Annotated in this window: 57 protein-coding genes, 4 tRNA genes, 1 other RNA gene and 1 pseudogene (2 of these 63 cut by a window edge); 28 read left to right on the top strand and 35 right to left on the bottom strand. The window is 65.9% G+C overall.

The features are described 5' to 3' along the window. From H7J86_RS16350 to ffs, 3 genes are all read right to left on the bottom strand, one after another. Positions 1-214, bottom strand: the start of a protein-coding gene (locus H7J86_RS16350; protein ID WP_267292117.1) for a DNA polymerase III subunits gamma/tau. Its footprint begins 1,703 nt before the window's first position; only the first 214 of its 1,917 coding nucleotides appear in the window; the start codon lies at positions 212-214; its stop codon lies beyond the left edge, outside the window. Between the two features lie 27 nt (positions 215-241). After that, on the bottom strand, positions 242-1,531 hold the full coding sequence (locus tag H7J86_RS16345) for an aspartate aminotransferase type Ic (protein ID WP_090361728.1): 1,290 nt from the start codon (positions 1,529-1,531) through the stop codon (positions 242-244). Between the two features lie 87 nt (positions 1,532-1,618). After that, positions 1,619-1,713: signal recognition particle sRNA small type (gene ffs / locus H7J86_RS16340), an RNA gene on the bottom strand. 116 nt (positions 1,714-1,829) lie between these two features. Here ffs and H7J86_RS16335 point away from each other — a divergent pair. From H7J86_RS16335 to H7J86_RS16320, 4 genes are all read left to right on the top strand, one after another. After that, positions 1,830-1,915: transfer RNA gene (locus H7J86_RS16335), tRNA-Ser, on the top strand. Between the two features lie 82 nt (positions 1,916-1,997). Next, a complete protein-coding gene (gene lucA / locus H7J86_RS16330; protein ID WP_267292115.1) occupies positions 1,998-2,726 on the top strand; it encodes a lipid uptake coordinator LucA in 729 nt (242 codons plus the stop codon). 83 nt (positions 2,727-2,809) lie between these two features. Further along, on the top strand, positions 2,810-3,826 hold the full coding sequence (locus H7J86_RS16325; RefSeq protein ID WP_267292113.1) for a S1C family serine protease: 1,017 nt from the start codon (positions 2,810-2,812) through the stop codon (positions 3,824-3,826). A gap of 952 nt (positions 3,827-4,778) precedes the next feature. Further along, entirely contained in the window at positions 4,779-5,051 is a 273-nt protein-coding gene (locus tag H7J86_RS16320; RefSeq protein WP_139170117.1) for a hypothetical protein, read from the top strand. A gap of 13 nt (positions 5,052-5,064) precedes the next feature. Here the strand turns inward: H7J86_RS16320 and ligD are convergent, their stop codons facing one another. From ligD to H7J86_RS16295, 5 genes are read right to left on the bottom strand one after another with little or no spacing between them, the layout of a single operon-like run. Further along, positions 5,065-6,108: a non-homologous end-joining DNA ligase gene (ligD, locus tag H7J86_RS16315; RefSeq protein ID WP_090361740.1), complete on the bottom strand. Its 1,044-nt coding sequence runs from the start codon at positions 6,106-6,108 to the stop codon at positions 5,065-5,067. Continuing rightward, the gene (locus H7J86_RS16310; protein ID WP_267292111.1) at positions 6,108-7,202 is read right to left on the bottom strand and encodes an ATP-dependent DNA ligase; all 1,095 of its coding nucleotides are present in this window, start codon (positions 7,200-7,202) and stop codon (positions 6,108-6,110) included. The genes ligD and H7J86_RS16310 overlap by 1 nt, the downstream gene beginning before the upstream one ends. Positions 7,203-7,246: 44 nt before the next feature. Continuing rightward, positions 7,247-8,242: an amidohydrolase family protein gene (locus H7J86_RS16305; RefSeq protein ID WP_267292109.1), complete on the bottom strand. Its 996-nt coding sequence runs from the start codon at positions 8,240-8,242 to the stop codon at positions 7,247-7,249. 5 nt (positions 8,243-8,247) lie between these two features. Continuing rightward, on the bottom strand, positions 8,248-11,145 hold the full coding sequence (locus tag H7J86_RS16300) for an MMPL/RND family transporter (RefSeq protein WP_267292107.1): 2,898 nt from the start codon (positions 11,143-11,145) through the stop codon (positions 8,248-8,250). A 31-nt stretch (positions 11,146-11,176) separates the two neighbouring features. Beyond that, complete coding sequence (locus tag H7J86_RS16295; protein ID WP_090362173.1) at positions 11,177-11,599, bottom strand: MmpS family transport accessory protein; 423 nt, start codon at positions 11,597-11,599, stop codon at positions 11,177-11,179. A gap of 134 nt (positions 11,600-11,733) precedes the next feature. Between H7J86_RS16295 and H7J86_RS16290 the strand changes: the two genes are divergently transcribed. Beyond that, positions 11,734-12,393: a TetR/AcrR family transcriptional regulator gene (locus H7J86_RS16290; protein WP_090361749.1), complete on the top strand. Its 660-nt coding sequence runs from the start codon at positions 11,734-11,736 to the stop codon at positions 12,391-12,393. On the opposite strand, the gene H7J86_RS16285 is transcribed toward H7J86_RS16290, so the two are convergent. Continuing rightward, complete coding sequence (locus tag H7J86_RS16285) at positions 12,390-13,469, bottom strand: ATP-dependent DNA ligase (RefSeq protein ID WP_187097260.1); 1,080 nt, start codon at positions 13,467-13,469, stop codon at positions 12,390-12,392. The two genes, H7J86_RS16290 and H7J86_RS16285, sit on opposite strands and share 4 nt — an antisense overlap. Before the next feature lie 76 nt (positions 13,470-13,545). Here H7J86_RS16285 and H7J86_RS16280 point away from each other — a divergent pair, with 76 nt between their 5' ends. From H7J86_RS16280 to H7J86_RS16260, 5 genes are all read left to right on the top strand, one after another. Further along, the gene (locus H7J86_RS16280) at positions 13,546-14,190 is read left to right on the top strand and encodes an MBL fold metallo-hydrolase (protein ID WP_267292105.1); all 645 of its coding nucleotides are present in this window, start codon (positions 13,546-13,548) and stop codon (positions 14,188-14,190) included. A gap of 15 nt (positions 14,191-14,205) precedes the next feature. Continuing rightward, entirely contained in the window at positions 14,206-15,063 is an 858-nt protein-coding gene (gene gluQRS / locus H7J86_RS16275) for a tRNA glutamyl-Q(34) synthetase GluQRS (RefSeq protein ID WP_267292103.1), read from the top strand. A 101-nt stretch (positions 15,064-15,164) separates the two neighbouring features. After that, entirely contained in the window at positions 15,165-17,321 is a 2,157-nt protein-coding gene (locus tag H7J86_RS16270; RefSeq protein WP_267292983.1) for an ABC transporter permease subunit, read from the top strand. An 8-nt stretch (positions 17,322-17,329) separates the two neighbouring features. Continuing rightward, positions 17,330-18,085, top strand: coding sequence for an amino acid ABC transporter ATP-binding protein (locus tag H7J86_RS16265; protein ID WP_090362178.1), 756 nt, complete (start codon positions 17,330-17,332; stop codon positions 18,083-18,085). A 265-nt stretch (positions 18,086-18,350) separates the two neighbouring features. Then, positions 18,351-18,644 carry a WhiB family transcriptional regulator gene (locus tag H7J86_RS16260; protein ID WP_267292981.1) on the top strand — a complete coding sequence of 98 codons (294 nt, stop codon included), beginning with the start codon at positions 18,351-18,353 and terminating at the stop codon, positions 18,642-18,644. Here the strand turns inward: H7J86_RS16260 and H7J86_RS16255 are convergent. Next, a complete protein-coding gene (locus H7J86_RS16255; RefSeq protein WP_267292101.1) occupies positions 18,631-19,836 on the bottom strand; it encodes a saccharopine dehydrogenase family protein in 1,206 nt (401 codons plus the stop codon). The two genes, H7J86_RS16260 and H7J86_RS16255, sit on opposite strands and share 14 nt — an antisense overlap. Positions 19,837-20,033: 197 nt before the next feature. Between H7J86_RS16255 and H7J86_RS16250 the strand changes: the two genes are divergently transcribed. Beyond that, positions 20,034-20,258, top strand: coding sequence for a hypothetical protein (locus H7J86_RS16250; protein WP_187097264.1), 225 nt, complete (start codon positions 20,034-20,036; stop codon positions 20,256-20,258). Here the strand turns inward: H7J86_RS16250 and H7J86_RS16245 are convergent. Continuing rightward, complete coding sequence (locus tag H7J86_RS16245; protein ID WP_267292099.1) at positions 20,255-21,577, bottom strand: cytochrome P450; 1,323 nt, start codon at positions 21,575-21,577, stop codon at positions 20,255-20,257. The two genes, H7J86_RS16250 and H7J86_RS16245, sit on opposite strands and share 4 nt — an antisense overlap. 19 nt (positions 21,578-21,596) lie before the next feature. Beyond that, on the bottom strand, positions 21,597-22,814 hold the full coding sequence (gene tgt / locus H7J86_RS16240; RefSeq protein WP_372517307.1) for a tRNA guanosine(34) transglycosylase Tgt: 1,218 nt from the start codon (positions 22,812-22,814) through the stop codon (positions 21,597-21,599). Positions 22,815-22,897: 83 nt separating this feature from the next. Here tgt and H7J86_RS16235 point away from each other — a divergent pair, with 83 nt between their 5' ends. Further along, positions 22,898-23,347, top strand: a complete 450-nt coding sequence (locus tag H7J86_RS16235; RefSeq protein ID WP_187097267.1) for a lipoprotein LpqH — start codon at positions 22,898-22,900, stop codon at positions 23,345-23,347. 135 nt (positions 23,348-23,482) lie between these two features. Further along, positions 23,483-23,995: a lipoprotein LpqH gene (locus H7J86_RS16230; protein WP_187097268.1), complete on the top strand. Its 513-nt coding sequence runs from the start codon at positions 23,483-23,485 to the stop codon at positions 23,993-23,995. Between the two features lie 64 nt (positions 23,996-24,059). Here the strand turns inward: H7J86_RS16230 and H7J86_RS16225 are convergent, their stop codons facing one another. After that, positions 24,060-24,410 carry a DUF732 domain-containing protein gene (locus tag H7J86_RS16225; RefSeq protein ID WP_267292095.1) on the bottom strand — a complete coding sequence of 117 codons (351 nt, stop codon included), beginning with the start codon at positions 24,408-24,410 and terminating at the stop codon, positions 24,060-24,062. Positions 24,411-24,806: 396 nt separating this feature from the next. On the opposite strand from H7J86_RS16225, the gene H7J86_RS16220 reads away from it, so the two are divergent. After that, positions 24,807-26,420, top strand: coding sequence for an alpha/beta hydrolase family protein (locus tag H7J86_RS16220; RefSeq protein WP_267292093.1), 1,614 nt, complete (start codon positions 24,807-24,809; stop codon positions 26,418-26,420). Positions 26,421-26,447: 27 nt separating this feature from the next. On the opposite strand, the gene H7J86_RS16215 is transcribed toward H7J86_RS16220, so the two are convergent. The 5 genes from H7J86_RS16215 to H7J86_RS16195 all read right to left on the bottom strand — a co-directional run bounded on the left by H7J86_RS16215 (position 26,448) and on the right by H7J86_RS16195 (position 31,504). Next, on the bottom strand, positions 26,448-26,648 hold the full coding sequence (locus H7J86_RS16215; protein WP_267292091.1) for an isochorismatase family protein: 201 nt from the start codon (positions 26,646-26,648) through the stop codon (positions 26,448-26,450). A 223-nt stretch (positions 26,649-26,871) separates the two neighbouring features. Then, the gene (locus tag H7J86_RS16210; protein WP_372517279.1) at positions 26,872-28,206 is read right to left on the bottom strand and encodes an MFS transporter; all 1,335 of its coding nucleotides are present in this window, start codon (positions 28,204-28,206) and stop codon (positions 26,872-26,874) included. Then, positions 28,203-29,780, bottom strand: a complete 1,578-nt coding sequence (locus tag H7J86_RS16205) for an FAD-dependent monooxygenase (protein WP_267292087.1) — start codon at positions 29,778-29,780, stop codon at positions 28,203-28,205. The genes H7J86_RS16210 and H7J86_RS16205 overlap by 4 nt, the downstream gene beginning before the upstream one ends. Before the next feature lie 3 nt (positions 29,781-29,783). After that, positions 29,784-30,584 (bottom strand): alpha/beta fold hydrolase, encoded by an 801-nt coding sequence (locus H7J86_RS16200; RefSeq protein WP_267292085.1) that lies wholly within the window; start codon positions 30,582-30,584, stop codon positions 29,784-29,786. 77 nt (positions 30,585-30,661) lie between these two features. After that, positions 30,662-31,504, bottom strand: coding sequence for an alpha/beta fold hydrolase (locus H7J86_RS16195; RefSeq protein WP_267292083.1), 843 nt, complete (start codon positions 31,502-31,504; stop codon positions 30,662-30,664). Positions 31,505-31,628: 124 nt separating this feature from the next. Between H7J86_RS16195 and H7J86_RS16190 the strand changes: the two genes are divergently transcribed. Next, entirely contained in the window at positions 31,629-32,240 is a 612-nt protein-coding gene (locus tag H7J86_RS16190) for a TetR/AcrR family transcriptional regulator (RefSeq protein WP_267292979.1), read from the top strand. Positions 32,241-32,420: 180 nt separating this feature from the next. Then, positions 32,421-33,815, top strand: a complete 1,395-nt coding sequence (locus H7J86_RS16185; protein ID WP_267292081.1) for an amidohydrolase family protein — start codon at positions 32,421-32,423, stop codon at positions 33,813-33,815. Positions 33,816-33,986: 171 nt separating this feature from the next. Here H7J86_RS16185 and H7J86_RS16180 read toward each other — a convergent pair whose 3' ends face one another. Further along, positions 33,987-34,313, bottom strand: a complete 327-nt coding sequence (locus tag H7J86_RS16180; protein WP_267292079.1) for a hypothetical protein — start codon at positions 34,311-34,313, stop codon at positions 33,987-33,989. Positions 34,314-34,581: 268 nt separating this feature from the next. On the opposite strand from H7J86_RS16180, the gene H7J86_RS16175 reads away from it, so the two are divergent. From H7J86_RS16175 to H7J86_RS33615, 3 genes and pseudogenes are all read left to right on the top strand, one after another. Next, entirely contained in the window at positions 34,582-35,043 is a 462-nt protein-coding gene (locus H7J86_RS16175; protein ID WP_267292077.1) for a hypothetical protein, read from the top strand. A gap of 51 nt (positions 35,044-35,094) precedes the next feature. Further along, on the top strand, positions 35,095-35,418 hold the full coding sequence (locus tag H7J86_RS16170) for a hypothetical protein (protein WP_267292075.1): 324 nt from the start codon (positions 35,095-35,097) through the stop codon (positions 35,416-35,418). 135 nt (positions 35,419-35,553) lie between these two features. After that, positions 35,554-36,645, top strand: a pseudogene (locus H7J86_RS33615) (recombinase family protein); the annotation flags it as partial. On the opposite strand, the gene H7J86_RS16160 reads toward H7J86_RS33615, so the two are convergent. The 4 genes from H7J86_RS16160 to H7J86_RS16145 form a co-directional block, all read right to left on the bottom strand. Further along, on the bottom strand, positions 36,631-37,209 hold the full coding sequence (locus H7J86_RS16160) for a hypothetical protein (RefSeq protein ID WP_267292071.1): 579 nt from the start codon (positions 37,207-37,209) through the stop codon (positions 36,631-36,633). The pseudogene H7J86_RS33615 and the gene H7J86_RS16160 sit on opposite strands and share 15 nt — an antisense overlap. Before the next feature lie 280 nt (positions 37,210-37,489). Further along, positions 37,490-37,580 (bottom strand) — tRNA-Ser (locus tag H7J86_RS16155). A 106-nt stretch (positions 37,581-37,686) separates the two neighbouring features. After that, on the bottom strand, positions 37,687-38,139 hold the full coding sequence (locus H7J86_RS16150) for a nucleoside deaminase (protein WP_267292069.1): 453 nt from the start codon (positions 38,137-38,139) through the stop codon (positions 37,687-37,689). Beyond that, positions 38,136-38,654 carry a tRNA adenosine deaminase-associated protein gene (locus tag H7J86_RS16145; protein ID WP_090361793.1) on the bottom strand — a complete coding sequence of 173 codons (519 nt, stop codon included), beginning with the start codon at positions 38,652-38,654 and terminating at the stop codon, positions 38,136-38,138. The genes H7J86_RS16150 and H7J86_RS16145 overlap by 4 nt, the downstream gene beginning before the upstream one ends. A gap of 92 nt (positions 38,655-38,746) precedes the next feature. Here H7J86_RS16145 and H7J86_RS16140 point away from each other — a divergent pair, with 92 nt between their 5' ends. Then, complete coding sequence (locus H7J86_RS16140; protein ID WP_187099104.1) at positions 38,747-39,691, top strand: prephenate dehydrogenase; 945 nt, start codon at positions 38,747-38,749, stop codon at positions 39,689-39,691. On the opposite strand, the gene H7J86_RS16135 is transcribed toward H7J86_RS16140, so the two are convergent. The 5 genes from H7J86_RS16135 to H7J86_RS16115 are packed head-to-tail and all read right to left on the bottom strand — an operon-like array spanning position 39,654 to position 43,788. Next, positions 39,654-40,271: a putative glycolipid-binding domain-containing protein gene (locus H7J86_RS16135; protein WP_090361795.1), complete on the bottom strand. Its 618-nt coding sequence runs from the start codon at positions 40,269-40,271 to the stop codon at positions 39,654-39,656. The genes H7J86_RS16140 and H7J86_RS16135 overlap by 38 nt on opposite strands. Then, positions 40,268-41,071: an ABC transporter permease gene (locus H7J86_RS16130; RefSeq protein WP_090361800.1), complete on the bottom strand. Its 804-nt coding sequence runs from the start codon at positions 41,069-41,071 to the stop codon at positions 40,268-40,270. Before H7J86_RS16130 ends, H7J86_RS16135 begins: the two co-directional genes overlap by 4 nt. Then, positions 41,068-41,724, bottom strand: a complete 657-nt coding sequence (locus tag H7J86_RS16125; RefSeq protein ID WP_267292067.1) for an ABC transporter permease — start codon at positions 41,722-41,724, stop codon at positions 41,068-41,070. The genes H7J86_RS16130 and H7J86_RS16125 overlap by 4 nt, the downstream gene beginning before the upstream one ends. Before the next feature lie 5 nt (positions 41,725-41,729). Continuing rightward, positions 41,730-42,839, bottom strand: a complete 1,110-nt coding sequence (locus tag H7J86_RS16120; protein ID WP_267292065.1) for an ABC transporter ATP-binding protein — start codon at positions 42,837-42,839, stop codon at positions 41,730-41,732. A gap of 7 nt (positions 42,840-42,846) precedes the next feature. Further along, complete coding sequence (locus H7J86_RS16115; protein ID WP_267292063.1) at positions 42,847-43,788, bottom strand: ABC transporter substrate-binding protein; 942 nt, start codon at positions 43,786-43,788, stop codon at positions 42,847-42,849. 118 nt (positions 43,789-43,906) lie between these two features. Between H7J86_RS16115 and H7J86_RS16110 the strand changes: the two genes are divergently transcribed. Then, positions 43,907-44,263, top strand: coding sequence for a LapA family protein (locus H7J86_RS16110; protein WP_267292062.1), 357 nt, complete (start codon positions 43,907-43,909; stop codon positions 44,261-44,263). A gap of 15 nt (positions 44,264-44,278) precedes the next feature. On the opposite strand, the gene H7J86_RS16105 is transcribed toward H7J86_RS16110, so the two are convergent. Together H7J86_RS16105 and H7J86_RS16100 are read right to left on the bottom strand one after the other, a co-directional pair. Next, entirely contained in the window at positions 44,279-45,289 is a 1,011-nt protein-coding gene (locus H7J86_RS16105) for a phosphotransferase family protein (protein ID WP_267292060.1), read from the bottom strand. Positions 45,290-45,311: 22 nt separating this feature from the next. Next, on the bottom strand, positions 45,312-45,941 hold the full coding sequence (locus tag H7J86_RS16100; RefSeq protein ID WP_267292058.1) for a histidine phosphatase family protein: 630 nt from the start codon (positions 45,939-45,941) through the stop codon (positions 45,312-45,314). An 18-nt stretch (positions 45,942-45,959) separates the two neighbouring features. Between H7J86_RS16100 and H7J86_RS16095 the strand changes: the two genes are divergently transcribed. Then, on the top strand, positions 45,960-47,036 hold the full coding sequence (locus H7J86_RS16095) for a zinc-binding metallopeptidase family protein (RefSeq protein WP_267292056.1): 1,077 nt from the start codon (positions 45,960-45,962) through the stop codon (positions 47,034-47,036). After that, on the top strand, positions 47,036-47,794 hold the full coding sequence (locus H7J86_RS16090; protein ID WP_267292054.1) for an SDR family NAD(P)-dependent oxidoreductase: 759 nt from the start codon (positions 47,036-47,038) through the stop codon (positions 47,792-47,794). Before H7J86_RS16095 ends, H7J86_RS16090 begins: the two co-directional genes overlap by 1 nt. Before the next feature lie 25 nt (positions 47,795-47,819). Here H7J86_RS16090 and H7J86_RS16085 read toward each other — a convergent pair whose 3' ends face one another. The 4 genes from H7J86_RS16085 to H7J86_RS16070 all read right to left on the bottom strand — a co-directional run bounded on the left by H7J86_RS16085 (position 47,820) and on the right by H7J86_RS16070 (position 50,636). Next, positions 47,820-49,733, bottom strand: a complete 1,914-nt coding sequence (locus H7J86_RS16085) for an alkyl/aryl-sulfatase (RefSeq protein ID WP_267292052.1) — start codon at positions 49,731-49,733, stop codon at positions 47,820-47,822. Between the two features lie 9 nt (positions 49,734-49,742). Continuing rightward, the gene (locus H7J86_RS16080; protein WP_267292050.1) at positions 49,743-50,234 is read right to left on the bottom strand and encodes a metallophosphoesterase family protein; all 492 of its coding nucleotides are present in this window, start codon (positions 50,232-50,234) and stop codon (positions 49,743-49,745) included. A 203-nt stretch (positions 50,235-50,437) separates the two neighbouring features. Then, positions 50,438-50,513: transfer RNA gene (locus tag H7J86_RS16075), tRNA-Arg, on the bottom strand. A gap of 34 nt (positions 50,514-50,547) precedes the next feature. Next, positions 50,548-50,636, bottom strand: a tRNA-Ser gene (locus H7J86_RS16070). 118 nt (positions 50,637-50,754) lie between these two features. Between H7J86_RS16070 and hisC the strand changes: the two genes are divergently transcribed. The 5 genes from hisC to H7J86_RS16045 all read left to right on the top strand — a co-directional run bounded on the left by hisC (position 50,755) and on the right by H7J86_RS16045 (position 55,083). Beyond that, a complete protein-coding gene (gene hisC / locus H7J86_RS16065; RefSeq protein WP_267292048.1) occupies positions 50,755-51,822 on the top strand; it encodes a histidinol-phosphate transaminase in 1,068 nt (355 codons plus the stop codon). Further along, on the top strand, positions 51,819-52,295 hold the full coding sequence (locus tag H7J86_RS16060; protein ID WP_267292046.1) for a DUF4334 domain-containing protein: 477 nt from the start codon (positions 51,819-51,821) through the stop codon (positions 52,293-52,295). Before hisC ends, H7J86_RS16060 begins: the two co-directional genes overlap by 4 nt. Continuing rightward, positions 52,292-52,699, top strand: a complete 408-nt coding sequence (locus H7J86_RS16055; protein WP_267292044.1) for a hypothetical protein — start codon at positions 52,292-52,294, stop codon at positions 52,697-52,699. Before H7J86_RS16060 ends, H7J86_RS16055 begins: the two co-directional genes overlap by 4 nt. 18 nt (positions 52,700-52,717) lie before the next feature. Beyond that, entirely contained in the window at positions 52,718-53,533 is an 816-nt protein-coding gene (locus H7J86_RS16050) for a crotonase/enoyl-CoA hydratase family protein (RefSeq protein ID WP_267292042.1), read from the top strand. A 164-nt stretch (positions 53,534-53,697) separates the two neighbouring features. Further along, positions 53,698-55,083 carry a glycoside hydrolase family 183 protein gene (locus tag H7J86_RS16045; RefSeq protein ID WP_267292040.1) on the top strand — a complete coding sequence of 462 codons (1,386 nt, stop codon included), beginning with the start codon at positions 53,698-53,700 and terminating at the stop codon, positions 55,081-55,083. 40 nt (positions 55,084-55,123) lie between these two features. Here H7J86_RS16045 and H7J86_RS16040 read toward each other — a convergent pair whose 3' ends face one another. Continuing rightward, on the bottom strand, positions 55,124-56,816 hold the 3' portion of the coding sequence (locus H7J86_RS16040) for a potassium transporter Kup (protein WP_372517278.1). It continues 212 nt past the right edge of the window; only the last 1,693 of its 1,905 coding nucleotides appear in the window; its start codon lies off the right edge, out of view; it ends in the stop codon at positions 55,124-55,126.

Genomic DNA, 56,816 nt, shown 5'->3' with positions numbered 1-56,816 from the left:
TCCCGCACGGTGTCGGTGTCGGGCCGTGCTCACAGTTGAGCGAGCGGGCCAGGATGCGCGCCGACGACGTCTTGCCGCAGCCGCGCGGCCCCGAGAACAGGTAGGCGTGGTTGATACGGCCGGCCGACAGTGCCGTGGACAACGGTGCGGTGACGTGCTCCTGCCCGACGACCTCGGCGAAGCTTGCGGGTCGGTACTTCCGGTAGAGCGCCACGGTCAGCAGGCTACCGAGAAGGTGCGACTAATCACGAGCCAGCAGTGACTCGGTGGCCGCGAGCAGCGCACACGTGGATAAACCGTCGATCGCCTCGCGCAGATCCGACTCGCCCGGAAAGGTGGGGGCGATCCGAATGTTCTTGTCCTCGGGGTCTTTTCCGTAGGGGAACGACGCACCCGCCGCGGTGACGGCGATGCCCGCGTCCTTGGCCAGCGCGACCGTCCGCTTCGCCGTGCCGGGCCATACGTCCAGGCTGACGAAATAGCCGCCCTTGGGGTCGGTCCAGGAGGCGATCTTGGACTCCCCGAGCCGGTTCTCCAGGATCTCGGCGACCAGTGCGAACTTCGGTGCCAGCAGTTCGCGGTGGCGCTGCATGTGCAGGCGCACCCCGTCGGCGTCCCCGAAGAACTTCAGGTGACGCAGCTGATTGACTTTGTCCGGGCCGATCGTCTTCTTGCCCGCGTGCTGCAGGTACCAGGCGATGTTACCCAGCGAACCACCGAAGAAGCTGACCCCGGCGCCGGCGAAGGTGATCTTCGACGTCGAGGCGAACACCAACGGACGATTGGGGTTTCCGGCTGCGGCCGCCAACCCGAGCACATCGACCTGCCGGGTGAATTCTCCGGTGAGGGTGTGCACCGCGTAGGCGTTGTCCCAGAACAACCGGAAATCCGGGGCCGCGGTCTTCATCTGGACCAGCCGCCGGACGACCTCCCAGGAGTAGGTGGCGCCGGTCGGATTGGAGAACACGGGCACACACCACATGCCCTTGATCGCCGGATCGGCGGCAACCAGTTCTTCGATCAGGTCGACGTCCGGGCCGTCCTCGCGCATCGGCACCGCGACCAACTCGATGCCGAAGCTCTCGGTGATCGCGAAATGCCGGTCGTAGCCCGGCGCCGGGCAGAGGAATTTGATACCGGTAGCTGCCCGGTCCTCGATCCAGGGCCGCGGGGAGTCCACCCCGCCGTGCAGCAGCGAGAACACCACCGCGTCGTGCATGAACTCCAGGCTGGCGTTGTTGCCCGCGATCAGGTTCGGCACCGCGATCCCGAGCAGTTCGCCGAAGATGGCCCGCAGTTCCGGCAGGCCGTGCAGGCCGCCGTAGTTGCGGGTGTCCGTCCCGTCGGCATCCCGATAGGAATCGGGTCCCGGCAACGCCAGCAGGCCGTTGGACAGATCGAGCTGCTCCGGCGCCGGTTTACCGCGGGTCAGGTCGAGCGCCAGCCCCTTGGCCCGCAGCGCGGAGTAGTTCTGCTGCTGCAAGTCGTGCTGGGCGACCAGTTCGTCACGGCCGAGGGACTCAAACGACACTGTGGGCCTTTCAAAGCCGTGCATACACAGGGTTGCCTAGATGGACAGTCCACACAGACATGTCGACGCAGACACATCCACACAAACATAAGGGGACCCCGCGCACCCGCCAGAGCCCATTGACCCTTGCTGCCTTCCGGCCCTGGGGGAGTTCACAGGATGGACGCCGCGCGGGGTCCGGAAAACGAGTGTAGTCCCCCGCCCCGGGGCGGAGCGGAGCGACCGGGGATCGACTTCCAGGGGCCTGACCGACCCGGGCTGGTCGGGCGCCCCGGGTTGGTCGGCTACCATGGCCGACGGAGGATTCGCCTAGTGGCCTATGGCGCTCGCCTGGAACGCGGGTTGGGTTAATAGCCCTCAGGGGTTCAAATCCCCTATCCTCCGCGCTCGGGTCCGGGGCGCGACCAGCGATTGTCGCCAGATGATCAGCGGGTCGCGGCCCCGGCCCTCAGACCCAAGGAGGACCATGCGGCGTGGGATCGCGGTGCTATGGCACGCATCGTCTCTGATCCTTGCGGCAGCGCTCTACTTCTTCTTCGTCCTGCCCCGCTGGTTCGAGTTGACCGGCGAGTGGCCGCACACCCTCGGCACCGTGATGCGCATCGTGTGCGGCGTCCTGGTGGCGCTCAGCGCACTGCCGGTCGCCCTCACCTGGTCGCGCACCCGTAAGCCGGAGCTGGGGACGCCGTCCCTGGCCCTGTCGCTGCGGGTCTGGTCGATCGGGGCGCATGTGCTGGCCGGCCTGCTCATCGCGGGCGCCGGCATCAGTGAGATCTGGCTGAGTCTCAACACCGCGGGACAGTGGCTGTTCGGCATCTACGGCGCCGCGGCCGCGATCGCCCTGCTGGGCGCATTCTCCTTTTACCTGGCTTTCGTGGCCGAGCTGCCCCCGCCGCCGCCGAAGCCGGTCAAGATCAAAGCGGACAAGCGCAGCCGCGGCGACGCCGATGAGGAGATTTCGGCCACACCGGATGAAACCGGCGCGCCCGAGGACACCGAGACCGCCGAAGACACTGAAGAAACCGCGGACACCCAGGACGCCGACGAGACGGCTGCGGATTCCGTCGCCGGTAACGCGGATGGCGACGATACCGATACCGAAACCGAGGCCAGTGGCAGCAAGCTGCGCAACCGCAGGCCTGCCGGGAAAGCACGGCGTGGCCGGACGCGTGGCGGGATAGCCGTCGAAGACTGAGCGCCTGCGTGTCGCTGCATCGACAGTTTCCGGTTGCACCGTCAATATTGAGGGAATACCTCTGACGCTCCGGAAGGCGGCGAATGCGCAGGTTCCACTTTCACCGGTGGTTTGCGATCCTGGTCGCCACGCTGCTGGCCTTCCTGGTGGCTGCCCCCGCAGCCGCCGCCCCCAATGATCTGTCCGGCGCGATCGCGGCGGTCGAGCCCTCCGTGGTGCGCATCGACACCACGGTCGACTACCAGCATGTGATGGGGACCGGCACCGGCATCGTCCTCGACCCGAACGGGCAGGTCCTGACGAACTACCACGTGATCCAGGGTGCGGACACCATCAACGCGATGGTGGGCGGACGGCCCTTTGCGGCCGATATCGTCGGATTCGATCGCCGCCGGGATATCGCGGTGATCCAGTTGCGGGGTGCGGGCGGTCTGCCGGTCACGCCGCTGGGTGATTCCGCCCAGCTGTCCATCGGTGACCCGGTCGTGGCCCTGGGCAATGCCCGCGGCACGGGCGCACCTCTGACCCAGGAAACCGGCACCATCAGCGCCTTCGGGCGGACCATCAGCGCCGCGGACGAGCTCACCGGATCGTCGAATCAGATGACCGGCCTGTTCGAGATCGCCGCCCCCGTGCGGGCCGGGGACTCGGGTGGACCGGTGGTCAACGGCGCCGGACAAGTCGTCGGCATCACCACGGCCGCCTCGGTGAACTTCAGGATGGGCCCCGGCGGCGAAGGGTTCGCGATCCCGATCAACGACGCGTTGGCGATCGCCAACCAGATCCGCGCAGCCACTCCGTCGGACACCGTGCACATCGGACCGCCTACGCTGCTGGGGGTTGGTGTGAGCACGGCCGAACAACATGAGGCGTTTCCGGGCGTGATCGTGCACGAGGTGTTGCGCGGTGGACCCGCCGAGCAGGCCGGACTGGTCAACGGTGACGTGATCCTGACCCTGGACGGCACACAGCTCGATTCGGCGACCGAGCTGACCGCTGTGCTGGACCGGCACTATCCGGGCGACGTGATCACAGTGACGTGGATCGACCGAGCGGGTCAGCACCAGACCGGGAAAGCGACGCTGACTGCCGGCGACTGAGCGCCGAGGCGCCGCGACACGCCCGCACGAGGTGTAGCCACAGCTTTTTTCCAAAAACCTTTACCCAATTTTCGGACGCGTCATTTGAGTGCGTTCAGCGTTGCTCACGCAAGCATCGGCGACAAAATGTGACGTATTCGTCAAAATTGCCATTGCTCTCGCCCTCGGCGTGATTCCTGTGGCACTGTGAACCCGTCCGCGCCACATCGTTGTCGGCAGCGTCAAAAATCGACTCATCGATCTTCACCACTCCCTTCGCCCGGTAGCCGACGCATCGGGTGAGCGACTCGTACGGATTCGCACACCCGGGGATCGCTACGAGCAAAGAAGTGGCGTGACCCACAGGATCACACCACTTACGGCGACCCCGCGCCTGCCGGGCGGGGTCATCCTCGTATGCACTCGAGTCGAACCGATGTGATCTTGAAATCGGCACTGCCATAGGGCCTTTCATCCACAACGCGGAACGTCCCGCACACCGGCGGCAACACTGCCTCCCGGCAGAATTCCTCACCCGCCCGATTCGCAACCGAGTGCACGCAAGCCCGCGAATTTTCGTCCGCACCCGCGCCGGCACGCGGGGTCGGCCTCACCCGATCGCCGCCTGCCGCCGCGGGTGGGACGAACGCGGATCCGGCCGGCCGGCCGGCGGACGGGACGGGTGCATCCGGGACATCGCCGACTGCCGAGCCGGGCCCATCTCGGGCCGCCCCGCAAAACGCCTCCGCGGGCTTGGCCAGCTCGCTCACGTGCACCCAGGTAGTTGCCTGGGCAACAGGCGACCCCGTTGCTGGAAGTTCGCTGAAGGCCGCTGACCTGGTAATTGTCGCGTCTGAGGGCGCCGCGCAGGCCTTTCCCATGCCGCCACTCGGCGTTACATTTGCACTAACGACCTGCGGTCCGCAGCTGTGCATGAAGCAACAGTCCGCCCCGCTGGCAAGGGGGAGACATCGTGGTCCAAACCGTCATAGCGGCCTACCTCATCGGCTGGGCGCTCAGTGCAGTGGTCATCTACATGGCCAGCCGGCATATGGGGTCCAAGTACGAGCCGGTGCCGCACCAGTTCGCGCTCAGCGCCGGAGCCGGAGCACTCTGGCCGCTGCTGATCCTCGGCGCCGTCGAGTTCAGCTCGGTCGCCGCCGCCTCGAGCGCGGCCTCACACGTGGAATCCGTCGACGGCAGTTCCCACCTTCTGGTGAGCGCGACGGTCGTACCGCTGCGCTGAGTATCCGCGGGACCTACTCCCCGACCGGGTTCCCGTCCGCGTCCCAGTGCGCAGCAACCTTCTTACTGGGCTGCACACGGGGAGGTTCACCCGGCATCTTCGGATAGCTCGGTGGGTAGGGCAGATCGGCCAGCCCACGTTCCTCGTCGGTACGCACCATCTCCAGCAGCGGCTGCAACGAATGCGGCGTGTCGTCGATATCCGCCCAGGGATCGTCGCGCTGGGCCACCAGGGCCGCAGCCGTCGCGATGGTGTAGTCGTCGGGGTCGGCGTCGGCCAGCTCAGCCCAGGTGAGCGGCATCGACACCGTGGCGATCGGGGTCTTGCGTACCGAATAGGCCGAAGCGAAGGTGCGGTCCCGGGCGTTCTGGTTGTAATCGATGAAAAGCCGCTTGCCACGCTCTTCTTTCCACCACGAGGTGGTCACCGCGTCGGGAGCGCGGCGTTCCACCTCCCGAGCCAAGGCAATACCGGCCCGGCGCACCGCGATGAAATCCCAGTCGGGCTTGATCCGGATGAACACGTGTACACCCCGCCCGCCCGAGGTCTTCGGATACCCGACGTAGCCGAGCTCGTCGAGGACCGGTTTGAGCACCTCGACGGCGATCCGGCGGGCATCGGCGAAGTCGGTGCCCGGCTGCGGATCGAGATCCACCCGTAGCTCGTCGGGATGCTCGGTGTCCGGGCACCGGACCTGCCACGGATGCAACGTCACCGTGCCCATCTGGGCGGCCCAGATGATCGCGGACGGGTGGGTGACCTTCAAGGCGTCCGCGGTCCGCCCGGACGGGAAGGTCACCGTGCAGGTCTGCAGGTAGTCGGGATGTTTCTGCGGGATGCGCTTCTGGTAGATCTCCTCGCCCTCGATGCCGTCGGGAAAACGCTGCAGATGCGTGGGCCGGTCCCTCAAGAGCGCGACCATCCGGTCGGCCACGGCCAGGTAATGGTCGACGACATCGCGCTTGGTGTAGCCCGGCTCGGGGAAGTACACCTTGTCGGGGCTGGTCAGCCGGACGGCGACACCGTCGACGTCGAGTTCTTCCGCGGGAGTGGCCATCAACCCATTCTCCCGTCGCTTCGCTCGCCCCGGTCCTCCAGGACGTCGTGCAGGTCGTAGATCAGCGGGGTGTCCAACTGCGCGAAGGTGCAACTCGTTGGTTCGCGGTCCGGCCGCCAGCGCAGGAATTTCACCGCATGCCGGAATCGCTGCCCATGGGAGGCACTGCCCTCCATCTGGTCATAGGCCACCTCGCACACCCGCTCGGGGCGCACGGGGATCCAGCGTTTGTCCGCCGCGGAGTTCCAGCGGCTGGGGTCGCCGTCGCGGACTTCATCACCCTCACGCAGCGGTTCCAGGTCGGCCAGCAGCTTCAGCCGATCCTTGGCGGTGAACGAGGCGGCACCGCCGACCATCTGCAGTTCGCCGTCATCGCGATACAGCCCGAGCAGGATGGAGCCGACGCCCGCGCCGCTCTTGTGGATCCGGTACCCGAGCGCCACGCAGTCGGCATCACGGTGGTGTTTGATCTTCACCATCTCGCGCTTGCCCGGCAGGTACGGCCCCTCCAGACGCTTGGCGATCACACCGTCCAGCCCGGCGCCTTCGAAGGTGTCCAGCCACTGGGCGCCGACGGCGGGATCGGCGGTGGTGCGGGTGACATGGCACCACTTCTTCTGCCCGTCCTTCTCCGGGATCGCCGCCAGCAGTGCCACCCGACGGTCCCGAAACGGCTCGGCGAGCAGCGAGCGGTCACCGAGAGCCAACGCATCGAAACCGATGAAATGCGCCGGGGTCTGCTCGGCCAGCATCGTGATCCGGCTGGCCGCCGGGTGGATGCGCTGGCTCAACGACTCCCAGTCCAACCGGACGCGTCCATCGACCTCTCTGGGCACGACCACTTCGCCGTCCAGCACGCACCGGTCGGCGAGTTCGTCGCGCAGCGCATCGAGCAGCTCGGGAAAGTACCGGCCGAGCTCTTTCCCGCTACGCGACTGCAGGACCACCTCGTCCCCGTCTCGAAAGGCCAGTGCCCGGAAACCATCCCACTTCGGTTCGAACGACCACACCCCGGCCTCGTCGGGCACTTTCCCGGCGGCCTTGGCCAGCATCGGGTCGACGGGCGGCAGCACGGGTAGATCCACGGTTCCCATACTCGTGCAGACCGCCGAGCGCGGGCAATGTCATCGCCGGCCGCTCAGATCCGCAGCAGGGCCTCCGCGTTGCCGTGCCCGATGGCGTGGCGCTGGTCTTCGGTGAGGTCCGCCTCCTGCAGGAACGTCGACACGTTGTCACGCACGACGTAGGGGAAGTCCTCGGAATGGATGATCCGGTCGGCACCGACTGCTCCGACGACGAAGTCCAGCTGGTGCTGGTTGTACATACCCGACGGGGTCACCCACACGTGGTCGCGGTAGTAGGCACTGACCGGGCGCACGAGGTTCCCCACCCAGGCGAACGTCTCGTCAAGTCGGTCCAGCCAGAACCCCAGCACCTCGGCCCAGTGCCCGCTGAGCACCTTGAGACCGGGATGTCGATCGAAGGCCCCGGACAGAATCAGCCGCAGCACATGGATACCGGCCTCGGCGTGCCAGCCGAACGCCGGCCCCGCGAACATGAATTGCGCCGCGGTGGACCAATCCCCGGCGTAGTAGGCCTGGGTCACCCCGTTGGGCGGCATCCCGGGATGGATGTAGATCGGTAGGTCGACCTCTGCGGCCGCGGCGAGCACCGGGTCGAACCGCGGATCATCGAGGAACCTACCGCCACACGTTCCCGCGATCAGGGCGCCGACGAAACCGAGTTCGGTCACGCAGCGCCGAAATTCGCCGGCGGCCGCCTCCGGATCGTGGAGCGGGATGGTGGCGAACCCCCGAAAACGATCCGGGTGCCGCGAGATCTGTTCGGCCAGATCGTCATTCACCTTGCGGCACAGGTCAACCGCTTCCGGATGATCCAGAGCGCTCGGGCTGTTCGCCCCGTGCGACACCACCTGGACATCGATGCCCACCTGGTCCATGTGCTCGAGCCGGGGGCCGTCGAGGCGTTCCGCGGATTCCCGGTCGGGCGAGAACCGTTGCAGGAACTCCCCAAAGCCGGCGTCCGGCGGCGTGGGTGGCGGACCGCTCAGTTCCCACACCCTGGCGATCGCCTCCGGATGGTGGAAGTGTTCCTCGACGGTGACAACCCGCATGCCGGCTACCCTACGACCGCATCCTGTGAGGTCTCCCGCGGTGTCGGCCAGGGCGCCGGCACCGGGCGCGGGCGCACCCGCAGCGGCCACCAGAACCAGCGGCCGAGCAACGCGGCCAGCGATGGGGTCATCAACGAGCGGACCACCAGGGTGTCGAACAGCAAGCCCAGACCGATGGTGGTGCCGACCTGTCCGATCACGATCAGATCGCTGACGGCCATCGAGATCATCGTGAAGGCGAACACCAGTCCCGCAGCGGTGACCACCGATCCGGTGCCGGCCATGGACCGGATGATCCCGGTACGCAGACCCGCGTGGATCTCCTCCTTCATCCGGGACACCAACAGCAGGTTGTAGTCGGCCCCGACGGCGAGCAGCACGATGACCGACATCGGAAGCACCATCCAGTGCAACGGGATACCGACCAGGTGCTGCCAGATGAGCACCGAGAGTCCGAACGATGCACCGAGACTCAGGACCACGGTGCCGACGATGACGGCCGCGGCCGCGACCGCGCGGGTCAGCACCACCATGATCAGGAAGATCAGGATCAGGGAGGCGACCGCCGCGATGAGCAGGTCGTAGTCCGCGCCGGTCTGCATGTCCTTGTACATGGCCGCGGTGCCTCCGACGTAGACCGTCGAGCCCTCCAGCGGGGTGCCCTTGATGGCGTCGGCGGCCGCGATCTTGAGCGGTTCGATATGCGAGGTGCCTTCCTCGCTCAGCGGATCACCCTGATGAAAGACGGTGAACCGCACGGCATGTCCATCGGGTGACATGAACAGCTTGATACCGCGCTGGAAGTCGGCCGTACCGAACGCCTCCGGCGGCAGATAGAAATTGTCATCGTTGCGCGACGCGTCGAACGCCTGTCCCATCGCCGTCTGGTTGTTCTGGTTGGCGATGTTCTGATCCTGCTGGGCCTTCTGCGCCTGGTACTGATTGAGCAGATACTGCTTCTGGTTCTTCATCGTCTGGATCATCGCCGGCATCACGGCCGCCATCTGCGGTGTCAGCTCGGACATCCGCTTCAGATCCGGCACGATGTCCTGGAAGTCGTCCGACATCTGACTGATCCCGTCCAGGCTGTCGAAGACCGACCGCACCGACCAGCACATCGGGATGTCGTAGCAGTGCGGCTCCCAGTACAGATAGTTGCGGATCGGCCGGAAGAAGTCGTCGAAGTCGGCGAGGTGATCGCGGACGTCGCTCAGGGTCATCGACGTCTTGTCCATCTTGGCCGCCATGCTCTTGGTCACCTCCGCCAGCTGCAGCGTGATGCGGTAGAGCTGCTCCTGCGAGTCGATGCTCGTCTGCATCTCGTTGGCCTGCTTCAACGTATTGTCCAGCACGGTCTGCTGGTAGTCGTTGTTCATCAGGGTGCCTGTGCCGCTTTGGCTCATCGAGTACGCCAGGGAGGCATGCTCGATCGGCTTGCCGTCCGGGCGGGTGATGGTCTGCACCTGGGCGATACCGTGCACGCGCACCATCGCCTTGGCGATCTTGTCGATGATCAGGAAGTCGGCGGGGTTGCGCAGATCGTGATCCGCCTCCACCATCACCAGTTCCGGGTTCATCTTCGCTTCGGAGAAGTGCCGAGTGGCCGCGGCCATACCGACATTCGCCGGGATATCGGCGGGCAGGAAGATCCGGTCGTTGTAGGTGGTGTGGTAGCCGGGCAGCGTCAGGAGGCCGACGAGGGCAAGCACCACGGCCATCACCAGGACCGCGCCGGGCCACCGGACGATGCCCGCACCGATGCGGCGCCAGCCGCGAGCGCGGTCCATCCGCTTGGGGTCCAACACCTTCCCGAATCGGGTGACGAGCGAGATGAGCGCGGGACCCATGGTGAGTGCGGCGGCGACCACGATCGCCATGCCGATGGACAGCGGTATACCCATGGTCTGGAAGTACGGCAGTCGGGTGAAGTGCAGGCACAGCGTGGCGCCCGCGATGGTCATGCCGGAGGCCAGCACCACATGGGCGGTGCCGTGAAACATGGTGTAGTAGGCCGATTCCTTGTCCTCACCGGCGCGTCGCGCCTCCTGATATCGGCCTATCAGGAAGATGGCGTAGTCGGTGGCCGCGGCGATCGCCAGCGTCACCACCATGTTGGTGGCGAACGTGGTGAGTCCGAACACGTTGTGGTAGCCCAGGAATGCGATGATGCCGCGCGCCGAGGACAGCCCGACCACGACCATGAACAGCGTGATGAGCACCGTGACGATGGACCGGTAGACGATCAGCAGCATCACCGTGATCACGGCGAACGTCAGCATCTCGATCGTTTCCATGCTGGCGTCACCGACGGCGTTCTGGTCCGTGGTGGTGGCGGCCGGCCCGGTCACATACGCCTTCACACCGTTGGGTGCCGGGGTGTTGTTGACGACGTCACGGACGGCGCCGACGGATTCATTGGCCAGCGCCTCGCCTTGGTCACCCGCGATGTACACCTGCACGTAGGCGGCTTTGCCATCGATGCTCTGCGCACCGGCCGCGGTCAGGGTGTCGCCCCAGAAATCCTGCACGTGCTGAACGTGTTTGGTGTCCGCGCGGAGTTTGCGAACCATCTCGTCGTAGAACGTGTGCGCGTCGGCGCCCAACTTGTCCTGACCTTCCAGGACGATCATCACCGAGCTGCTGGTGTCGTACTCGTCGAACACCTTGCCGACGTGCTTGGTGGCGATCAGCGCGGGTGCGTCGTTGGGGCTCATCGACACCGCGCGCATCTTGCCGACTTCTTCGAGCTGGGGCACCACGGTGTTCAGCAGCCCGACGATGACGAGCCAGCCCAGCACGATCGGGATGGCGAAGGCCCGGATGAACCGGGGCAACCAGGGCCGGGCGGCGTGCCGCGCAGGCGGGAGAGCCTCGGTCGGGGTGTCGTCCGTGCTGATGCTCATGCGCAATCCGCCTTCGGCTTCTTGCTGACCGTCATGCTGCCTTCACCAGGCAGAACGTCGCGGCATTCACGCCTTGTGCCGTCCTCTCGTCTTTGACCTCGCCGTCGACGGTGACGCGGCAGCCGATCGAACTGCCGTCGCCCTGGGCGAGGAGATTGGGCTGGACGGACGGGATGGTCGTCTCCAGCCGGATGGACCAGGGCAGCGGCGCTTCGGTGCGCTGCGGTAGCCCCTTGAGATCCGTGTAGTTGATGGTCGCCGTGGTTCCCGTGCCGAAGACCTCGTACACGACGACCTTGGGGTTGAACTTCTCGGCGGTATCCGACCCCACCGGAGTCACCACCGCTCCATCAGAACCGAAGACCGATCGCAGGTGAGTAACGCTCAGCACGCCGACCGCCAGGGCCACCACCATGAGAGCGGGCAGCCAGATGCGCTTGAGTACCGCAATCAAGGTCAAGCCTTTCCACGAATGACAGCCGCAGGTCAGGCGACGACGGATGACCTAGGAAGGCAATCTAAGTGTATAAGTGGATAGAGTCAATCCACTTATTGGCATACGTAAGGCACGTCACTAATGTGGGTCGCGTGATTGACAAACCATGCCGGGGGCTGCGCAAGGACGCGGAGCGTAATCGGCAGCGCGTCCTCCAGGCGGCGCGCGAACTGTTCGCCGAGCGCGGACTCGAAGCCACCCTCAACGACGTGGCCCACTACGCCCACGTGGGCGTGGGCACCGTCTACCGCCGATTCGCCACCAAAGAGGATCTCCTCGACGCGATCTTCGAGGACAGCATCGACCAGATCGTCAGTTTCGCCGAAGATGCCTTCCGCCATGAAGATTCATGGGAAGGCTTCGTGTGGTTCGTCGAGCATCTGTGTGAACTGACCGCCACCGACCGAGGCCTGCGCGAGATGGTCTACAGCAAGGCCTACGGCGGCTACCGGGTCGAGTGCGCGAAGCTGCGCCTCGACCCGCCGATCTCGAAGCTGGTGGAGCGCGCCCGCAAGGACGGACACCTGCGGCCCGATATCGAGCCCACCGACATGCCGGTCATTAGCCTGCTCGCCGGCACCGTCAGCGAATGGGCAGGGCATGTCGAGCCCCAACTGTGGCGCCGCTACGTGGCGCTGCTGCTGGACGGGATGCGCCACCGGGAGGGCCGGCCGGAGTTGGCCGTCGGCGCACTCGGCGAAGAACAGATGGACGCCGCCATGCGCGGTTGGCATCCGGCGGGAACCTCCTAGTCCAATCCGGCAATGATGCTCTGCAGGTCGACTGCCGCGGGTCGCTCCAACTGAGCGAAGGTACAGGACCCGGGATCACGATCCGGCCGCCAGCGATTGAATTGAGCTGTGTGCCTGAACCTTTCGCCTTCCATATAGTCGTAGCGCACCTCCACCACCCACTCGGGCCGAAGCGGGACGAACGACAGATCCTTGGCCCCACCCCCCGCATTCCACCGGGAGCCACCCCCGTACCGGCGCGCGAGCTCCGGGTCGGCCGCCACCTGAGCCGCCCAATTCCACGGATGTCCGTCGAACGTGGTGACCAGCGGCTGCAGTTCGGTGAGGAGCCGGCGCCTGGTCGCCATCGGGAAGGCTCCGATCACGCCGACCGATGCCAGGCTCCCGTCCTCCCGGTAAAGACCCAGCAGCAGTGAGCCGACGGCATCGGTGCCGGATTTGTGCAGACGATAGCCGGCCACCACACAGTCGGCCGTGCGCTGATGCTTGATCTTGAACATCACCCGCTTGTCCGGGAGATAGCCGATCGACGCCGGTTTGGCGATGATCCCGTCCAGCCCGGCACCCTCGAACTCCGTGAACCACCGCTGCGCCGTAGCCATATCGGTGGTCGCCGGGGTGAGGTGGAAGCGCGGGCCGGCCTGGCGCATCAGTTTCTCCAGACGCGCACGACGTTCCCCGAACGGGTGCTCCATGAGGTTCTCCGCACCGACCGCCAGCAGGTCGAACGCGATGAACGAGGCCCTGGTCTTGGCGGCCAGGAGCTGGACCCGGCTGTCCGCCGGATGGATACGTTGTTGCAGCGCTTCGAAATCGAGCCCAGCCTTCGTGGCGACGACGATCTCTCCGTCGAGCACGCAATTGTCCGGTAGTTCACGTCTGGCCGCCTCGACGAGCTCGGGGAAGTACCGGGTCAGCGGCCGCTCATTGCGGCTGCCGAATACTACGTCGTCGCCGTCGCGGAAGCAGATCGATCGGAAACCGTCCCACTTCGGTTCGTAGATCGCATCCGGCGGGATCGCGGTGACCGCCTTGGCCAGCATCGGCTTCATCGGCGGCACCACTGGCAGGGTCATACGCCGAACAGTAAATCACTTGACCTCAACAGAGGTTGATGTTGAAAGCTGTACTCATTCCAGTGAGGAGGTACCCATGAGACAGATCCGCGCCGACCTGTGGGAAACCAGCACCGAACGCCCGATGCCCGGCATCTCCACCCATGCCTACCTGTGGACCGGGGGCGATACCGGCAACGTGCTGTTCTACAGCACCGATACCGACGACGATTTCGGCGAGTTCGACGCCCTCGGCGGCGTGGCACACCAGTACCTGTCGCACCGCCGCGAGGCGGGCCCGATGCTGCGCTCGATCAGCGAGCGGTATGCGGCCCAGCTGCACGCACCGGCGGCCGAACTGCTCGATATCGGCATGCACGCTCATGTCGATGTGCCCGTCGGCAGCCGGCACGTCGACCGCAACGGTATCGAGGTGATCCCGACGCCCGGGCACTCCCCCGGCAGCACCTGCTACCTGGTGCCCGGCGCCTACGGCCAGAGTTATCTGTTCACCGGGGACACCATCGTGCAGGACGCCGACGGCACCTGGATACCGGGCTATATCCCGGCGCTCAGCGAGGCGCAGTCACTGTCGCGCAGCCTGCGGGTGCTCGCCGGTCTGCACCCGGACCTGGTGATCACCAGCGCGTACCCCGGCCGTTCCGGGGTGCACGCGCCCGGTGCGCGACGTTGGGCCGAATGCGTCGAGCAGGCCCAGGAGCGGCTGGCGCGGGTGGCGTGATCTAGTTTGGCGCTCATGACAGGAGCCGGCCGGTTCGCGCCCAGCCCGTCGGCTGACCTGCACATCGGTAATCTCCGCACGGCGATCCTGGCCTGGCTGTTCGCCCGGTCGACCGGCCGGCGCTTCCTGCTGCGGGTGGAGGATCTCGATGACCGCACCTTCAGCGATGTGGCGGCCCGCCAGGTTGCCGACCTGGCGGCCATCGGCGTGACGTGGGATGAGCCGCCGGAGTACCAGACAACCCACCAGGACCGCTACGACGCCGTCATCGCCGATCTGACCGCGCGTGGCCTGGTGTACGAATGTTATTGCAGCAGAAAGGATATCCTTCAGGCGCCGCGCGCCCCACATGCACCCGAAGGAGCATATCCGGGCACCTGCCGGGACGCGCCGCGCCGCACGCATCCAGACCGGGCACCCGCACTGCGGCTGCGCAGCGACACCTTCTCCTACACCGTCACCGACCTGCTCCATGGCGAATACACCGGATTGGTAGACGATTTCGTGCTGCGCCGCGGCGACGGGGTGCCCGCCTACAACCTCGCCGTGGTGGTCGACGATGCCGCCCAGGGCGTCGATCAGGTGGTGCGCGGTGACGACCTGCTGTCCTCGTCGCCGCGGCAGGCGTATCTGGCCGCGCTGCTCGGCTTTGCGGCACCGGTGTACGCGCACGTGCCGCTGGTGCTCAACGCCGAAGGCAAACGGCTGGCCAAACGCGACGGTGCGGTCACGCTCGCCGACATCGGCGTGCAGCGCGCATTGCATGAAATCGCGGTGTCGCTGGGGTTCACGGCCACCACACCGGACGCCATGCTGGACCAGTTCGACCCCGCTGCGCTACCCACCAGGCCCTGGACATATCAGCCGAGTTGAGCAGAACCCTTGGGATATTCCCAGCACGTTGCTAGGTTGCGCCGGTGAGCCTCCCCCTTCGACGACCCGGCCGGGCGCGTGCGGCGCTGCTGGTGCTCGTCATGTTGGCCAGTGTGCTGGCTGCCGGTTGCGGATCCAAGAGCACCGGTGACACCCCGATCAAGTCGGCCGGTGTGCTGCGCATCGGCACCGAGGGCACCTACTCGCCGTTCAGCTACCACGACCCCAAGACCGGCGAGCTGATCGGTTACGACGTCGACGTCGCCAAGGCCGTCGGCGACAAGCTGGGCGTGAAGGTCGAATTCGTCGAGACCCCGTGGGATTCGATCTTCGCCGGGCTGGCGGCCGACCGCTTCGACGTGGTGGCCAACGAGGTCACCATCAACCCGGAGCGTCAAGCCAAATACGATCTGTCCCAGCCATATTCGGTGGGCGAAGGTGTCATCGTCACGCGCGCCGGTGATGACTCCATCACCTCGCTGGCCGATATCAAGGGCAAGACCGCCGCCGAGAGCGCCACCAGCAACTGGTCCGAGGTCGCCCGCAAGGCCGGGGCCAACGTCGAGAGTGTGGAGGGCTTCGCGCAGGCCATCACCCTGCTCAACCAGGGCCGGGTGGACGTGGTGATCAACGACAGCATCGCCGTGTACGCCTACTTGGCCGAGACCGGCGACAAGTCGGTGAAGATCGCCGGCACCGTCGGTGAGAAGAGCGAGCAGGGCTTCGCCGCGCGCAAGGACAGCGGCTACCTACCGGAGTTGAACAAGGCGCTCACCGAGCTGCGCGCCGACGGCACACTGGCCAAGATCTCGCAGCGCTACCTCAAGACCGATGCCACCGGCGCCCCACCGGACACCCCGATCCGCGCCGCCGGCGTATTACGGGTCGGGACCGAGGGCACATACTCGCCGTTCAGCTACCACGATCCGGCAACCGGCCAACTCACCGGCTATGACGTCGACGTCGCCCGGGCCATCGGCGCGAAGCTGGGCGTACCGGTCGAATTCGTGGAAACCCCATGGGATTCCATCTTCGCCGCGCTCGAGGCGAAACGGTTCGACGTGGTGGCCAACCAGGTGACCATCACGCCGGAACGACAGGTCAAATACGATCTGTCGCAGCCCTATGCGGTCGGTGAGGGGGTGATCGTCACCAGGGCCGACGACGACTCGATCACGTCGCTTTCCGACTTGAAGGGAAAGACCACCGCCCAGTCCAGCACCAGCAACTGGGCCCAGGTGGCCCGCGCCGCCGGCGCCAACGTGGAATCGGTGGAAGGCTTCGCACAGGCCATCACCCTGCTCAACCAGGGCCGTATCGATGCCACCGTCAACGACAGCATCGCCGTCTACGCCTACCTCGCCGAGACAGGCGACAAGTCGGTCAAGATCGCCGCCCAGACTGGTGAGAAGAGCGAACAGGGTCTCGCCGCACGCAAGGGCAGCGGTCTGCTGCCCGAACTCAACGGCGCGCTCGACGAACTGCGCGCCGACGGCACGCTGGCCAAGATCTCGCAGCGCTACCTCAAGGCCGACGCAACCGGCAGCGGCGCTGCGCCGGCTCCGGGTGGCCAGCAGGCCGCGCCGCCGCAGGCCCGCTCCGGATTTCAGCTCGTCCTGGACAACCTGTGGCCGATGGCCAAGGCCGCGCTCACCGCCACCATTCCGCTGACCCTCATCAGTTTCGCGGTGGGACTGGTCATCGCGCTGGCGGTGGCACTGGCCCGGTTGTCGTCGAACGTGGTGCTGAGCAATATCGCCCGGTTCTACATCTCGATCATCCGTGGCACCCCGCTGCTGGTGCAGTTGGTGATCGTGTTCTACGGCCTGCCGAAGTTCGGCGTCACCCTGCCCGCCTTCACCGCCGCCGTGATCGCGTTCTCGCTCAACGTCGGTGGCTACGCCGCCGAGATCATCCGCTCCGCGATCCAGAGCATTCCCAAGGGTCAGTGGGAGGCCGCGGAGACCATCGGCCTGACCTACACCGGAGCACTACGCCGGATCATCCTGCCGCAGGCCACCCGGGTGGCGGTACCGCCGCTGTCCAACACACTGATCTCGCTGGTCAAGGACACCTCGTTGGCCTCGGCCATCCTGGTCACCGAGTTGTTCCGCAAGGCACAGGAGATCGGCGCGCCGACGTTCGACTTCTTCTCGACCTATGTCGCCGCCGCCGTGTACTACTACGTGATCTGCCTGGTGCTCTCCGCCGGCCAGAATCGGCTGGAACGCCGTTTGGAAAGGTATGTGGCGCGATGACCGAAGACGTGACCGACTATCGCGTGCAGGCCGAGGGCGTCGAGAAGGCGTTCGGTGAGAACAAGGTCCTCAAAGGCGTCTCCTTCTCGGTGGCCCGTGGCACGGCGACCACCATCATCGGCCCGTCCGGGTCCGGCAAGACCACGCTGTTACGGGCGCTGGCCGCACTCGACGTGCCCGATGCGGGGGTGATCCGGGTCGGTGACCAGGAGATCGACTTCGCCAAGCCGGTCGCCAAGGACAAGCTGCGCGCGTACCGGGCGCAGAGCGGATTCGTCTTCCAGGGGCACAACCTGTTTCCGCACAAGACCGTCCTGGAGAACATCACCGAGGGGCCGGTGATCGTGCAGAAACGGCCGAAGGCCGAAGCCGAGGCCGACGCGCTCGCACTGCTCGAGCAGGTGGGTCTGGCCGCCAAACGGGATCAGTACCCGTTCGAGTTGTCCGGTGGGCAGCAGCAGCGGGTGGGCATCGCCCGGGCGCTGGCGCTGAAACCGAAGGTGGTGTTGTTCGACGAACCGACGTCGGCGCTGGACCCGGAGTTGGTGGGCGAGGTCCTCAGCGTGATCAAGGATCTCGCGGTCGAAGGCTGGACGCTGGTCATCGTCACGCACGAAATCCAGTTCGCCAAGCAGGTTTCCGACCAGGTGCTGTTCACCGACCAGGGCATCATCCTGGAGCAGGGGCCCCCTGCCGCGGTGATCGGTGACCCACAGGAGGAACGGACCCAGCAGTTCCTCAACCGCATCCTCAACCCGTTGTGAACGCCGCGGCGGGGTAGGTGCAGCGCGGCAGGTCCCTTGGCTCGGTGACGAGCTCATCGGTCCGGCGAGCGCCGGACCTGACATACATCTTTGTATGTTTGTCTGGACATGTGCGCCGGAGTGGGGTTACCGTCGGTGGCGCAATGGTGATGGCGATCACGTCTCCGCAGCGTCAGCACGCACCGATCCAGGAGTCTCCGATGTCCTTCTCACGCACCACGCCGCGACTCACGGTCGCCCTCACCGGCGGCAGCGCCTGGTGACGATGGGTGCCGTCACCGAGGCTGGATCGCGGGCCGTCCCACGGCTCCACGACCGGGAATGGCAGCTGCGCGCGAAATGCCGGGACGGCGACGCCAGCCTGTTCTTCCATCCCGACGGCGAACGGGGCCGGGCGCGTAAACGCCGCCAGCAGCTGGCCCGCGAGGTCTGCGCCGGCTGCCCCGTCGCACGTGAGTGCGGCGCGTATTCGATCTCGTTTCAGGAGGCCTTCGGCACCTGGGGCGGCCTGTCCGAGGACGACCGGCGACGGTACCTGGAGACCGTCAGAGCTCCTTGATCCCCCACGGCGACCCGTAGGCGGTCAGTAGCTCCAGGAAGGGCACCGGGTCGAACGCCTCAGGCCCCAGCACCCCGGACCCCGACCACGTGCCGTCGGCCAGGAGTTCAAGAGCGACAACGGGATTGATCGCCGTCTGCCATACCACGCACTGATGTCCGTACTCGGCCATCGACCACTCGTTGTCCACCACGTGATACAGGTAGGTCGAGCGCGGCTCGCCGTCCGTGCCGGTGCCGGTGACCCACAGCCCGGCGCACGTCTTGCCCGTCATCCGCGGGCCGAGGGTGGCGGGGTTGGGCAGACATGCCGCGACGACATCGCGGGGGCTGACCATCTGACCGCCGACCGACACCTTCTCCGTGCGGTCGAGTCCCAGCTTGTGCAGCGTCTTGAGCACGTCGATGAATTCGGCGCCGAGTCCGTACTTGAAGGTCGCCCGCCGGCACTTGACCCAGCGCGGCATGAGCAGTACCTCTTCATGCTCGACATTGACGCACTCGACCGGACCGATACCGTCGGGAAAGTCGAAAACCTCTGGCTCACTGAAGGGTTCGGTGGTGAACCAGCCGCGGTCGGCCTCCCAGATGACCGGCGGGTTGAGGCACTCCTCGATGGTGGTCCAGATCGAGAACGACGGCGCGAACTCATACCCCTGCACGGTGAGATTGGAACCGTCGCGCGTGCCGAGCTCGTCGATCTCGGAGAACAGATGGTCGGCCGCGTACCGGGCGAACACGTCCGACAGGCCCGGCTCCACACCGATGCCGACCAAGGCCAGCCGGCCCGCCGCCTGCCAGTCGGCCTCGACGGCAAACTGCTCGTCGCCGAGTTTCACCCCCGGCAACTCGTAAGGTTTTTCCGGATGGCGCCGCGACAGGCTCATCGCCATATCGAGATAGTCGGCCCCACCGGCGATGGCGCCGTTGAAGATCGGCATGACGAACCGCGGGTCGACGGCGTTCATCACGTGCGTGATGCCGTGCTCGCGGACCAGATGCGCGATCGCCTCCGAGGAGCTCGCATCGACGCGGGTTCCGATGAACCTGTCGTCGCCGATCTCGTTCGCGACCCGCCGGGCCTGAACTTCGTCGTAGTCGCACACGACGATCCGTTCGAAGAAGTCTCGCCGCGCCGCGATCGAACAGAACGCCGAACCGACACCGCCGGCGCCCACCAGAAGAATCCGCATACGGGCCATGCTAGTGCGGATTCATCGCCATTTCGCGACAGTTACGACGAAAAACATCATTAATCATCGACTACACGACTGAAACCGCACCCGCGCGGGATGGGGTTTACCCCCACCGAAGTGTGGGGCCACCACCGCTGTGTCCGGCGGCAGAAATCGCGAGGCTGAGTTCAGCCACCCCGAAAGGACACCACCTCATGCGTAACGTTCTGTACTTTCTCGCCGCCGGACTGACCACCGCCGCGCTCGCCGGCGCCGCAACCGCCACGGCCGCGCCGTCAGGACCGCCGTGCCACCCCATCGGCGCGGGTGCCACCGTCTGCCAGACGGCCGGTCACATCCGGGTCATCGCCACACCCACGGTCAAGGCGCCGCCGGCCCAGCAGTTCAACGGCTGGATCGGTATGGTCCACCACCCCTAGCCGAGCCGAAGTGACGCCAGACCCCGCAGCGTGACATTCGGCTTGTACACGGGCTCGGCCGCCAGCCGCGCGTGCGGGAATCGCCGCGCCAGTTCGGTCAGCGCGATACGCGCCTCCAGCCGAGCCAGCGGTGCGCCGAGGCAGAAGTGCGGCCCCTTACTGAAAGACAAGTGCCGCAACCCTTCCCGGTCGGGATCGAAGACATCCGGCCGATCGAAGGCATCCGGGTCGCGGTTCGCGGCAGCTATCAACAGCAGGATGCTGTCGCCCTCGGGGACTGTGACAATCCCCCGGTCGCTCCGCTCCTGCCCGCCGCCGACAATCCCCCGGTCGCTCCGCTCCTGCCCGCCGATCTGCATGTCTGCGCCGGCGATCCGCATCACCAATTGGACCGGCGGGTCGTAGCGCAACGTCTCCTCGATGACCACGTTCGCCCGCTCCGGATCGCCCGCCAATGCGGCCCACTGCGCCGGGGCGCGCATCATCGCCAGCACGGCATTGGCGATGAGATTGACCGTCGTCTCGTGGCCGGCGATCAGCAACAGGTCACAGGTCGCGATGATCTCGTCGACGGTGAGCTGATCCCCGTCCTGCTCGGCCGCGATGAGCGCCGAGATCATGTCCTCCCGCGGCTCGGCGCGGCGCTTCGCGACGAGATGCCCGAGGTAATCCCGCATCCACTCGTCGGCCCGCAGCCGCTCGTCGGCGTTCGCGGAGGCCTGACCGGTCAGCGTCATGATCGGGTCGAGCCCCTGCGCCAACAGCGCCGCGGCACGGCTGAACTGCGGCTCGTCGGACAGAGGTACGCCGAGCAGCCGGCAGATCACCGCGACCGGCAGCGGATAGGCCAGGTCTGACACCACATCGAATGGGGCGCCGGGCGTCTGTTCCCCCGTCCCACGGGCGGCCACCGCGTCGAGCAGTTCGCCGACCAGCGCGCGGATCTCGGGTTCCAAAGCCCGGACCGCCTTGGGCGAGAACGCCTGCTGCGCCAAGGTGCGCAGCCGGGTGTGGTCGGGCGGGTCGAGAAAGAGGAAGCCTGGCGTGGCCGTGCGTTGCGGGGTGATCCCTTCGGCGATCTGGCGCTGCACCACCGACGATTTCATGCCGTCGCTGCACGACGACGGATGCCTCAGCACCTCGTCGCAATCCGCGAACCCCGAGAACACCACCATGCCGGTCTCGGGCAGCACCATGGGCCCCAGCTCGCGAATCCGCGTGAACACGGGGTACGGGTCGGCGCGAACCGCCGGGTCGAGCATCTCGACCAGCAGCGCCTGCGCTGCTGTCTGATTTCCCGTCGCTGCGCCTGTCGCCATGCCCTTATTGTACGTGCGTCTAAGAAGACTGCCGCGCCGTTCCGTAGTAACGCCCGAGGACGTGTTCGCGCAGCTCATCGAACTCACCAGCGGTGATCGCGGCACGGATCTGGTCGACCAGCCGGATGGTGAAGCGCTCGTTGTGGATGGTGCACAGCGTCGAGGCCAGCATCTCCTTGGCCTTGAACAAGTGGTGGATGTAGGCGCGGGTGTAGTGCGCGCAGGTGTAGCAATCGCACTCGTCGTCGATCGGGGTGAAATCTCTGCGGTAGCGCGCGCCGGTGATGTTGTACCGCCCGTGCACCGAGTACACCGCCGCGTTGCGGGCCACCCGCGACGGGGAGACGCAGTCGAAGGTGTCCGCGCCCGCAGCGACCGCGGCGAACAGGTCGTCGGGCTCGCTGATCCCGAGCAGGTGCCGGGGCTTGTCATCGGGCAGTTCACTGGTGACCCATCCGACGATCGTGGCCAGGTTCTGCTTCTCCAGCGCGCCACCGATGCCGTAGCCGTCGAATCCGCGACCATCCTCGTCGAGGAGGGAGACCAGACCGCGCGTCGCCTCCCGCCGCAGATCCTCGTACTGCGCCCCTTGCACCACCCCGAACAGCGCTTGGCGCGGCTTGTCCGCGCGTTCCATGGTGAGCTTGCGGTGCTCGGCCAGGCAGCGCGCCGCCCAGTCATGCGTGCGTCGCACCGACTGCTCCTGGTACCCGCGGGTGTTGACCAGGGTGGTCAGTTCGTCGAAGGCGAAGATGATGTCGGCCCCGAGCTGATGCTGGATACCGATCGACACCTCAGGGGTGAACCGGTGCGTGGAGCCGTCCTTGTGCGACCGGAAAGTGACGCCGTCCTCGTCGACATGGGCCAGCCGCTCCTTGCCCTCGGCGATGATGTCGTCGGCCTGCACCCGTGTCGCATCCATGGCGAGCACCTTCTTGAACCCGACGCCGAGCGAGAGCACCTGAAATCCGCCGCTGTCGGTGAAAGTGGGGCCCGACCAGTTCATGAACGCGCCCAAACCGCCCGCCTCGTCCACGATATCGGGCCCCGGCTGCAAGTACAGATGATAGGCGTTCGCCAGAATCGCCTGCGCTCCAACCTCTTTCATGGCTTCGGGCAGCACGGCCTTCACGGTGGCCGCCGTGCCGACGGCGATGAACGCCGGTGTCTGGATATCGCCGTGCGGGGTGTGGATGACGCCGACCCGGCCCGCTCGCCCGGCCAGCTCTGCCCGCACCTCGAAATACTGCTCGCTCACGCGAACATTCAATCAACCGCGAAGTTCCCGTGCTCGGGCGCTCTCGGTCGTAGATTCATCACATGAGGTTGAGATCGCTGGCCAGCATCGCAGCGCTGGCGGCCGCCGCGGCCACCTCGGCCGCATGCTCGTCGGGCCCACAGACCGCCGCCCCGCCCCCGGGCGCGCTGGCGCCCGGCACCGCCGAGATCACGATCGACGGCCGCGATGCAGGCACCACCCATGCCGTCAGCTGTTCGCCGGCCGGTTTCCTCACCACCATCACCACCGGCGACAACTCCTCCGGCGTCAGCGCGATGGTGTCCAACGAGGACGAACTCAAGGCGGAGTCGGTCAGCTTCCGCAACGTGGGCGGATTCACCGGCAGCTATAACGCCGGACTCGGCGAACCGGGTGCCACCGTCAGCATGACCGGACGGACCTATGACATCTCCGGAACGGCCCAGGGGTTTCGCACCGACAACGCCAGCTTCGCCGCCACGAGCCGGTTCACCGTGAAGGTGGCCTGCTGAACTGCGGTTTACCTGCAGGTGACCCTCGGTCAAGTATTTCGCGCATAACGGTGTCTGTGCGTCGGCTGAGCACCATACTGCTCTGGGATCATCAGGCGATCTTGAACCGGATCGCACAACAAAAGGAGATCAGTGGTGAAGCGTGAACTCGTGGTCGCCCTGGGTGGTGCGGCAATCGTCATCGCCGGGCTGTCCGGCTGTTCCTCGGATGACAAGAAGTCGAGCAGCTCATCCAGCTCGGAGAAGTCCACCTCCTCGGCGTCCGCCACCGAGACCGCAACGGGGTCACCCACCGCAGCCGCGGGCTCGGGCACCACCAAGGTCACCATCGACGGTGCCGATCAGGCCGTGAACGGCTCGGTCGTATGCGCCACCATGGGCGGCAACGTCAACATCGCGATCGGCGAGGCCGCCACCGGTATCGCCGCGGTACTCAGCGACGGCGACTCCCCGACCGTCACCTCGGTGGGCCTGGGCAACGTCAACGGCATCACCCTCGGCTACACCGCCGGCGCCGGTGGCGAGGCGAAGGCCGAGAAGGACGGCAAGACCTACAAGATCAGCGGCACCGCCACGGGTATCGACATGGCCAACCCCATGACCCCGGTGAACAAGCCGTTCACGATCGAGGTCACCTGCCCCAACTGATGCGGGCAGCATGACATGACGACGGCGGCGTCCCGAGTGGGGACGCCGCCGTTGTCGTCTGCGTTCAGGCCGGGACGGTGTAGCCGGCGGCGGACTGGCGCAGCTGCCAGATCTGCGCCGGGCACAACTCGTTGACGGCCTGGTTGATCAGGTAGGCGCCCTGGTAGTCGTCCGAAGAGTTGAAATCGGCCTTCACCTGGCCGACCAGCTGACCGTAGGGCATCTTGCCCGCCACCCGGTCGCAGATGGTCTGGCCGTAGGCGATCGCAGCATCGGGGCCGGCGAAGTTGTAGCCGGGCCGTACCGTCACGTTCACCAGGTAGGCGACCGCGTCGGCGTGGGCCGCGGGAGCGGCCACTCCCGCCAGGCTCGCGGCGAGCGCGCCCGCGACCACCAATCCCCGTAATGACCTCATGGTCTCAACCATAAACCGGAAGGTTGCCGGCCGGGTCGGATACCGATCAGGGACGCGTGCGGCGCTGATGCCGGCGCAAACGGGCCAGCAACACCCGCCGGTGCACCTCGAAGGACAACGACAACGGGTCCCGCCACGCTCCAGGCTTCTTCACGCTGTTGGCCATAGTGCCTCCACTGTCGCATACGGGATGCCGCCAATCCGATTGGCGCGCGCGGTATTTGACAAATGTCACGACAAAGGAGAACCGCGGGTTAACGCTGCTCGACGCCGTCGACACCCCCACGTTAAGTACGATAATTGACGTATCCGTCGATGCAAATCCGGGAAACCACCCCGCTCCCACTTGACACCTGTCACGATCGGGTCAGGCGGGTGTGGGAAGGAGAGTCGGGCGTGCGGCGATCATCGAGGTGGGTCAGTGCCGGCCTGTTGACCGCGGGAGTGTCGGCCGGCCTGTTGACAGGCATCGGCGTGGCGGCGGCGGATAGCGGTTCACCTGCGCCGTCGGGGTCCGCCACATCCTCAACCGGCAGTGCCGAGGGTTCCGGCACCGGAACCGGCACCACCGCGGCCGGCACCCCCGGTGCCACCACCTCCGGATCGACCGACAAGACCGAGCCCACCTCGAACGCCGGCACGGCCTCCGAGGCAAACGATCCCCCGAAGAAGAAAAAGAAGAAGAGATCGACCTCCGCCGGCTCTGGCACGTCCGCCACCGATATTTCAGCCACGCGATCCGAGACCGGGCCCAAAGCCGAGTCGACCGGGACCGGGCAGGCATCCGCCGCGGCCAAGCCTGCCGAGCCCACTGCCGCCGCGGCGATCCGGGCCGTCGCACCGACCGCGGAAACACTGACACCGAACACGTCTTCTTCTTTGCGACTTGCCCAGGCGCCCGTCACCGCCAAGACCGCGCCCACCGCGGTCAACCCGGTCAAGGTGATCGCCAGGGCCGTCACCGGCCTGGTCAACAGCGTCGGGTCCGTCATCATCAACGCGGTCCAGGCGCTGGAGAAATTCGTCACCGGGCCACCCGTGCTACCGACGGGCAGCACGGTTACGGTCCGCACCTCCACGATCCTGTTGACGAATGGGCAACGCGTACAGGCCAATTGGTATTACCCAGAGCCGGACCCGGACACCGGGGCACCGCCCGAGAAGATGATCCTGCTGCAGCATGGGTTCTTCGCGCTCGCTCCGATGTACAGCTACACCGCGGCCAACCTCGCCGAGCGCACCAACAGCGTCGTGGTCACCCCCACGCTGTCCTCAAACTTCTTCGCCGGCGACGATCGCTGGCTGGGTGGCGCCGGGATGGCGGCACAGATCGCCGACCTGTTCACCGGGAACCGCGAGGCTCTCACCCAGAGCGCGATCGCCGCCGGGTACGCCACCCGGTACGGCCTGGATCCCGCTACGGCGGCGCTGCCGCAGAAGTTCGCACTGGCGGGCCATTCGGCAGGCGGCGGCCTGGTCTCCGGAGCGGCCGGCGACCTGGCCACGAACGGCGCGGCGAAGGACCTGGTCGGGGTGATCCTGCTGGACGGGGTCCCCACCGGCAATACCCTGCGCGATGCGCTCACGAAACTCGACACCTACCAGGCCAACGGCGGCCAGTACATCCCCATCCGCGTGATCGGCGCCCCGCCGAATCTGTTCAACTTCATCAGCACCGAAAATCAGACCTTGTCGGCCGCAAGGCCCGGTCAGTTCAACGGGGTGGTCCTCTCCGGTGGCGTGCACATGGACTCGATGCAGGGCGGCAACCCGATCATCCAGTTCGCGGCCCAGTTACTCGCCGGGTTCCCGCAGCCCCAGAATCCCCCCGCGGTGCAGGACTTGATGACCGACTGGATGAACGCATGGTTCGCAGGCGCCGACGAGGGCCCCGCGCCGGCGCCCGGAACCGTCATCGACATCGACACCCCCAAAGGCACGGCGCACGGCCGGGTGATCGGGACCGTGCCGGTGACGATGAGCGCGGCGGCTGAGGCTCTTGCCGGGTGACGTGCGGGTACACCCGACAGGAACGGATCAGTGCTGCGAACCCGCAGTCATCGCGCTCACGATCTCTGCCGTCGAGATCACTGCGTGGGCCAGGAACGCATAGTTGATCAACGCCGCCTGGTAACCGTCACCTCGGGTGGGGTGCCGTGGGCCGGCGGTGGCATCGCGAACGACCGCAACTTCGAAGCCGTTTTCGAGGAGGTCGCGCAGGTGGTACTCGACGCACATATTCGCGAGCATGCCGCAGAGGAATGCCCCGTTTGCGCAGCTGTAGGACCAGGCCGTTGTTCGGAGGGCTCCAGACCTTGTGCGGACTTGCATTGACGTTGGACGGATTCACCGGATCCGGCGCGGACTTCCGTAGCCCGCCTCTTTCGCCGCGGCGAAGATGTCCGACAAGTGTTGGATCGTATTGTTCTCGGTGTCGCTTGCTCCGACGCTGCCCCAGTTCTTATCGGTGGGACTCAGCGCACCGTTCTGTGGGTGTATGACATCTCGGCATTCCCCTCGCACGAATGTGGTGGCTGTGGGGCCGTGCGCGGTCGCAACGGCAAAGAGTGCACCCAGCAACGGCACGAGCTTCCCGCTTGCCCTGCCTGGTTGGTAGCGCGATGAGGCAGCCGGCGGCGAGTACACCGACGGCGACAGCGAAGCCGATGCCGGCGCTGCGTAACCCCCAGTGGTCGGCGACCAGGCCGTCGCCGATGACGGGTAGCGAGATGGCGATGTAGGCCACCACGAACAGTGCTGAGCTCACTTCGGCCCGCCGATCGGCCGGCGTGGCCTCGGTGACGGCAGCCAGGCCTCGGCTGAAGCTGATGCCTTGTCCCGCACCGGAAATGATGGCGGCGACGACGAGGCCGACGAGTGAAGTGGTGACCAGTGCCGCCGTCAAGGCGATCATGCCGATCACCAGTGTTGCGCAGCCCAATGCCATCGCGCGTCGCGGCTGTATCCGGTGAGCCGCTACCTGCGCCACTGCTGAGGCGAGGAAGGCGCAGCCGGCAATCGCACCGGCTGCGGCGTGGTTGGCGATGCCGATCATGGTGGAAAGGAATGACGGTGCCAACGCGGCGAACAGGCCCATGCATGCAAATCCCGCGAACGTCCCAATCGCCGCGAGAGCGAACGTGGCACGCACTTGGACAGGAAGCCGCAGCCGCTGCATGCCGAGCTGTCCGGTCTTGGCCGATGTTTCTGGCACGCGGACGACGGCAAGCCCGGCCGCCATCGCTAACACTATGTGCATCACGAAGGCCAGCTGCAGCGGTGCTGGGCAGTACTGAACGAGAACACCGGCCAGCAGCGACCCGGCGCCCAGGCCACCTATGTTGGCGATGGTCGCGGTCGCGGCGGCCCTGGTGCGCCATTTCGGCGGTGCGGCTTCGATGATCGCGACGGTGGCAGTGCCGGTGAAGACACCTGCCGACAGCCCGGACAGCATGCGTGCGGCCACCAGAGCGGGGACTGTGTCGGCAAGCAGGAACATCGCGCCACTGGCGACCGCGGCGACGACGCCGCCCAGCAGAACCGGGCGTCGACCGATCGCGTCGGACCAGCGTCCGAAAAACACCAGCGCCGCCAGTACCCCACCGGCATAAGCGGCATAGATCATCGTGGTGGTGAGCACGGTGAAACCGAAGGTGGTGGCGTAGAGGGCATACATCGGGGTGGGCACTGTGGTGCCGGCCATGATGACTGCGAACGCGTATGCCAGCAGTGCGGTGGCCACGCCGCCACTGGGACATGGGTTTTGACCGTCCGACGTCACCGTCTCTGCAGTCATGACCGATTCGACGGCGCCGATGGAACGATGTGAGGTGTCATGGATTGCGCAGCGGCGCGGGTTGTTTCGGCGATGTTGTGGATGGCGATATGGCCGATGTAGCCGTCCGGTCGAATCAGCAACAACGTGTCTCTGGACAACCCATGGATCTCGGCGAATTGTCCGGTCGGGTCGGTGAGCGAACCACCGGGTATGTCGCCCTTGTTCTCGGTGTCGATGATGACGCGGTTGAGGCGCGCGCCGTCGGCGGGCCAGTCGAGTTCCGCCAACGCGTCGGCGGCGTGTGGACCGTAGGCCACGGCGGTGAAGTGGGGCCCGCGGTAGATGTCGAACAGCCGCACGCGGCGGCCATCCCCGGTGACGAGGTCGGCGTCCGGCGCGCGGTCACCGACGCGCAGAGTCGCGGTGCGGTCGGCGGCCGGCGGCGCCAGTGGCCCGCCGTGGTAGGTCAGGGCGAGTTGTTTTTCGTCCTTGCCGCGCCGGATGCTGGAGGGGTCGAACTTGCCTATTCCTTCGTATTTCCTGGTGGATAGCCCGAGCACACCGGCGGCGATGGGTTGGCGTTCCTGTTCATAGGTGTCGAGGAGTCGATCGTCTGCTCCGGCCAGGACTTGGCCGAGTTTCCAGCCCAGGTTGTAGGCGTCGCCGATCCCGGTATTGAGGCCCTGGGCGCCGGCGGGGGTGTGGACGTGGGCGGCGTCACCGGCGAGCAACACACGGCCGCGGCGGTAGTTCTGGGCCAGCCGGATGTTGGGTCGAAAAACAGACTGCCACTGGATGTCTCGCAGCACGAGCCGCTTGTCGTGGGTATGGGCTTGGATGCGCGCGTTGATCTGGGCCAGGTCTTGCGGCGGTTGTTCGTCGGGCGAAAGTCGGATCATCCACTGGAATGCGTCGCTATGCGGCAGCGGGCAAGCGCCCACAAAGCGTCCTTTGAGTCCGGGCCACACGTGCCAGTACTTGCGAGACAATCCACCCGAGACGGCTGCGTCGACGATGAGGATGCGGTCGGCCTCGTCGGTGGAGCCGCTGAACTCGACGCCGAGGACCTTGCGGACCCGGCTGGCACCGCCGTCGGCGCCGACAAGGTACCGCGCGGTGATGTCCTCGACGCCTTCGGTGGTCGTGACACGTGCGGTGACATGGGTGCCGTGGTCGGTGAAGTCCACCAACTCCGTGCCGAAATCGACGTGTCCGCCGAGGGATTCGAACCGAGCATGCAACGCGCGGTCGGTGCGGCACTGCGGGATGAGCCAGGTATCGGGATATGGGACATCGGGACCGCGCTTCCCCTTGGCCATCATGGTGAAAGGGATGGTGATCGGGCCGAGGTGGATTCCCATCGGTGGGTAGAGGGCACCTTGGTCGAGGATGTCGGGCAGGGCGCCCAGATCGTCGAGAACCTCGAGGGTGCGGGGCTGGATGCCTTTGGCGCGCGAACCGTCGAAGGCATGCGGCGCCTTGTCGATCAGGCGTACTGCCACGCCGCGACGTGCGAGGTCGATCGCGAGCGCGGTGCCGGCGGGCCCCGCGCCGATGATCAAGACGTCGGTGGTACTGCTTGTTGTTTTCATGGGTCAAGCCGATCTGTAGAAGGTCGCCAGTTGGTCGGCGACGACGAGAGGACGTTCGAACGGGGCCATGTGGCCGCAGTCATCGATGACGTGGCATTGGCGGGGCTGAAGCAGTTCGCGGACCTGGCCCAGGCTGCTGATCGGGGTGACGTGGTCCGCACGGCCCCAGATCAGTTGGGTGGGCAGGCGAAGGGTGCCGGTATGCCGGTAGAGCTCGGCGCGATCGAACAACGGAAAGTGTTGCAGCGTATCGAACAAAGCGTAGATGGACCCTTCGTATCGGGAGGCGTCGCCGATCATGGCCGCCAGTGCGGCGGCGCGGTCGGCGTCTGCGACATTGTGTCCCAAATGCTGCTCGAGGAAGCGTCGCCCGAACCGCTTGGCGATGATACCGGCCGCGATGTCGTTGCCCAGCAACAGTTTCTGCGCAACAGGTTGACGACTCAGCCCGGCAGGGCCCACCAGCGTCAGCGTGGTCACCCCGCCGATGTGTTGGCCCACATACGCCATGGCGATCAGCGCACCCATCGACGTGCCCACCACGTGGCAGGAGGCGGGTAGGTCGAGGCGCTCGACGAGCTCGCGAAGTTGGCGACCGAACAGCGCCTCGTCGTAGCGGGCGATGACGCGGTCGGAGTAGCCGCGCCCGTAGGCGCTGTAGGCCAGTGTGCGCAGTCCGCGGGCATGTAGCTCGGCGGCCAATTCGTCCCAGTAGAACAACGGAATGGTCAGGCCGCCCGTCAGTACGACGACGTCGCCGCCGTCCGGCCCAGCCAGCTCGTAATGCGTGACACCATCAGTCAATCGAATGTAACTACCGCGAAGACGACCCCGCGTGGCGGCGTCCAGTCGGCGGTCTTCTCCACGTGCGACGAAGTACTTCATCGGGCGTTCCTTACCGGACGGGAGTGCAGAAACTCGGTGACCGCGTCGGCCACCCAGGCGGGGTCCTCTTCGGGGAGCAGATGCCCTCCGTCGGGATGGACATTTTCGACACTGCCTGCGATATCGCGAGTGAAGTGTTGGCCATCCATATCGGCGCTGCGCAACACCAGCGTGGGCACGTCGATTCGGTGAATCTCGGCGCTGCGGTCGGGCTGGTCGGTGGCGAGGAAATCCACGAACGCCGACCGGTTGCCGGGCCGGTTCCACAGCCTGTGCGCGCGATCCACCATCGCCGCATCGACGATGTCGGAGTTCGGCCCGACGGCCTGGCGCAGGCTGCGCTCGACAGCGCGCCGCGGCATGAACCGTCGCAGTACCTGGCCGATGACGGGGTTGCGCGCAAGCCGCATCCCGGCCGGCAGTTCTTTGTCGGGGTACCCGGTGGCATTGATCAACACCAAAGCGGTCAGCTGCAGCTGCTCGGGGTGATCGAGGGCGAGGTTCCAGGCGATGTTGCCGCCCAACGAGTTACCCACGACGGCGCATTGCTCGACGCCGATGGCGTCCAAGAAGCGTGCGAGCGTCTTGGCGTAGGTGGCGACGCGGTAGTCGCGGTCGGGGCGCGGCCCCGTGACGCCGAAACCAGGCAGATCCAAGCGGATCACGTCGAAGGATGGCAGTAGCCGTTGGGCGACGGCCTCCACCCCGTACAGCGACGACGCGCTGCCGTGCAGTAGCACCACCGTCGGGCCTCTGCCCGACCGTCGGTAATGCATCCGCATGCCGTCGACGGTGACGAACTGCGAGTCCGAGTGAACATCGATATCCCGAGAATTCATAATGGATACAGTGTTGCCGTAATTGCGTCGGGTGTCAAGAATCAGTGATACTGAGGCGGTGACCTCCACTTCGAAACCCGCACAGCGCCCGACCCAACGGTCGCGAGGGCGCCCCGCCGTGCCGGTGGAGCGCATCATCGCCGCGGCCACCGCGATCGTCGACGAGGACGGGTCCGAGGCACTGTCCATGCGGACACTGGCCCAGCGCTTGGATTCGGGCACCGCCACCCTGTACCGGCATTTCAGATCACGCACGCAACTGATCGCCCACGTCATCGACGCCGTGCTCGGTGAGGCCGATATCGATGCGACCGCGGTACGCAAAATGCCGTGGCAACAGGCCGTGGAATCGGGTGCACGCACATTCTTCGAGGTCTTCCGCACACACCCGCACGTAGCGCGGTTGCTAGCCGAGCGAATTCCGATGGGACCCAACGCAATGCGGCAGCGCGAAGTGATGATCGCAGCTTTGCTCGATGCAGGGTTCGGTCCCGAGCTGGCCGCGCAGGCCTATGCGACAGTGGCGCGTTTCGTCCTCGGGTTCGCCATCCAACTCGGCGAGCACCCGACCGATGACGACGCCGAACTCCCCGAAACCTGGCGCGCCCAGGATCCGCAGTCCTATCCCGCCACCGTGGCGGTGGCCGACCACCTGCCAGTCGGACTGGACCGCGAGTTCAGCCTCGGACTGGAACTGATCCTCAACGGCCTGACGCAACTACTCGACCAGGCCTGATCTACCGATAGCCGCCCCGACCGACCGCGACGGTGACGGTCAGTCGAAGTACTGATTGACACCTCGACGCATTAATGGATACGATGTACCCATAAATAGTGCCGTCGAGCTGCCCTCCGTCGCCTACAGCGTGAGGGCGCAGCCTACGGCGAGCCTCCCCGTCGAGAATCGGAGACAACGGTGAGCCGAATTCTGCTACGCGGCGCGCAGGTGATCACCATGGCGCCGCATCGCCCCGACACTGAACGCATCGACATCCTCGTCGAGGACGATCGCATCGCCGCGATGGGCGACCACCTCGATCCGACCGGCGCCGAGGTCGTCGACCTCAAGGACCAGATCGTCATCCCCGGACTCGTCAACGCCCACCTACACACGTGGCAGACCGCGCTACGGTTCGCCGGCGGAGACTGGTCGCTGCTGGAATACCTGGCCCACACGCACGGTCACGTCGCCCGCAGATACAGCCCCGACGATATGCACATCGGGACATTGGCCGGTGCACTGAACCAAATCAGTTGTGGAACAACCACAGTAGGCGACTGGTGTCACAACTGCCTGACTCCAGCGCATGCCGACGCCGCCATCAACGCACTGAACGTCGCCGGCATCCGCGCAGTCTTCTTTCACGGCACACCCCATGGCGGCCCCACCAAACCCCATGACGTGTCCGAAGTCGACCGTCTCCTCAGCGGTCCCATCGCCAACAGCGCACTGCTTACCGCGGGAATGGCGATCAAGGGCCCGCAACTGTCAGCGTCCGACGTGGTGATCGCGGACCTCCGGGCCGCCCTCGAACGCGGCGTGATCGCATCGATGCACCAGAGCGCCGGAACGCCCGGACACGGCTGGAATGCCGTCGGCGCTGCCGGCCTGTGGGGTCCACACGCCAACATCGTGCATGGCACCGGGCTGACGGACGAATGGGTCAAGAAACTCGCCGACGCCGGAGTCACCTTCACGACCACACCGGAAAACGAACTGGGTCAAGGGCATTGCACGGCAATCACCGAACAACTGGTGCGTGCCGGCGGGGCACCGTCACTCGGCACCGACACCGAAACGGCCGTATCCGGTGAAGTTCTCACCGCCGCCCGAATCACCCTGGCCCGCCAACGAGGCGTAGCCCATGAGCAGGAGTTCCACCGCACCGGCATGGGTGCGCCCACCGCAGGGATCACCAGCAAACAGGCGCTGTCGTGGGCAACCGTCCATGGCGCGCGCGCCCTCGGCCTGGCCGACCAGGTCGGCCACCTCGCCCCCGGGATGCAAGCCGATATCGTCGTCATCGACGCCCGAGCACTGAACCTGTGGCCGGCCCATGACCCGATCACCGCGGCACTGCAAGCCAGCATCGCCAACATCGAGGCGGTCATGATCGCCGGGCGCTGGCGCAAGCGCCACCACACCCTGGTCGACACGGACATCGACGACGTCAAAGACCGGTTACAGCAGTCGGGAGAACGCTTCGCCCACAAGATCCGCGCGACCGGCCCGCTCGCCCGTACCCGACGCCGCGTCGTGCGAACGGTCGTGCGCCGGCACCTTCGTCGCCAAACCCGCTCCGCTAGTTGACAACAGCCGCAGAAGTCTGTCTGCGCCCCGACTCCGACGTGAGGGTGGGGTCCTACTCAAAAACCGCCCTGACCTGAATGAACAGGCGGGCGGTTCTTGGCGGGGCTACTGATACAACATTGGAATAGTGATACGTGGGATCAGATCACGAGATCGGTATCCCCCAGCTAGTCACAGTTCGGGGCTCCAAGATGTCGGCTGTGGCTGCCAGAGGCCACCGGCAAGCTCACGTGCAAACTGCCATCCCGCGCTGTCTACACGTCGAAAGCACTTATGGCGCCTCTTATCTCTCACATGAAACTCCAACATGCCCAGCACCAACAACCGCTCCCATGACGTCTGGACATTGCTCTGAGTAAGACCTAATTCCGCAGCAACCGCTTTCAGATGGACGATGCCCATGGCATCGGCGATCAGCAGCATCACCTCAAGCTGGTAATCCTGCCCGAACGCATCCCGCGACCGCCTCCGCAGCGCGGTCGCGTCGGTCGTTGACATCGCATAACAATACGGAATACTCGTTATATGAATCTCGTTTTATCACGAGTGCGAAGAGATCCGATCAAAATCTCACGCGTGTCATCAGAGGTTTGTACCCTCGATACGGCATACTGGACGGTTTGCCAATCCCAGATTGGGGGACAAAGATACAAACCGGTGCCTGGATCTGATACCCCAGAACTATCCCACACGGGTATTAGTTTCCATAGCCTGACCAGGCACGATGGGCAGTTCATCCAGGAGGTTCTGCTACAATGGGTAGTAGATGGAACGCGATGACGCAATCCAAGCTGGTGATGAATCCGTGACGTCCTCGGTGATCCAGGGCAAGTTTTCTTGCGCGCATCCGCACGAACGAACCGACACCGGCCAGCTCGAGAATCTCAGCGTCTCTGACGAACTCCGCGCAAAATTGATGCGCTCTCGTATTTTCGGAAGGATCGGCGTCGCCGGTGCGCAAGGAGTAACACTGCATCGAGGAATTCTTCGGGTTGTGAGCGAACACCTACGCGGCAGACACCCTATGGCGAGTACTGATGGCCAGTCTGTGGTGATTGATTTTCAGCTCGACAGTCGCGACCCCAATAACGCGACTACCGTTCAACGCTTCGCGAACGGCGTCGCGATACTGATGGGTCCCGAAGCTCACGTCGTTGAAGCGCAAGTCATGCAGTTTGACACCAGTGACCTCGACCCCTATCTCCTCCCCGAGAACCGGAGCGAGTGATTCGCCACACTATGACAGTCGCGGGTATCCTAGGCTACTTAGGAGGCCCAGATGGATGCCCATTACGACGATCAAGTCGCCGCAAGCGAAGCCTGCACCGAGATTCTGCAGGAGTGGCCCAAGCTTCTCCCGCATGACCAGGAAGCCATGCTGGCAGATCTGAATCTTGAATCCATCACCTTTCTTGGTCTAATGACATTGGCTCGTCATGAGCTGGAAGCGACTGTGGTTGCGATTCGTCGTCGCCTCGGCAGCCGGCCGGCTAATAGGAATATTTCATGCTCTAATCACCACATCAAACATAAAGAGACGCATACAGACTATCCCGGACCAATATCCTATGGCTCCATGGGATGGACGCCTGATTGCGGTTAAATGCAGCAAAAGAAGTGCGAATATCTGCCGTATTTTCTACATCTCCCGCCCGACCGCTATTCCATTGCAGCAGAATGCAATTAGACGGGTGATCGGAGCGTTGCTCGAATAGGTGATGAGAGGTAACGTCAGTTCATGACGGCCCATTCATCCCCCTCTGAAACGGATATCCCTCCCGGCGCCCTTGCGGCGCCTTTCTTGTCTGTGGGGGCCGATACCGGCACGGAAGGTGGTGACAGCGCCACCAAATCAGCCATCATCTACCTGCGGGTTTCCACCGCTCGGCAAGCTACCAAAAATGGTGAGACAGAGGGTTATTCGATCCCTGCCCAGCGCGCTGCCTGCATCAAGAAAGCCCGTGACCTTGGCGCCACGGTGGTCGAAGAGTACGTCGACGCCGGCGCCTCCGCCCGCTCGGCAGACCGCGACGGCTTACAGCGGATGCTTGCCCGGCTTGGGGACACCTCGCTACCGAGCATTGATCTGGTGATCGTGCATAAACTCGACCGCCTGGCACGTGACCGTGCCGATGATGTCGCCATTCTTTTCGATATCCGGAAAGCCGGTGCCGCGCTAGTATCAGTGTCAGAACAAATCGATGAAACTCCGGCTGGAACACTAATGCATGGCATCGTCGCCTCATTCGCGGAGTTCTATTCAAAAAACCTATCGACTGAAGCTAAGAAAGGCCTTGAAGAGAAAGTTCGCCGCGGTGGCACACCCGGCCAAGCGCCGATCGGCTACCTGAACACCACCCGGCGCATCGACGGCACCGACGTCAAGAGCGTGGTGGTCGATCACGATCGGGCACCGCATATCAGCTGGGCGTTCGGTGAGTACGCCACGGGTAACTGGAGCGTCTCGACCCTGTGCGATGCACTTGAAGAGCGTGGCCTCAAGACTCGCGAAACCCTGAAATACCGAGGCCAACCCCTGAGTCGCCCGCAGGTCCACCGCATGTTGAGCCAGCCCTACTACAAGGGCCAGATCCGCTTTAAAGGCCTGCTCTTTGATGGGAAGCACGAGCCACTCATCGATGAGGTGACCTGGCAGCAGGTCCAAGATGTGCTCGCCGGACGGCGGATTGCCGGAGATCGCTCGTGGAAACATGGCCACTTCCTCAAGGGAAGCCTCGTCTGTGGGCGCTGTGGCGGCCGTGTCGGTTATGGCTGGAGCAGAGGCAAAGGAGGCCGCTATGAGTATTTCTTTTGCTTAGGGCGCCACACAGGGCGAACGAACTGCGACCTGCCGTACCTGCCCGCCGCGGCGATCGAGGCCAAAGTCGCCGCCATCTGGTCTCATGTGCGGTTCGACGCCAAAACCCTGGCAGAAATCGAAATCCAAGCCACCGCTGATTTCGAAATCATGCTCGCCGAGAAGGACGATCTCGCCACCAGACAACGACAGCGCCTGATTTTGCTTGAACGCCAGAAGGGCAAACTGATCGACGCCTATATGGCAGATGCCCTCCCGGTAGCGGATCTCAAACTGCGACAGGCTCAAGTAGCGGCGGAGATCGCTGATGCCCGACGTCTCCTCGGGGAATCTGACGTCGAGCGTGACGAACTGGGACGCCGCTTGCAGACAGTGCTCTCGTTCCTCGCACGAGCTCGCGACACGTACGACGCAGCCACCGACAAGACCCGCCAACTGCTCAACACCGCCATGTTCAAGCACTTCATCGTTGATAGCCGTGATGCTGGGCCGACGGCCAACAGCTGGACACCCCAGGAGCCGCTGGTCGAGGACGCAGAACTGACGGAAGTGATCGACGCCATCCTCGATTACCACCCAGATGTAGCCTTTGGCAGCGACCAGACCACTATTCCGACCGATACTCCGACCACGACGCTGACCACACTCCCTCTGACGCGCGCGTATGCCACTTCCCGGGAGGGGACTGACTGCACCCTTCCGGGTGCAGTCTCGTCGCCGCCAGTTGGGCGCCTTGGCGGGCTCGGCAGATTCCATCAAGGCTCAGAAGCCCGCTCGCGCAACGCAACTCTAAGGAGCGGACACGAAAGAACCCCCGTCGGACTTTCGTCCGGCGGGGGTTCCAACAATAACTACTTGGCGGTGGCGGAGGGATTTGAACCCTCGGACGGGGGTTACCCGTCACACGCTTTCGAGGCGTGCTCCTTAGGCCGCTCGGACACGCCACCGGGAGGCAGCTTACCGGCCGAGCGCGATTGCCCCTAATCGCGTCGATTTCTCCCTCATGGCTGCGCTCGAGCGAGGATCGCGACCCTCACGGAGAAAGCGGCGCAGCTAGCGCTGGCGCGCGAAGAACTCCTCCAGCGGCGCCGCGCACTCGGCGGCCAGCACCCCGCCGCGCACCTGGGGCCGGTGGGTCAGCCGGCGATCCCGCACCACGTCCCACAACGATCCGACCGCCCCGGTCTTGGGTTCCCACGCCCCGAACACCAGCAGGCCGACCCGGGCCATCACGATCGCGCCCGCGCACATGGTGCAGGGCTCGACCGTCACCGCGAGCGTGCAGTTCTCCAGACGCCAGCCATCTCCCAGCCGGGCCGCCGCTGCGCGCAGGGCCAGGATCTCGGCATGGGCGGTGGGATCGCCGAGTTCCTCGCGGGCATTGGCCGCGCGGGCCAACTCCGTCCCGTCCGGTCCGTAGACCACTGCGCCGATCGGCACATCGCGCGGACCAGCCAACCGTGCGGCGGCCAGGGCCTCCCGCATCAGGGACTGATCGGAGCTCACCGACCGATTTTGTCGAGCACCGCGGACAGCTCTGAGTCGAAGCCCATCCGCTCGGCGATCGCGCTGATCTGCTCGTCGATCTCCATGTCGATATCGGCGACGATCACCCCGAGCACGCCCTCGGGCAGCCCGATATCGGACAGCACGCCCAGATCGCCCTCTTCGAACGGGTCCTGGTCCTCGAGGTCCTCGTCATCGATGTCGGCGTCCAACTTGTCCAGCACTTCCGCAGCAATGTCATAGTCCAGTGCCGCGGTGGCGTCCGAAAGCAACAGCCGGGTGCCGGCCGGCGCCGGCCGCACGATGACGAAGAACTCGTCGTCGACGTCGATCAGGCCGAAAACAGCGCCCGCGCTCCGCAATTCACGCAGCTCCGTCTCAGCTGCGGACAAGCTGCTCAGCGCCGCCCGCCGCATCGGCGTACAACGCCACTTGCCGTCCTCACGGACGACCGCAACCCCGAACCCCTCGGGGTGCTCGGCAGCTTCCCGCGCCGGCGCACGCTGTGCTCCCATTGCCCTAACGCTAGTCGCAGACCAGGGGCTTTGACCACCTAATGACCGGCACCCGGTCCGTATGCCAACCTTGAGCGGTGACCGACACACCGGTGTGCGTGCTGGGACTGGGTTTGATCGGCGGTTCCCTGATGCGTGCCGCACAGGCCGCCGGCAGGGACGTCTTCGGCTACAACCGATCCATCGACGGCGTGGCGGCGGCTCGGCTCGACGGCTTCGACGCCACCGCCACCCTGGATCAGGCGTTGGCCCGCGCCGCCGAAACCGACGCCTTGATCGTCCTGGCCGTCCCGATGCCCGCACTGCCCGTGATGTTGGAGCACATCCGCCGGGTCGCCCCGGGCTGCGCGCTCACCGACGTGACCAGCGTCAAGGGTGCCGTGCTGCGTGAGGTCGACGCGCACGGACTGCGGCCGCGGTTCGTCGGCGGCCACCCTATGACCGGCACCGCCCACTCCGGCTGGGCGGCGGGCAGCCAGGAACTCTTCGCCGGCACCGCGTGGGTCGTCAGCGTCGACGACGACGTCGATGCGCTGGTGTTCGCCGACGTGATGAACCTGGCCCTGGACTGCCGGGCGTTCGTGGTGCCGGCCCGCTCCGATGAACACGACGCCGCGGCGGCCGCGATCTCGCACCTACCGCATCTGCTCGCCGAAGCGTTGGCCGTGACCGCGGGTGACGTGCCGCTGGCCTTCGCGCTGGCGGCAGGGTCCTTCCGGGACGGCACCCGGGTCGCGGCCACGGCCCCCGAGTTGGTGCGGGCGATGTGCGAGGCCAACTCCGAGGAGTTGTTGGCCATGCTGGATCGCACTCTCGGCCTGCTCACCCAGGCCAGGGACCATCTGGCGGCACACACCTCGGTGGCCGATCTGGTCGATGCCGGGCATGCCGCGCGCATCCGCTACGACAGCTTCAGCCGTCCCGACATCCTGCACGTCACCATCGGCGCCGAGAACTGGCGGGAAGAACTGGCCGCCGCAGGTCGGGCGGGTGGAGTGATCAGATCCGCTCTGCCAGTCCGGGGTAATCGAGGATGAACCCGTCGGAGTCCACCGTGATGGTGGTCTCCGCGATCGGGGACTTCAGGCTGATCCCGCCCGCCACGCTGGTGTAGCTGATCGTCTCCGGTTCCACCGACAACTCCGGCAGCCGGACATAGACCACCGGCAGGCTCAGCGTCTCGGCCCGCTGATGCAGGCCGGTGCGACGGATCGGCAACGCATTGAAGAACGGGCTGAACACGGCGTCGACATCCAATGCCCCGTCGAAGGCGGCCCGCCTGGTCTGGTTCTGGTGGTCCTGCACCAGCCACATGTTCTCCTCGTCGCGCGCGATGGAGAGCTGGCGTTCCCGCTCGGCGAGGGTCATGGTCACCGACAGCCGCTTGGTCGCCCCGGATTCGTCGGTGACCAGGTCATAGGAGGCGCTGAACGCGGGATGTGACTCGGTGGCGGCCGCGACGATCCGGCCGTAGGCCTTGATGCGGTTCCCGGACAACTGAACCCGCACCGACTCCATCCGGCGCAGGTCGTGGGCGCGCCAGGTGAGGACTGCCGGCCATGCACTGTCCGGCGTCTCAGCGGTCTCGGTGCCTGATTGAGGGGCTGCGTCAGTCACCTCTCTACCGTAGGCGACGGACCCCCGGCTTCGTAGCCGCGTTCCGAAGTCGCCCCAGAAACCGACTTTTCCCCGTCGTTTCGCTCGCCCCTGACCTCGAGAGCCACTTCATCGTCGATCAGCGGCTGCGGGAAGCGCCGCCAGCGGTCACCGCCCGGCTGCGACAACCACACCGCGAAGGCCAGCGCCGCGTCGAGGATCAGCGCCAGTGCGGTGACCATCAGGGCGCCCACCAGGGCGATGTGGAACTGCCGCACCTTGATGCCGTCGATCAGATACCGGCCCAGCCCGCCCAGGCTGGCGTACGCCGCGACGGTGGCGGTGGCCACGATCTGCAGGGTGGCGGTGCGCAGGCCGCTCAGGATCAGCGGCAGGGCGTTGGGTACCTCGACCCGCAACAGCACCTGGCGTTCGGTCATCCCCATGGACCGGGCCGCGTCGACGACGCTGGCGTCCACATTGGCGATACCCGCGTAGGTGCCGGCCAGCAGCGGCGGAATGCCGAGCAGCATCAGCGCGACCGTGGGCGGGATCAACCCGAGACCCCACAACAGCACACCGAGCAGAAGCACACCGAGGGTGGGCAGGGCGCGCAGCGCGTTGACGCCGGTGACGACCAGGAAGGTGCCCCGGCCGGTATGCCCGATGAGCAGGCCGACGGGCACGGCGACGAGCACCGAGAACAACACCGCGATCACCGTGTACTGCAGATGTTCTGCGATCCGGATGCCCAGCCCGGCATGACCGGACCAGTTCGCGGCGGTGAAGATGTAGGACAGCGCCTGCTGCAGGAAGTTCACCGGGCACCTGCCTTGGCGCTGGATGCTTTGACCCACGGAGTCACGGCCCTGCCGGCCAACAGGATCAGCGCGTCGATCACCACCGCCAGCACGAAGATCGCGATGATGCCCGCCATGATCTGCCCGCTCTTGTTGGCTTGATAGCCCTCGGTGAACCAGGTGCCCAGCCCGCCGATGCCGATCACCGAACCGACGGACACCATCGAGATGTTGGTCACCGCGACCACCCGGAGGCTGGCGATGAGCACCGGGATCGCCAGCGGCAGTTCCACTTTGACGATGCGGACGAACGGCCGGTAGCCGATGGCGGTGGCCGCGTCCAGCACGTCGGCCGGTACCGCGTCCAGCGCCTCCGGCACAGCCCGCACCAGCAGCGCCGTGGTGTAGAGCGTGAGCGCGACCAGGACGTTGGCCTCGTCCAGGATGCGGGTCGGGATGATCAGCGGCAGCGCGACGAACAGGGCCAGTGACGGGATGGTGAAGATGATGCTGGCGATCACCGTGATGGCCCGGCGCGGCACCGTGGTGCGCTGCACGAGCGCGCCGATCGGCACCGCGATGAGCAACCCCAGCACGATCGGCACCAGCGACAGCCGCAGGTGGATCAGCGTGAGCGCCCACGCCTTGTCCAGATGGGTCAGCAGATACGTCAAAGCCGCTACCCGACCTTCGGCACGCGACGCTGACGCTTGAGGGCCGCCAGCACATCGTCGGCTTCGATACCGCCCAGCAGTCGCCCTTCGTCGTCGACGGCCACGCCCAGGCCCGACGGGGAGGACAGCGCGGCATCGAGCGCCAGCCGCAGCGATCCGTCCGGCCGGAAGAAGGACCCGCCGCCGATCGTGCTGTCGTACAACGCACTTCCGCGGCGGTGCACCTCGACACCTTCGGCGTTGATCCACGCGAAGGGCCGGCCGTCGGCGCGAATCACCAGTGCCCATTCATCGGGTGCCAACTGCTGCGCATCGATCTCGGATTCGGCGACCTGGCGGATGTCGTGTAACGGCAGCCCGGTCGCCGCGAAGAACTGCAGGCCGCGGTAACCGCGGTCGGCCCCGACGAAACCGGCTACCAGCTCGTTGGCCGGATTCGACAGCAGGAACGCCGGGTCGGCGTACTGCTGCAGCACCCCGCCCCGGCCGAACACGGCCACCTTGTCCCCGAGCTTGACCGCCTCGTCGATATCGTGGGTGACGAACACGATGGTCTTACGCAATTCGCTTTGCAGCCGCAGGATTTCGGTCTGCAACTCTTCACGCACCACCGGGTCGACGGCACTGAACGGCTCGTCCATCAGCAGGATGGGCGGGTCGGCGGCCAGCGCCCTGGCCACACCCACGCGCTGCTGCTGACCGCCCGACAGTTGCGCCGGATAGCGGCCGGCCAGTTTGGGGTCCAGCCCCACCCGTTCCAGCACCTCGAGTGCGGCTCTTCTTGCGGCACGGCGCGTTTCGCCTTTGAGCACGGGCACGGTGGCGACGTTGTCGATGACCCGCTGATGTGGCATCAGTCCGGCGCTCTGGATGACATAGCCGATGCCGAGGCGCAGCTTGACCGGATCGACTTTCGTCACGTCGTTCCCGTCGACGGTGAGCGTGCCCGACGTGGGTTCGATCATCCGGTTGATCATCCGCATCGACGTGGTCTTGCCGCAGCCCGACGGTCCGACGAACGCGGCGAGCGTGCCCTCGGGGATGTCGAGGGTGAGGTCGTCGACGGCGACGGTGCCATCCGGGTACGTCTTGGTGACGTTGGTGAACGTGATCATCGGCTACTCACTTACCGGGAAGGGGCTTGTCGAAACCGTTGTCCTTGATCCACTTTCCGGCCGCTTCCTCGGGGTCGACGCCCTTGTTCCCCTCGACCGAGGTGTTGAGCGCGATCAGCGCCTCGGTGGACAGTTTCGCGCTGACGGCGTCGAGCACGCTCTTGAGCGGAGTGGACAGTTTCGCAGAAGCGACCAGGGGCACCACGTTTGCGGCAAGGAAGACGCTCTTGGGGTCGTCGAGGACGACGAGCTTGTCCTTCTCGATGGCCGGCGAGGTGCTGAAGATGTTCGCGGCGGTGACGGCGCCGCTGTTGAGGGCCTGCACCGTCGCGGGGCCGCCACCGTCACTGATCGCCACGAAGTTGGCCGGCGAGATGTTCAGGCCGTACTTCTGTTGTAGGCCCACCAGACCGGTCTGCCGTGTCTGAAACTCCGACGGTGCGCCGACTTTCACCTCCGCCGAGTGCGCCGCCAGATCCGCGATGGATTTCAGATTCCACTTCTTGGCGACGGCTTCGGACACCGCCAGGGTGTCCTTGTCCTCGGCGGGCGACGGATACAGGATGGACAGGTCGCCCGGGACCGCTTTCAGCAGGGCCAGGAGCACCGCGTCAGAGGTGGTCGCGGTGGCCTCTTTGTCGAAGTACTGCAAGAGGTTCCCGGTGTACTCGGGGATCAGGTCGATGGAATGATCCTGCACGGCAGGGATATAGGTTTCCCGGCTGCCGATGCCGAACTGCCGTTTGATGGTGAAACCGTTGGCCTCCAACGCCTGCGCATAGATCTCGGCGATGATCTTGGACTCGGTGAAATCCGCCGAGCCGATGGTGAGCGATTTCAGGTCACCGGACACCTCGCCGCCGCCGAGCGGGTTGGCACTCCCACACCCCGCGCTCACCAGCGCGAGCAACGCTGTGATGACGATCAAGAATGTGCGTCTGCAGCGCATACCGTCCCCTCGGCCAGGTGGCTGTTAGCTCGACAGTAACGGGCCGGCCCGCGACATGCCGGACTTTAGTTCACCGTGAGGGGGTTTGTAATCGCCCTGAAAGGGGCAAGATAATGCCATGACGACCGACCCGCATGCGTTGCCCTCAGACCCGGAGCAGCCGCTCGAGTCTTCGGGGAGATCGGACCCGCCGGCCCCACCGGAGGACGCGGTCAAGTTCACCCGGGCCGCCGCCCTGTGGTCGTCGCTGATCACCGGATTTCTCATCCTGATCGTGTTGCTGATCTTCATCGCGCAGAACACCGACTCCGGCACGTTCCACTTCCTGGGCTGGAACTGGACGCTGCCGCTCGGGGTGGCGCTGCTGCTGGCCGCGGTGTGCGGTGGGCTGCTCGCCGTGTTCGTCGGCGCCGCCCGGATCGTGCAACTGCGCATCGCCGCACGCAAGAACCTGAAGGCGGCCAGGCGCCTCTAGGTCTGAGCGTCGCGCCTAGATCAGCGTGAGGCCCTCGGCGATCAGCGGGGCCACGGCCTCACCGACGCGCGACGGTGCGCCGCCCTCACGGGCCCGGAAGTCGATACCCGCGGCGATGATGGCCAGCTTGAAATAGGCCAGGGCCATGTAGAAGTTCCAGTTGTCCAGCTCCTGGCCGCTGGCCAGCGCGTAACGCTGGGCAAGACCGTCGGCCGACGGCAGCAGCGGCGACGTCCAGGCCGCCTGCATGCCGAGCACGCCGTCGAAGTTCGGATTGCGGTACACGCACATCAGCGCCGCGTCGGACAGCGGATCACCCAGTGTCGAGAGCTCCCAGTCCAGCACCGCGCGCACCACCGTCGGGTCCGAGTTGTCCAGGATGGTGTTGTCGATGCGGTAGTCGCCGTGCACTATGGCGGCCCGGCTGCCCGCCGGAATCCCTTCTGCCAGAGCCGAATGCAACCGCTTCACATCGGTGTCGCGGGCATCGTCGGCCAGCCGGACCAGGTCCCACTGCGAACCCCAACGCCGCACCTGACGTTCCAGATAACCCTCGGCCTTGCCGAAATCACCCAGTCCGACAGCCCGTGGGTCGACGGCGTGCAGATCGGCCAGCACCTTGATCAGCGCGTCGACGCAACCCTCGATCACCTGGGCGTCCCCCAGCTCCTCGAGTTCGGAGGCGCTGCGTACCACCCGGCCGTCGACGTTCTCGACCATCTGGAACGGCGCGCCCAGCACGGAGTCGTCATTGCGCATGGTGACGGCGCGGGCGACCGGGACCGGGGTATCGGCCAAGGCCGCCACCACCTTGTACTCGCGCGCCATATCGTGCGCCGACGGCGTCAGCCCGTGCAGCGGCGGCCGGCGCAGCACCCAGGTCGATGCATCGTCGAACACCCGGAAGGTCAGGTTGGAGCGGCCGCCGGAAATCAGCTCGGCGCGCAGTTCACCGGAACGGGCAATCCCCTCCGTGCGCAGATGCGCATCCAGGGCGACGAGGTCGAGGCCTTCAAGGTTGGTCACGGGAACTGTTTACCACCCCGCCTCACGGCTCCTCGCGCGAGCGCTCGTCGACAAAGTTTCGGGGCAGCAGATCCCATACGTGTTCGGTCCCGTTCACCGAGGCGACGGCCAGCTTGCCGCTGCGCGAGGACAGCAGCCTGGTCACCGAGGCGTAGTCCACGTGGAACGACAGCAGCCGCTCCGTGCCGAGGATGTGATGCAACAGAACGTTGATGACACCGCCGTGACCGAACACCGCGACGGTGTCCTCGTGGTCGGCGGCGGCCACCACATCGTCCACCGCGGCCACCACCCGCTCCAGGAAAGCCTTTTCGTCGACGCTGCTGGGCAGATGTCCAGAAATCAGCCTGGCCAGTTCCTCCGGGTTCTCCTTGGCGATCTGCTCGATCGGCACATAGTGCGTCATGTCCCGGTCGTATTCGGCGAGCCGATCATCGATGTCGATCGGCAGGCCGAGGGCCTCGGCCAGCGGGCCACCGGTCTGCACTGCCCGACGCTGCGGGCTGCTCACCAGGCGGGTGATCGGGAAGCGGGCCAGCGCCTCGGGCAGGCGCGCAGCCTGGGCGAGGCCCTCGGCGGACAGGTCGGGATCGGAACCCTGACCGGGCTCGCTGCGCAGAGGTAACGCATGTCGGACCAGAAGCAGTTGCACCGTGACACCATATGGCCCGTGCGTGCCTTCGCCTGCCCGGTGTGCGACGCCTTCGTCGCGTTCGAGGCCGACCACTGCGCCGAATGTCAGACTGCGCTCGGGCTGCACCTGCCATCGAGAAGCATGCTGGCCCTCGATGAGGGTGTGGCACTACACGCGGGCAGCCGATGGATCCGGTGCAACCAGCACCGGACCCTGGCGTGCAATTGGCTGACCCCCGAGGCACAGGACCCAGGTTCGCCGGCCGGGCACCGCGGCCGCTGCCTGGCCGGATCACTGATCCGGCGCGAGCCTCCCGCCGATGACACCCTGGCGCGGGAGAAGCTGATCCCCACCACCGTTGCGTTGCGCCGGCTCGTGTTTCAGCTCGCGGACATCGGGTTGCCCATGGAGCCGTACTGGCACGTCGACGGCGGCCTGGCGTTCGATCTGTTGTCGAGTCACAGCACCGGCGAGAAGGTGACCATCGGCCACGCCCGCGGGGTGATCACCATCGACGTGGTCGAATCACTGGACGACTATCGAGAATCGCTGCGGGTGCGCCTGGGTGAGCCGTACCGCACCATGCTCGGCCATTTCCGGCATGAGGTCGGCCACTACTACCAGAACGTGCTCGTCGAAACCGGCACCGGTGCAGACACCTACCTCCAGGAGTGCCGTCGGCTGTTCGGCGATGAGCGGGCCGGCTACAGCGAGGCGATCGACCGGCACTACACACTGGGCGCCCCGGCGGGCTGGGAGGCGACGTTCATCTCCGAATACGCCACCATGCACCCGTGGGAGGACTTCGCGGAGTGCTTCGCGCACTATCTGCACATCGCCGACACCATGGACACCGCGCGGGAAGCCGGCATGGTGCTGCACGCCGACCGGGTGCGGTTCAATGCGCCGCACGACATCGTGGCGCTGGAGTGCTACGACGACGAACCGATCGAACGGATGTTGTTCGACTGGAAGTGGATGTCGCTGTTCTTCAACCGGGTGAACACCGCGATGGGCAAGAACCCGTTGTATCCCTTCGAGATTCCGGCGCCGGTGGTGGAGAAGCTGGGATTCGTGCACAAGGTCATCCGCGATACGGCCAGGAGTCGATGATGGGTTACGCCGACGAACTCTTCGATCTGACCGGCAAGGTGGTGCTGATCACCGGGGGCAGCCGCGGGCTGGGCCGGGAGATGGCGTTCGCCGCCGCACGATGCGGGGCCGACCTGGTGATCGCCAGCCGCAACCTCGACTCGTGCGCCGCCGTCGCCGAAGAGATCACCGCGACCACCGGCCGGGCCGCGCTGGCCCATCAGGTGCATGTCGGGCGTTGGGATCAGTTGGAGCCTTTGGTGGAGGCCGCCTACGCGCGGTTCGGCAAGGTCGATGTGCTGGTCAACAACGCAGGCATGTCGCCGCTGTATGAATCGCTGACCTCGGTGAGCGAGCAGTTGTTCGACTCGGTGGTGAATCTGAACTTCAAGGGGCCGTTCCGGTTGACCGCCCTGATAGGCGAGCGCATGGTGGCCGACGGCGGAGGGTCGATCGTCAACGTGAGTTCGTCGGGATCGCTGCGCCCGGATGCGCACATGCTGCCCTACGCCGCCGCGAAGGCCGGATTGAACGTGCTGACCGAGGGTTTCGCGAAGGCGTTCGGTCCGACGGTGCGGGTCAATACGCTGATGGCCGGCCCATTCCTCACCGATGTCAGCAAGGCCTGGTCATTCGGCGACGGGAATCCGTTCGCCCACTTCCCGCTGCAGCGGGCCGGAGATCCGCCCGAGATCGTCGGCGCGGCACTGTTTCTCATGTCGAACGCGTCCAGCTTCACCACCGGATCGATCCTGCGGGTCGACGGGGGCCTGCCTTGATCTGAGCCCCCTCGCTGCGCTCGACCTAGGGCGTGATGATGGCGAAACCCGGATCCGGACGATCGAGGACACCCAACAGCGTGGGCAACGCGTCGGCAGCACCGCTGACCTCCACACCCGGCGAGCTCGTATCCCCGGCCACGAATGACAACAGCCGCAACTTGTTCGCCAAAGTGACAGTCGCCGTGGCTGTTTCGGGTGCAGCGGGGACCTTGCGGTGTACCAGTACACCGTTGCGCAGCGACAGTCGGTAGTTGGTGGCGACATCGGCGAACGTCACGTCGATCGCCAGGTCCAGCTCCCAGGCTCGCGGACCGTTGACGTTGATGGCGAACGTGTCGAAGATCTGCTCCGGGGTGAGTTGGCTCATCAGCGACGGGGACGTCGTCTGCGTGGGGGTGCCGAAATTACCCTCACGCAGTTCGGTGGCTCCGGACAGGAAGAAGTTGCGCCACACCGCGTTCTCGGCACCGTAGGCCAACTGCTCCAGTGTGTCGGCGTACAACTCCCGGGCACCCGCATGGTTCTCGTCGGTGAAGATGGCGTGATCCAACAGGGTTGCAGCCCAGCGTAAATCGCCGTCATCGAAGGCCTGCCGGGCCAGTTCGACCACCTTGTCGAGGCCGCCCATGGCCGCCACATAGCGCGGGCCCGCGGCTTGGGGCGGATGCTGCCAGAGCCGGCCGGGGTTGCCGTCGAACCAGCCCATATAGCGCTGGTAGACCGCCTTGACGTTGTGGCTGACCGACCCGTAGTAGCCGTGGGTGTGCCAGGCCTTCTCCAACGCCGGCGGCATCTGGAATGTCTCGGCGATCTCGATACCGGTGAATCCCTGGTTGAGCTGACGCAGCGTCTGGTCGTGCAGATAGGCGTACAGGTCCCGCTGCACCGACAGGTACTCGACGATGTTGTCCTGGCCCCATGTCGGCCAATGGTGCGAGGCGAACACCACGTCGGCACGGCCGGCGAAGGTGTCGATGGCCTCGGTGAGGTAGCCGGCCCAGCCGTGCGGGTCACGGACCAGCGCACCCCGCAGGGTCAACAGGTTGTGCAGGTTGTGGGTGGCATTCTCGGCCATGCACAGTGCCTTGAATTTCGGGAAGTAGAAGTGCATTTCGGCGGGCGCCTCGGTACCCGGCGCCATCTGGAACTCGATCTCCACGCCGTCGATGGTGTGTTTCTCGCCCGTGCTGCGCACATCGACGGTCGGCACGATCAACGCGACCTCACCGGTGGAGCCGACCTGTCCCAGACCGCACCCGACCTGGCCCTGCAGACCCCGGTCCAGCACCGCGCCGTACATGTACGCGGCCCGGCGCGCCATCGCGGTGCCGGCATAGACGTTCTCCTGCACGGCATGCTCGGTGAAGCCCTCCGGTGCCAGGACGGCCACCTTGCCGGCGTCCACCTCATCCTGTGAGGTGACCCCGAGCACACCGCCGAAGTGGTCGACGTGACTGTGGGTATAGATGACCGCGACGACGGGACGGTCCCCGCGATGGGCCCGGTACAGCCCGAGCGCGGCGGCCGCGGTCTCGGTGGAGATCAGCGGATCGATGACGATGATGCCCGTGTCACCTTCGATGAAGCTGATGTTCGACAGGTCCAGACCGCGCACCTGATAGATACCCGGTGCATCGTCCCCGGTCGCTCCGCCGGCCTTGGTCACCTCGTAGAGGCCCTGTTTGGCGCACAGCTGGGATTGCCGCCACAGGCTCGGGTGCACGGTGTCGGGGGCCTCTGTCGCCAGGAACCCGTAGGAGTCGTTGTTCCAGACCACTCGCCCGTCGGCGGCGGTCACCACACACGGTTCCAGCGCCCCGATGAACCCACGATCGGCGTTCTCGAAGTCGCGGGTGTCCTCGAACGGGAGACTGCTGCGATGCGCGCGATTGGCGGCGGAGATGGTAGCGGTGGGCGGCTTCTGCTCCATGCCCACAGCCTGCCATTACAACCGGTGCAGTGTGACGTCCTTGAGCGCCCTATTCGCCGCCGTCGCAGTCATATAGGTACAGAACGGCTGGCGGCGCCGGTCGGTGGGTGAGCCGGGATTCAGCAGGCGCAGACCGGTCGAGGCGGTGGCGTCCCACGGGATGTGGCTGTGTCCGAACACCAGCACATCGGTATCGGGGTACTGGCGCGCCATCCGCTCGTCGCGACCGGCCGCGGCCCCGGTCTCGTGCACGACGGTGAACCGCAGCCCCTCCAGCGTCACGTCGGCACGCTCGGGCAGTCGGGTGCGTAGTTCCTCACCGTCGTTGTTGCCCCAGCAGGCCAGCAGCCGGCGTGACCGTGCCTCCAGCTGGTCCAGCAACGCCGGCGAGATCCAGTCCCCGGCGTGGATCACCACATCCGCGGCATCCACCTCGTCCCAGACCGCGGTGGGCAGGTCCCTCGCACGCTTGGGCACGTGGGTATCCGCGATGAGGAGCAGGCGCACGGCACCACCGTAACGCCGGCCCTGATGTGCACGTTGCTGGAAGCCAGCGCAGACCTCGGCTTGCGGCCGCCGAACGGACCCGAGGCAGGGGTCCCAGCTGGGCTTACCAGGTGTCCGAAGGCATGACCGGCGCGTACGCGGCGACACGGTGAGCGATGCTCGTCGTGTTTGCGAGCCGGCATGCCGGCCGTCGGTGAAAAACGTGGTGCGCCCGAAGGGATTCGAACCCCTAACCTTCTGATCCGTAGTCAGATGCTCTATCCGTTGAGCTACGGGCGCTTGGTGAAACTGGTCGAACTATTCAGTTGTTCGGCGGAGGCGAGAGGATTTGAACCTCCGGTCCGCTTTAAGGCGGACAACTCATTAGCAGTGAGTCCCATTCGGCCGCTCTGGCACGCCTCCTGAACGATCTGAGGGTACCGGACCCCCGGAACCGCCGAGCGCACAGATTACACAGGCCGGACCGCGGAAGGCAAAGCGCGACATCGGACGGCCGCCACGGCACCCCTAGAATGGCTGGGTGACCGCCCGCCTGCGCCCCGAAATGGCCGACCTTCCGGCCTACACGCCGGGCCGTACGGTGCCCGGCGCCATCAAGATCGCCAGCAACGAAACCGTGGACGGTCCGCTACCCGGCGTGCTCGAGGCCATCACCACCGCCGCCGCCGGCATCAACAGGTATCCGGACAACGGCTACCAGGACCTGCGCGAGCGACTGGCCAAGCATGTGAACTTCGCCCCGGAGAACATCGCGGTGGGCGCCGGCTCGGTGAGCCTGTGTCAGCAGCTCATCCAGATCACCGCTTCGGTGGGCGACGAGGTGATGTTCGGCTGGCGCAGTTTCGAGATCTACCCGCTGCAGGTACGCACCGCGGGCGCCACCCCCGTCGCGGTGCCCCTGACGGACCACACCCACGATCTGGACGCCATGCTGGCGGCGGTCACCGAGCGCACCCGGCTGATCTTCGTGTGCAACCCGAACAACCCCACCTCCACCGTGGTGGACCCGGCCAAGCTGGCCGAGTTCGTCGCCGCGGTGCCGTCGGACATCCTGATCGTCATCGACGAGGCCTACGTCGAGTACATCCGCGACGGCCTGCTCCCCGACAGCCTGACACTGGTCAGAGACCACCCGAATGTCGTTGTGCTGCGCACCTTTTCCAAGGCGTACGGGCTGGCCGGGCTGCGTGTCGGCTATGCGGTGGCCGATCCCGATATCGTCACCGCCCTGGGCAAGGTGTACGTGCCGTTCACCGCGACGACGGTGTCCCAAGCCGCCGCCATCGCCAGCCTGGACGCCGCCGACGAATTGCTGGCCCGCACCGACAAGGTGGTCGCCGAACGGATCCGGGTCAGCGCCGCATTGCGCGACGCCGGTTACGACGTGGCGCCCTCGCAGGCCAACTTCGTCTGGTTGCCGCTGCCCGGTCAGACCGACGAATTCGTCAACGCCGCAGCCGAAAGCCGCATCGTGGTGCGCCCGTACGGGCAGGACGGGGTACGGGTCACCGTCGCCGCTCCGCATGAGAACGACGCCTTCCTGGCGTTCGCCCGCGAGTGGATCTCGTCCCGAGGAGAACAGAAGTGACCCACCGCAACGTCTTCGACGCGTTCAAAAAGCGCGCGGGTCAGATCGACGAGGGCGAACTCGACGAGTTCTGGGCGACCCTGCCGCCGGCCGGCATCGAGTTCATGATCGGCGAATGGCAGGGCGGCGAATTCCAGACCGGGCACCGCGCCAACGGATTCATGAAGCGGCTCAACTGGTTCGGCAAGACCTTCCACTCCGCCGACGATGCCAAACCGCTGGTCTGCCTGGACGCCGACGGCAGCAAGTTCTCCAACACCGAGGCCATGAACGGCGAAGCCAGCCTGTGGCTGGAGGAGTTCCGCGGTGAGGTCACGGCCTCGATGGTCTACGACGGCCGCCCGGTACACGATCACTTCAAGGTGATCGACGAGCGGGCGGTACTGGGCATCATGAACGGCAAGGGCGCCATCGACCGCACCGCGGACGGCCCGAAGTATCTGTATTTCTATCTGGAACGCGTCTCACCGTGAAACGGGCGCTGGCGGCAACCGGTCTGGCGGCGCTGGTGCTGCTGGCCGGTTGCGCGCGCACCACCGACGGGTCGGTGGCGATGACCACCGAACCGGGCCCGGCGCTGACCACCAAGTCCAGACCGAGCACCTCGGCCCCGTCCACCACGCGCACCCGCACGCCACGCGGGTCGACCGTGCCCGATGTGCCGGCGCCGCCGGACGCGCTCACGATGACCTGCGCTGACTACAACGACCTGGATGCGGCCACGCAGAAGGCCGTGATCAACGCGATCCTGGAGCAGGACCAGTCGACGATAAGCCCTGACAACATCGACGTCGCCAAGTCGCTGACCGACGCGATGTGTCAGTTCCTGACCGACAGCACCGTCAACGAGGTGCTGATGGGAGGGCCGGTCCCGTAGCGGGTTAGCCTCATCGACATGGGTACTGCTTACGAATCGGTGACCGTCGATATCGCCGACCACGTCGCGCGGGTCACGCTGATCGGGCCGGGTAAGGGCAACGCCATGGGCCCGGCGTTCTGGGACGAGTTGCCCGAGGTGTTCGGCACCTTGGACGCCGACCCCGAGGTGCGCGCGATCGTGCTGACCGGGTCCGGGAAGAACTTCAGCTACGGGCTCGATCTGCCGGCCATGGGAGCCACCCTGCCCGGACTGGATGCCGGCGCCAAGGCCCGCGCCGAATTCCACACGAAGCTGCAGCGGATGCAGGCGGCCATCACCGCTGTCGCGGATGCCCGGACCCCCACCGTCGCCTCGATCCACGGTTGGTGCATCGGCGGCGGTGTCGACCTGATCAGCGCCGCGGACATCCGCTACGCCAGCGCCGACGCGAAGTTCTCGGTACGCGAGACCAAGCTGGCGATCGTCGCCGACGTCGGCAGCCTGGCCCGGCTTCCGCTGATCCTCTCAGAAGGACATCTCCGTGAGCTCGTTCTGACCGGCAAGGACATCGACGCCGCGCGAGCGGAGAAGATCGGCTTGGTCAACGATGTGTACGAGGACGCCGAGGCGTCCCTGGCTGCCGCGCACGCCACCGCCGCCGAGATAGCCGCCAACCCGCCGCTGACCGTGGCCGGGGTCAAGGACGTCCTCGATCAACAGCGCATCGCCCGGGTCTCGGAGAGCCTGCGGTACGTAGCGGCGTGGAACTCGGCCTTCCTCCCGTCAAAGGACCTGGCCGAGGCGGTCACCGCGATGTTCCAGAAGCGGGCGCCCCAATTCACCGGCGAGTGAACACCTTTCGCGTGCACCGGCGAATTACACCGACGTGAGTCGCGACACGGTCACGGATAGGTATCCATCCGCGCACCGGTAGCCACATGAGCACCACAGGACACTAGCGTCGCAGCTGTACAAGTGCTGACGTCTACTCGGCGTCCGCCCCTGAAAGGTGTGACATGTCGCGGCGTCGTCGAATTGCATCCCTCTCGGTGGCCACCGTGACCACCGCCGGGCTGTGTGTCGCGATCGGCGTGGCCGCACCGGTCTCGGCCGAGCCCTGCACGGGAACCGCGGCGGCGGCGCAGCCCCCGGCAGGCACGGCTGCCCTGCCCAGCCCCGGTGCAGGCGGGCCGCCGATGGGGCACAGACCCGCCGGCGCCAACGACAACGCCCCGCTGCCGCGTCTGGGCAAGTTGACGCGGTCCATCCTCAGCGCGCTGACACCGGCTCAGCAGATCCAGCAGCAGGCTGCGGTGGTCCCCACCCCGAAACCGACGGCCGCGCCCGCGCCCGCCGCCACTCCGGCACCCGCGGCGGCGCCGATGCCCGCGCCGGGCACTTCGCTGATCGGGTGGGTGACCGGCCCGGAGAGTTCCAATAACACCATTGCCAAGTACTCGATCACCGGAACCGATCTCGGGATCATGTGGGACAACGGCAACGCCGCCAACCACCAGGTCCTGATGGCCTTCGGTGACACGTACGGCTACTGCAGCACCCCCCAGAAGCAGTGGCGCTACAACGTGTTGATGCGCAGCCAGGACACCTCCCTGACCGACTCCGTCGCGGCGTCCAGTGCACCGTCGTGGCGGCCGGGGCTGGCCAAGCAGATCATCAACAGCATCGACTGGGCGCCCGTGGAGAAGGGCATCATCCCGACCGCCGGCATCTCGGTCGGAAACAACCAGTACGTCAACTTCATGTCGATCAAGAACTGGGATGCCGACGGCCGGTGGTCGACGAACTTCTCCGGCGTCGCCGTCTCACCGGACAACGGCGAGCACTGGGGTGTGTATCCCACCAGCATCCGCCCCGCCGCACCGGACAGCACCGATCGCGTCGCCTACACCCCCGGCAACGAGAACTTCCAGATGGGCGCCTTCATGAAGCCCGGACCCGGCGACGGTTACCTCTACTCGTTCGGCACCCCACCGGGTCGCGCCGGTTCGGCGTATGTGGCACGGGTGCAACCGGCCAACGTGCCTGACGTGACCAAGTACGAATACTGGAACTCCGACAGCAATTCCTGGGTACCGGGGAATCCGGGGGCGGCCACCGTGGTGATCCCGGGTCCGCTGGGCGAGATGTCGGCGCAGTACAACACGTACCTCAAGCAGTATGTGGCGCTCTACTGCAACGGGCTCAACGATGTGGTGATGCGTACGGCGCCCGCTCCGCAGGGGCCGTGGGGTCCGGAGGCCATGCTGGTGTCGCACTCGGAATTCCCCGGCGGTATCTACGCTCCGTTCCTGCATCCCTGGTCGACCGGGAAAGTGTTGTACTACAACCTTTCGCTGTGGTCGGACTACAACGTGATGCTGATGCGGACGGTGCTGCCGTAACCCGTTGCGGTCACCGCAGATTCCGCCGCACCGTCGACCGTCACACCTCGATACGCGAGCCGATGATCACCGTGCGGTCCAGCGGAAGCCCGAAATGGCCGGCCGCATCGGAGGTGATGTACGAGGTCGCGATGAACAAGCGCTTACGCCAGGGCGCCATGGTCGGCGCATCACCGGGAGTCAGCTCCAGCTTCGACAAGAAGTACGTCGCATCATCGACCGACAGCGGCGCTTCCATCGACGGATGTTCTTCGACCAGTCTCAGTGCCGCAGGCACATCCGGCCGTTCCATATAGCCGAACTTGGCGCTGACGAAGCTGATCCCGTCATCGGTGTAACCCAGGTTGTCCAGCGTGATGCGCTGATCATCCGGGACACGGGGCACGGGCTGGACGTCCAGCGACATGATGACGGCGTGCTCGTGCAGCACGTGATTGTGTTCGACATTGGCGCGCATGGAAAGTGGGGCGGTCTCGGCGCCCCGGTTGAGAAACACCGCGGTGCCCGGGATGCGCACCGTCGCCGCCGGGTCCGCGGCGAGCTTGTCGACGAAGTCCTGCAGCGGTCCCTCGGCCTCTTCACGGGCCTTGGTCACCACCTCTCGGCCGCGCTGCCAGGTCACCATCACCGTGAACGCGGCGATCGCGATCAGCAGTGGCAGCCATGCGCCGTGCACCAGCTTGGTCAGGTTCGCGGCGAAGAACATCAGGTCGACGACCAGCAGCGCGCCCCCACCCACCACGACGATCCACAGCGGCGTATGCCAACGGGCCCGGGCCTGGTAGAGGAACAGCAGCGTGGTGATGGTGATCGTCCCGGTCACCGCCATGCCGAACGCGTACGCCAGGGCCGCCGAGCTGCGGAACGCCAGCACCAGCGTCAGCACCGCCACCATCAGCACCCCGTTGATCCACGGCACATAGATCTGCCCCATGGCTTTTGCGGACGTGTGGGCGATGCGCAGCCGCGGCAGGTAACCGAGCTGCGCGGCCTGCGCGGCCACCGAGAACGCTCCGGTGATCACCGCCTGGGAGGCGATGACCGTCGCCGCGGTAGCCAACACCACCATCGGGATCCGCGCCCACTCCGGCGTGAGGAGGAAAAACGGTGCGCTGACGGCGTTTTCGTCACCCAACAACAACGCGCCCTGGCCAAAGTAGCTCAGCACACAGGCGGGTAGCACCAGCGCCAGCCACGCCGTGACGATGGCGGGCCGGCCGAAGTGGCCCATATCGGCATACAGCGCCTCGGCGCCGGTGACCGAGAGCACCACAGCCGCCAGCGCAAAGAAGGCGATGTGGAAATGCCCGGCCATGAACCCCAGGGCATAGGTCGGCGACAGCGCCCGCAGGATGTCGGGATGAGCGACGATTCCACCGATCCCGCACGCTCCGATCCCGGCGAACCAGGCGATCATCACCGGACCGAAGAACCGTCCGATGGTGGCGGTGCCCCGCCGCTGCACCGAGAACAACGCCACGATGATGACCACCGTGAGTGGGATGACCCACCTATCCAGGTCGGGCTCAATCACTTTCAGCCCTTCGATGGACGACAGCACCGAGATGGCCGGGGTGATCATGCTGTCACCGAAGAACAGCGCGGCGCCGAACAGGCCAAGCCCCGACAGCACCGCGGCCTTGCGTTCATGCCCGGCCGGGCAGCACCGGCGCACCAGCGTGATCAGCGCCATGACGCCGCCCTCACCGTCATTGTCGGCGCGCATCACCAGA

Source organism: Mycobacterium hackensackense (genome assembly GCF_025822555.1).
In the GTDB taxonomy this organism is placed as follows: Bacteria; Actinomycetota; Actinomycetes; order Mycobacteriales; family Mycobacteriaceae; genus Mycobacterium; species Mycobacterium fluoranthenivorans.
The sequence above is the reverse complement of the archived record's forward strand: the minus strand, read 5'-3'. Positions and strand labels throughout refer to the sequence as shown.

Bases quoted from the DNA above. Each gene is read 5' to 3' on its own strand.
- H7J86_RS16180 (WP_267292079.1), bottom strand. From the start codon at position 34,313: ATGTCAACGACCGACGCGACCGCGCTGCGGAGGCGGTCGCGGGATGCG.
- H7J86_RS16090 (WP_267292054.1), top strand. From the start codon at position 47,036: ATGGGTTACGCCGACGAACTCTTCGATCTGACCGGCAAGGTGGTGCTG.
- H7J86_RS16115 (WP_267292063.1), bottom strand. From the start codon at position 43,788: ATGCGCTGCAGACGCACATTCTTGATCGTCATCACAGCGTTGCTCGCG.
- lucA (WP_267292115.1), top strand. From the start codon at position 1,998: ATGCGGCGTGGGATCGCGGTGCTATGGCACGCATCGTCTCTGATCCTT.
- H7J86_RS16245 (WP_267292099.1), bottom strand. From the start codon at position 21,577: ATGGCGACAGGCGCAGCGACGGGAAATCAGACAGCAGCGCAGGCGCTG.
- H7J86_RS16280 (WP_267292105.1), top strand. From the start codon at position 13,546: ATGAGACAGATCCGCGCCGACCTGTGGGAAACCAGCACCGAACGCCCG.
- H7J86_RS16045 (WP_267292040.1), top strand. From the start codon at position 53,698: ATGTCGCGGCGTCGTCGAATTGCATCCCTCTCGGTGGCCACCGTGACC.
- H7J86_RS16300 (WP_267292107.1), bottom strand. From the start codon at position 11,145: ATGAGCATCAGCACGGACGACACCCCGACCGAGGCTCTCCCGCCTGCG.
- H7J86_RS16110 (WP_267292062.1), top strand. From the start codon at position 43,907: ATGACGACCGACCCGCATGCGTTGCCCTCAGACCCGGAGCAGCCGCTC.
- H7J86_RS16260 (WP_267292981.1), top strand. From the start codon at position 18,351: ATGGGTGCCGTCACCGAGGCTGGATCGCGGGCCGTCCCACGGCTCCAC.
- H7J86_RS16250 (WP_187097264.1), top strand. From the start codon at position 20,034: ATGCGTAACGTTCTGTACTTTCTCGCCGCCGGACTGACCACCGCCGCG.
- H7J86_RS16050 (WP_267292042.1), top strand. From the start codon at position 52,718: ATGGGTACTGCTTACGAATCGGTGACCGTCGATATCGCCGACCACGTC.
- H7J86_RS16170 (WP_267292075.1), top strand. From the start codon at position 35,095: ATGGATGCCCATTACGACGATCAAGTCGCCGCAAGCGAAGCCTGCACC.
- H7J86_RS16215 (WP_267292091.1), bottom strand. From the start codon at position 26,648: ATGTGCGTCGAGTACCACCTGCGCGACCTCCTCGAAAACGGCTTCGAA.
- H7J86_RS16285 (WP_187097260.1), bottom strand. From the start codon at position 13,469: ATGACCCTGCCAGTGGTGCCGCCGATGAAGCCGATGCTGGCCAAGGCG.
- H7J86_RS16255 (WP_267292101.1), bottom strand. From the start codon at position 19,836: ATGCGGATTCTTCTGGTGGGCGCCGGCGGTGTCGGTTCGGCGTTCTGT.
- gluQRS (WP_267292103.1), top strand. From the start codon at position 14,206: ATGACAGGAGCCGGCCGGTTCGCGCCCAGCCCGTCGGCTGACCTGCAC.
- H7J86_RS16310 (WP_267292111.1), bottom strand. From the start codon at position 7,202: ATGGGAACCGTGGATCTACCCGTGCTGCCGCCCGTCGACCCGATGCTG.
- H7J86_RS16205 (WP_267292087.1), bottom strand. From the start codon at position 29,780: ATGAAAACAACAAGCAGTACCACCGACGTCTTGATCATCGGCGCGGGG.
- ligD (WP_090361740.1), bottom strand. From the start codon at position 6,108: ATGGCCACTCCCGCGGAAGAACTCGACGTCGACGGTGTCGCCGTCCGG.
- H7J86_RS16225 (WP_267292095.1), bottom strand. From the start codon at position 24,410: ATGAGGTCATTACGGGGATTGGTGGTCGCGGGCGCGCTCGCCGCGAGC.
- H7J86_RS16195 (WP_267292083.1), bottom strand. From the start codon at position 31,504: ATGAATTCTCGGGATATCGATGTTCACTCGGACTCGCAGTTCGTCACC.
- H7J86_RS16120 (WP_267292065.1), bottom strand. From the start codon at position 42,839: ATGATCACGTTCACCAACGTCACCAAGACGTACCCGGATGGCACCGTC.
- H7J86_RS16235 (WP_187097267.1), top strand. From the start codon at position 22,898: ATGAGGTTGAGATCGCTGGCCAGCATCGCAGCGCTGGCGGCCGCCGCG.
- H7J86_RS16325 (WP_267292113.1), top strand. From the start codon at position 2,810: ATGCGCAGGTTCCACTTTCACCGGTGGTTTGCGATCCTGGTCGCCACG.
- H7J86_RS16210 (WP_372517279.1), bottom strand. From the start codon at position 28,206: ATGACTGCAGAGACGGTGACGTCGGACGGTCAAAACCCATGTCCCAGT.
- H7J86_RS16145 (WP_090361793.1), bottom strand. From the start codon at position 38,654: ATGGGAGCACAGCGTGCGCCGGCGCGGGAAGCTGCCGAGCACCCCGAG.
- H7J86_RS16305 (WP_267292109.1), bottom strand. From the start codon at position 8,242: ATGCGGGTTGTCACCGTCGAGGAACACTTCCACCATCCGGAGGCGATC.
- H7J86_RS16270 (WP_267292983.1), top strand. From the start codon at position 15,165: ATGTTGGCCAGTGTGCTGGCTGCCGGTTGCGGATCCAAGAGCACCGGT.
- H7J86_RS16175 (WP_267292077.1), top strand. From the start codon at position 34,582: ATGGAACGCGATGACGCAATCCAAGCTGGTGATGAATCCGTGACGTCC.